This is a genomic window from Belnapia mucosa, from assembly GCF_016775475.1.
GTDB classification, from domain to species: domain Bacteria; phylum Pseudomonadota; class Alphaproteobacteria; order Acetobacterales; family Acetobacteraceae; genus Belnapia; species Belnapia mucosa.
In genome coordinates this window covers 877457-932153 of sequence record NZ_JAEUXJ010000001.1, presented here as the reverse complement: position 1 = coordinate 932153, position 54697 = coordinate 877457, and the positions used below count along the sequence as shown (strand labels likewise).

The following is a 54697-nucleotide window of genomic DNA, read 5'->3' as shown; positions in this document are numbered from 1 at the left end:
TCGAAATCCGCTACGTGATCCCCACCGGACCGGATGGCGAACGAGAGTCCTTTTGTCGATTGCGAACGGACTATCTAGATAGTCGGCCATGGTGGGAATGTCGGAGGGGGCGGCAGATGCCGCCATTGGCAGCCGGTCCGCACGAGGTAGAACAACCCGTCCAGCAGGCGCCGCATGTCGGTCGTCCGCGGATGGCCTCCGGGCTTGGCAGCCGGGATGAGCGGTTCGAGAAGGCCATACTGCTCGTCACTCAGGGCCTGACCGGACCCGTAATCTCCAACCAGCGCGCGGGTCTCGGGCGTCCACATGGCGGCCTCCTTCCAGGAAAGCCGCCCAGAACGCTTCTCCTATGTCACCTTTTCAGGCCCAAGTTCGCCAGACGCGGCTTTCAAAACAGCCTGTAAGTCCCCTCAGGCGGCCGAGCCGCAGCCTCGCCAACCTCTTCCAGGGGCTTTGCCGGTGTGACAATTGCGGCTCACCCATATACCTCGTCGGGCGCAACCTGCGAGGCCGGCAGGATCGGTTGGTCTGCTCGCAAAAGAAAAAATTTGGCGCCAGGGCTTGCAACAACAGGACCCATTACAGCGTCCAGCGGCTTGAGGAAGCGTTCCTCGACCAGGGGCTCACCGCTTTTTCCCGTGCCTCGGACTTCGCCTCAGCGAGGGCTGAGGCCCATGCCACGGCTGCGACTCTCACCCAAGCGGAAGCCGAGATCGCTGAGGCCCAAAAATGCGTCAAGAATGCCCAGGCAATGATCCTGCGAGCCAGCACGGACGACCTGCAAGCCATCGTCATGGCCACTCTCAAGGACGCCAAGGCCGTCCTGGGCAAAGCGCAGATGGACCGGAATGTTCTGACACACAAGCTGGATCAGCTTCGCAGCAGCGATCCGGATCGTCTGTATCGGGAGGCCGAGGAACTGGCGCCACGCTGCCTTGCCGGCGATATGGACGCCCGGAGGCGCGTGGCTGCGTTGCTGCGCGTGATCGTAGCGCAGGTCCGGTTTGGCGCTGAGTGTGCCGCGGTCGAATCCGCGCGCATCCCTGGTGCTGAGTTTCAGGTGCACCTTGGGCGCGAACGGGTACCCCACCGCCTCGCATTCACACAGGGCTTGCCCAGGAAGGCTGCCGCCTAGCATTCGGGTAGGTGCGCGCGGAGGAACAACAAAGGCCGGCAGGATCATCCTGCCGGCCGTCCTCATGTGACCGGGCCTTAGCCTAATCGTCGAAATCCAGCGGCTCGAACTCGGGCACCTCGGCGGGCGGTGCGGCCGGGTGCGAAATAGGCTGCTGGCCGCCAAGACGCCGCAACTCATCCCAAGGTCGTCGTCGGGAACACGAACTACCCCGAGAACGCCGCCTTGGAGGATCAGACCCACGGTCAGAAGCAAGGTCCAGGGGCGGCGGCCCGAACGTGGCGAACAACCGGTCGGAAGACGCTGTTCTCTGCCTAGTCACCGCTCACACGTTTGTTGTGCTCTGCCAAGCGCCGGGCGATCTCCCGCTGCACCGTTAGGTCGATCACCGCCATCGACTGCCGATCGCCCCAGTTTTCGGGCCGACAGTCGATAGGATCACCCTCGTGAACATAGACCGGGATCAGTGCCCCGGCACTGAGCAGATCATCCCTGGACAAGGGCTCACCCTCGTCGGAGCAATCCGCGGCGTTCTGAACAACGCACTCGGCAGCGACCCTGCCGACCGCCTCCTCGACGCTGCCCGCCTCCACCGTCCGGGAAAAAAACTCATCCGGATCGACGTGGTGGACGATGTGGTTGTAGCCCAGGACCACGGTGTAACGCATACTGATTCTCCCTGCATAAAACTTAGGCGGTTCAGTGCTCGCTGTACATTGGGTGGCGGCTGGGATGCTGCGGCACCAGCGCACCGGGGCGGTGCCGCGGAGCGATGAGCGCCCCCAGGGTCGCTCCACTGAAACACATCCAATCGCCGGGCGCCCCACCCAGCCGCTCCGCAATCTCCGTCAAGGACTGGACGCCGCCGGACAGCGCCATCAGTGACCAGCACATGCCCTCGCACAGGTCGATGACCAGCGTGCCAGGGTCGTCCCCGGTGTCGGTCCAGACCTCATCCCTTTCGAACATTGCCGCCTCAGCGATCTCGGACAGAGCCCGGCCCGCGGCGACGAGCAGGGCGGGGACCGGGCCATTGGCCTGGGTGCGGGTCATTGCGCGGACTTCGGCGATGATCAATCGCGTGGCCGCATCGAATTCGTCCGGGTCCGTGTCGATCGCACGGCGGGGCGGGGTGGGAAGAGTAAGGACCTGGGAGGCGACCACATCCATGGCAGGACTCGCATCAAAATCGGGTCGGCCTTCTGCCCCAATCGCTCCAAGCAAGACAACAAAAAAACTCACCCCAATTCTAAATTTTTGCTAATTTATCACAAATACAAATTCAGAGTACGCAACAAAAGATAGGATTCCAGATCGTTCCATTGACAATTTTCCGGATATTTATTTAACTGTGCATTGTGGAATGCCACCGCATCTTCATGATCTCTATTCTTTCGGCGCCCACTTCACTGATGGGCTGGACGCTGCTTTGACAAGCGTAGATGACGATGCCTATGGACCGCTGCGATACACAGCCCGCCATGCACGGCGGCGGACCAAACTCCGTTTGGTCGAATTTCTGCGCCCGCTCGACTAGCCAGCGGCCCACCGCGCGGGCGCCGTTGTCGGCCACTGTGGAGTCCGCCTTCCGCGGACGTTCACCTTGAAGCGCTCAATCGTGGCGAGGTTGATCCACCCCCCCAGTTTCAGTGCCATAACACTCGCACGTGCACTTCTCCACTTTGGCATCGGTGAAATCCAGCTTGGGCGCGAGGCGGGTGTGACCCCGCTTGTCGCCTTCACTGCGGTAACTCTACCCAGTGACTATCGCGCAGCAGATGCTCGCCCGGTTGTTGGAGGAACACCGCCGTCTCGACCGTTGTCGGCGGCCACGCCAAACCTACCGTGAGGCACTGGACCGCTTTGCGTCCGATTACATGCCCGCCCTCAAGCTCTCCACCCAGGATCGCTACCGGACCAGCTTCCGACAACTCGCCCCGACCTTCGGGGGGCTATACCTCGACGAGATCACTCGCGGGAGGCTGGCCGTGTGCGATCAGCCTCCGCATCAGGGTCTCGGTCGAGATGCGATGTCGGTGCCCGTAGATGGAGCACGGGGAGAGAGGCAGCGGGGTGCTTGTCCGTTTAATACCTAAAGAGGTCTATAAGGTAATTACCGGACAAGCACCCCCCCTAGGGGAGCCAGAACGAGCGCAGCGACGTGTTGCCGAGCGGCGTGGACGCGATAGCGGCCAGACGCCGCGAAGGCAACCGGCGCAGCATGCGGGCGCATTGCGCCTGCATGCTTGACCGTCATGGAGATCAGCGACGACGCGCGAGGTGCTTCATGATGCGACCCATCTGCGCAGTCCTGTCCTGCGGCGAGTTCGACTGGCGAGCGCAGTCATCGAGCACATCCCTGATCTCGTCCATGCCGATGCCCATCCCGGCAAGGGACCAAGCCAACTGGTTCAAGCCGTAATCCTGCGTGCCGCCCGGCAGGGCGAGATAGCGGTTGATGGCGGCGTCGCGGCCCGAGGCCGAGAGCAGGCGGTCAATGGTGTTCGTCTCGCTGCCCTTCGGCATGGGCGGGCGGATGATCTGGTCGTCGGGGATGATGCGCGACATGTCTCGGCCGAGCCACTCGACGACATCCATCGGCTCGCCCTCGTGGTGCTCGATCCAGTGGTCGGCCTCATGCCCGGCACGGCGGCAGGGCAGGTAGAAGATCGAAGTCGCGTTGTCCTTCGACGGATCGAGGCCATGGTAGCGCGTTGAGGCCGAGGCGCCCTTCGCCGCTTTGAACCGGAACCACCTCGCCTGCTCGATATGGCCGCGCAGCAGATGGCCGATGGCCCTGTAGGCATTCGGACCGACGCGGTGCGAGAGCGGGATGACGACGCGGTAGCGAGTGCCGAGGGCGGTCGGCGCGTGGTTGAACGAGGTGTAGATCGACATGGCACAGCCGGGCAGTAGGGCACGCAGCGCGCTCGGTGAGATGGGCGGTCCGGATGCCCCCCCACCCTGCGTCTCGATGTCCAACCAGAGACTCGACCTCGACACGATGTTCGGCATGGCGCGATGCGTCAGACCGCCATAGGCGTTCCGAGAGGCGGGATCGGACCGAAGCTCCCCCTGCATGATGAGGTTGTTCTCGGCCTTGTCCGAGGCCGGATCGAGGGCGAACCACTCGTCGAGCAAGGCCCGGATATCGTTGAAGCTGTCGAAGCGGGTCTCGATGGCGGCCTTGCCATCGGTCTTGCTGGCGTAGAACTGGCACTGCCACGCCGGATCGCCCAACACCTCGACCATGAGCTTCGACCGCCATGCCTCGATGCTGGCGCTCAGCCGGGCCTGCTCGACCTCGCGGGCCTCGCGCTTCCGGGTGGCGTCGTCGAGGTGCTGGCGCGGGCGGCCACGGCTGGATGCGGCAGGCGGCTCGGTTGCGCCGAGGGCCGACATCGTGCAGCCGGGGAACCGCTCGGCGATGAACTCGGCGCAGGCCAGATCGGGGACGATGGCGACGACCGGCTCGGTGTTGGCGGGATCGCGCAGGGCCGACCGAGACACCGCCTGATAGACGGATTCCGCCATGATGGCCTTGCGCACCTGTTCGGGCGTGAAATCGAGTTCGGTCATGGCCTGCATACACTGCGGATTCAAATTGGCGATGTTGAGGACGACGACGTTGCGGTAGGTCTGGAAGGCATTGAGGCCATGGCTGACGAAGGGCATGCGGGCGCCGCGCAGGCAGGTGTCAGGCATGTCGAGATTGGCCGACCAGCAATAGTCGAGGCCGGTCATGCGGGCCTCGATGGCCTTGATGATCGTGTCGCGCATGCGCTCGCCCTTGACTACCTTGTCCCGCAGGTGCTTCGACATCGGCCTGCTGGTCAGGTAGAGGACCCGCAGCAGGTGGCCGTTCGGATGGGCGTCCTGATAGCGCAGCCGGGGCGTGATGGTGGGGTGGTCGAGCAGGGTGAAGCCCTGCCGCCGCAGGCTAATGGCGGCGAAGGATTGCGCGATATTGGCGGCCATAAGGGTCACGCTTTGCCACCTTGGCTCGCCAATGCCGAGCATGGCCTGCCAGTCGATCATCGAAGTCAGCACGAGACGGGTCATGGCGGTGTCGTGCAGCCGCAGTCTCATGCGGTGCGGCCCGTCCGGTTCGAGAGTGTCGCGCCGGGGAATGATCCGCCAATTGCCCGACTTGAGCTTGTAGTAGAGGTCGGTGACCGTATCGCGGATACTGCGCCGCCGGGCAATCTCGCGGTGGAGCTTGCCGTCCGGGTCGGCGGCCTCGCGGCCCGGCCCTTCGAGATCGCGCACCTGCTGCTCGGCATCCCGCTTGATCTCGGCGAGGTGGTCGAGGTCGGCGCGCAGCCGGGGTCGGTTGTCGCGGTTATCGAGGACAAAGCGCAGGACACGCAGGTAGATGGTCAGTAGTTCGACCTCCGCCGGGACGGCGGCGGCGGGCACCTCGTCGATCAGCAGGTGCCAGCCCTTTGGCGTGGATCGACGGGGCATGTTGAGCAGCGCCGCATGGGTGATGCAGAGCGCCCGGCCCCTGCCCTTCGGCATGGCGGCGGCCTTGGCGGCGATGACCTGCGCGACGCTCGGCTGATGCTCGTCGATGGCGCGGCGCTCGGTCTCGGCGTTGACCTCCGTGACGAGCAGAGCGGCCATGCTGCCGGGCTTGAGCCGGTGCAGCGCGGCGCGAATGGCCTTGGCGTGTTGGTGGCTCTGCTGCACGGTCGGCCCGGCGATCAGGTATCGCTCGCCGTGCAGGATGCCCTCGGCGATCTGGTCGGCGGAGGCGTAGGTCTTGCCCGAGCCGCAGAGCCCGTTGGCGAGATAGACGGCGATGGAGGTGTCGAGGGTGGTGGTCTGCCCATGCAGCAGACATGGATCGGGCGCGAGCCCAGTGCTGGACATATACAAGGCTGAAATCCTAGAGCGGTGCCGGGACTGGCTAGGTCTCGGTCCCTCAGTAATTCGAGGGCAGGGATATTTAGCGGGAAGCGGAGTCTCGAAGTCAATAATCTCATGTTCAACAAATATATCGAGCTTGGGCTACAACTGCGCTAAATAGATTGTGGCGTCTTTTTCAGGACGCCGCACTGCTGGAACTGCTTGGAGCTATTAGCCCTGCCGCCGGGTGGCCCCCGGATCAACGGCGGGGCTTTTCGCGTTTTTCGCCCACATGTCGCTCCTGTTCTACTGAGTCATAAGTGCCTGTGGCTGCGATGCCAGCGGCCACCGATCGACGACCATCTCGATGTGGAGAAACCCCGCGTTGGGTTGCGAAGTGCGCTCCGCCATCCCGTGCCCACTCGACCAGCCGACTTTGCCTACGAACTACAGGCGGGGACTACCGTTAAAACCCATAACGATCACGTATATCCCTGCCCCACCCGTCCTTGATCTCCCGAACGTCGTCATCTCCGTCGCCGTGAGCGTCAGCTACTATGGGTTCACGGCCATGATGTCGGTGATGGACGCGCTCAGCGCTGAACCCAATGTCTGCGTCCGCTGTCGGGTCATCGCCGAGGCGCCGCAGCACGCGCTAACGAGCGGCCTAAATAGGTGTATGGACATTTTCGACGAAAGTCTGGAAGCACTGCTCACGGCGCGTGAGCACCAGACCATCCTCGCCGCGCTTCGCTTCTGGCACATCATGGTGCTGTCGCCCAGCACACCCTCGCCCGAGCGGGTGCTGGGTGAGGTCATCCCGATCGCCGCCGCCGCGGGGACGCCGCTGTCACTGGCCGAGGCGGAAGGGTTGGTCCGGCGCATGGAACGTTTGTGGGTCTGCGCAGCATAGACGACGATATGAAGGAGGGGACCGCGCGGCTGTCCCCACACGAGTAAGCCGTCGAATGGCCTGCCGGGCTAGTCCTAGGCTGCTGCGACGATAGCGGTCTGGCCCAGCATGACGGTTGGTGGGTTCGGCGCGATCCGCCGCTCGCGCATGATGGATACCACCCGTTCGTTCGCCTGCATCGCGTTCTGTCGCGTGTCGAACAGGGAGACTGCGCCTGCGCGACTGGCGTCCTGCTCGTCGAAGAAGGCGTAGTAGCCACGAAAGCCAGGAGCACCAGTGATCGTCAGGAAAACATGCTCCCGCACCAGGGGCAGCACCTCCTCCCTAGGCCCTACGCCTTCATACACGCGCACCGTGACGAACATGCCGGAGCCGCCGTTGCGCTGTATTTTCGACACCTCATGCAGCAGCGTCTCGCCCCCAGTGACCTCCGGCGGGTTGGGCAGCAGGTCCCTCAAATTGGACACTACCCACTCGCGGTGCCGATCTTCGGCAAGCATAGCGGACGGGCGATCGGCGAAGATGGTGACCGAGACAGCGTGGCCGTCCTCGCTGGGGAAGGCGCAGTAGCCCTTGAACCCCGCCGCACGCCTGAGCACCGGCACGAAGCCATCGCTCACTCGCGGCACCAGTCCGCCCATCAGGGCAGCTTTCTCGGCATACTTCCGGACCGCGACGTACACGGCCGACCTCCCTATTCTTCGCCGCTCCCGGCGCGGAGAAGTCCTTGACTAGTCCCAGCCTAGCAACGCTGCGCTGCCATCCATGCAATGGTCAACGTGAACCGGCGAGCTAGCCGCTGGCGCCTCGCTCCGAGCGGTCGATGGGATGGCAGCAGAAAACCGAATTACCGTTCTCGCTTGGACGATCGCTGTGCTGCCTCGATCCGAACCTTGTCTGGGCCGCGCCTGCGTAACTGTGTTAGATGTTGTCGCCCATCAGTCGCCGCGGACTATTAGCTGTCTAGGAGTTGGCGATAGCCCAAAACGGTGAAATTGCCATTGTCCTCACGCCGCAGCGTCAGGATCATTCGCTCGCCATCACTACCCGCGAGGCCAATCTGCGAGAGGTTGGTCACCTCGCCCGCGCTGTTGACCAACATGCGCTTTCGCTGCGGACCTTTGAGAACATGGACAACGATCCCGTGCTGCGAGATCGGGAGCCGCTGCCCTGCTTGATCGACGACCTCGACCCGCAATTCGTTGTCACGCTGGATTTTATTCTGCATTGCAGGAAAACGCATAGATAGGCCAACGGTGGCAGGGTCGCCCCGGTAAGAGGCGAGGAGTGCGCTAAGCTCCCGGCGCAGCCGAAACAATGCGCCCATTTAACATCGGCAACTCAGTCCCGGTTCGGCCCGTCATGAGCGCGCTGTGGCTGCGGACATCATCTGATGCCCTTCCCCGCTGCTAAAGCCACTGTTTTGCCCGGCACCACCTGAGAGGTTCCGAAGGCGATGGAGCCTAGCCAGTTGCGCATGATGGCGCCCACCGCCTCCTAACTGCGCATGGCTTCCCCATTTTTGAATAGGGTCATCGAGACTGCCCGCCATGTACGCGTCGCAAAGGAGGGCGATCAGGCAGATTGTAGATGGAGGCGCACGTCCAAGGACCGGTTGCCGTCTGAACGGCTTCGGGTCCATCCATTTTGCAATCTTGCGGTCGCGCCTCGTAAAGGCTGGTGAATGATTTCAGCCCGGTGATATCGTGGCGACAACCTAGGAGGCATGAGCGAGAGGACGGCCATGGGACCGCGACAGGAGCATTTCTGTATGCTCGCCTACTACAATCAGTGGGCCAACGGCCGCCTCTACGCCGCTGCCGGGCAGATCGCGCCTGAGGCACTGGCCGAGGACCGCGGCGCCTTCTTCGGCTCTCTGCTCGGGACGCTCAACCATCTCCTCGTTACAGACCGCTTATGGATGAGCCGTCTCGACGGGGAGAGCCCGCGCGGTACGCGGCTGGACGAGGTGCTGCATCATGACTTCGACGACCTCCATGCGGCACGGCTGGTGCAGGACGGGAGGCTCGTGGAGTACGTCTACGGGCTGAGCGAGAAGCGCCTCGCTGAATCCCTCAACTACGCCACGAGCAGCGGCGCGCCGCATTCGCAGCCACTCCACCACGTGCTCGCCCACCTGTTCAATCACCAGACTCACCACCGCGGGCAAGCTCACCACCTCGTCGGGCTAGCGCTTGGGCGCGACAAGACACCCGTGCTCGACTTGCTCGCCTACCAGCGCTCCACCGCACCCGTGTCGGGCGCGGTTAGTGGGCCGATATCGCCACCGCGATTACGGCCCGATGATGCAGAAGCGAGTGCTGTCGAGCCTCCACCGACCGGCCATGTTGTCACTGACGCCTATGCGGAAGCTGCCGACGGGGCCGGGGAGGTGAGGAGCACTAAACAGGTTCCCGCGCCCGACAGTCTCGGTGGATAGCCAGGATGCTCTGAGATGTCGGCCGCACGCTGGCTAGGTGCAACGAGCCCCGAGGTGACGGCGGCGGACGGCAACGCTGGCTACCTCAGTCCTAGTTGTGTCACCGCCTGCGGGCGAAGCCGGACCTCCGTAGTCACCAGCACCGGGTCAGGAAGTTCTGCTTTTCGGTCCGCCCGACCGCTAGCTTGCAGAGCAGAAACGCGTTCCCCTCAAGCGCCTAGCGGCGTCGCTGTCCTGATCAAGGCCGACGGTTTTGAGTGATCCAGGCGCCAGGACCGTGGAGCATGCATGCGCGCGGCATGGGTCCTACCCCCTGATCGCTTCCATTATCACTGCACGCCATATCTGGGCGGGTAGCCCGCCGCCGGTCACGCCGTCCATCGGTGTGGCAGCAGAGGTGTTGCCCAACCAAACCCCGGCGACGTAGCGCTCCGTGAAGCCGATGAACCACGCATCCCGATGCTCGCTCGTGGTGCCTGTCTTACCTGCGGCCCAGACACCTGGGTTCGCCGCCCGCCCGGTCCCGCCCTGGACCACTCCCACCAGCATTCGGCGCATCTGCTGTAGCTGCTGCGGCCGGATGACTGGCTCCCGAGGTTGCTCGGCACGGACCTCCACCCGCTGGCCTTCGTTTCCCCGCAACTCACGGACGCAATAAGGCGTCACCCGCATGCCCCGGTTGGCCAGCGCCGCGTAAGCCGCGGTGAGGTCGAGCAGCGTGGTTTCGTAGGTGCCGAGCGCGAGGTCGCCTGCCTCGCCAGACAGATCAGCCCTGATACCAAGCCGCCGAGCGATGTCTCGCACCTCACCCAGGTGGCCAGAGGCCAGCCGCACGGCCGCGGTATTCGACGAGCGAGCGAGGGCGGCGTCTAGCGCGACCTCACCGAAGTAGCGATCATCAAAGTTTCGGACCGGCCGCCCGCCGACGCTGAGACGATCGTCGCTCACCCTTTGCCGCGGGGTCAGGCCGCGTTCCAGCGCGGCGAGGTAGACAAATAGCTTGGCCACCGAGCCGGGTTGCCGCCGCGCCTGCATGGCGTGGTTCCACTCCTTGGCCCGGTAGTCCCGCCCGCCCACCATGGCGACCACCGCGCCGTCCGGGCGCATGACCACGACTGCCCCTTCCTCAACCTTCCTCTGCTGACCGTAGCGATCCAGTGCGGCACCCAGATGTCTCTCGGCGGCCTTCTGGATGCGGTAGTCGAGCGTAGTCAGGATCGTGCGGGTGCCCGACCGCTCTCCCGACACCGCGTCGGCCTCTGCCTCGGCCCAGCGGGCGAACCAGCCTACCTGTGTGCCGCCCGGATGGAAGCCACCCCAGGCGGAGCGCGATGGCGCAACGATGAGCCGATACCCTTTCGCAGCATCGGCCTCGGTGCGGGCCAGAAGTCCCTGCTCGGCCATCTGCTCGACGACGCGCACCCCCCGGTCGCGCGCGAGGTCGGGGTTGCGGTGCGGGTTGAAGCGATTTGGCGCGGGCAGCAAAGAGACGAGCACCGCTGCCTCCAAGACGCTGAGGTCGCGTGCGGCCTTGCCGAAGTAGACCCGCGCTGCCGCCTCAATCCCGTAGGCGCCACCCCCGAAGTAGACCCGGTTGAGGTAGACGAAAAGAATGTCCTCTTTGCCCAGGTTGAGTTCGAGGAGCGGGGCGAGCACCGGCTCGGCCAGCGCTTTACGCACCAACACGTTGGTGTGCTTGAGGTAAACCTCCTTGAGGGTCTGCTGGGTCAGGGTGCTGCCGCCTTGGGTCCGGCCGGTCAGCGTCGAGAGCAATGCCCTAGCGAGGGCCTGGGGGTCGATGCCGAAGTGCTCGCGGAAGCGGCGGTCCTCGCTGGCAACGAGGGCGTTGATGAGGTGGGGCGGCAACTGCTGGAAGGGCACCGGGGGCGCGTAGTAGGCGCCGCGGGCGGCGACGAACTCGCCGCGGGAGCCGATGATGCGGACCCCCGGCTCGCGGTTATCGATGACGAGCTTCTGCGGGTCGGCGAGTTCCAGCGCCACGGCAGGCGCGGGAACAGAGGCGGCTACGGCGCTCAGGCCCGCGAATGCGAGGAGGCGTCGGCGTTCCAGCGGCGGCATGCCATCGGCCGCCATCGGTGCGACCCCCACAGGTGAACGTTTCCGAAGCGGTCCAGATGGCCGCGGCGGACCCGCGGACAGCATGCCCGCGATCTCTGGGCCAAGCCTGCAACAAAGCGGTGAGGTGGCGGCGCGCCCATGGGCTAGATGCGCAGGACGGTCTCGGGCATCCACATTTTGCCGCGCGGCAAGCCGGTCGCTACCGGAGCCACCGAGGCCGCAAAGGTGGCGTTGTTGCCCACGTCCACGCATGATCGGGCTGGAAGGCGATGAGGAGGAGAGGATGGCTTCGACGACAATACCGACGATTGACCTCTTGAAGGCCATCCTCGCCGCTTTCAACAGCCACGACGTGGACGCCGTGATGGCCTTCTTTGCCGACGACTGCGTGTTGGAGATGCCGCGCGGCCCAGACCCATGGGGTAGCCGCCACAAAGGCTTCGTTGCCGTCCGAACGGCGCTCCAATCGCGGTTCGACGGCATCCCTGACGTGCACTATGCGGATGACCAGCACTACGTGGCGGCCGACACGGGCATGTCGAAGTGGACCTTACGAGGCACCGTGGCTGCAACGGGCAAGTCCATCGAGGTGCGTGGCTGCGACTTTTACGAGTTCCGTGACGGGAAGGTGGTTCGAAAAGACTCCTACTGGAAGATCGTTGAACCGGCCTCGATGACGGGCTGATGTGCAGCGCGGCATAGGCAAGCTGGGTTAGAAGTCGGCGAACACCGCAAGCAGCCAATCCGACGGAAGGTGCTACTCCTTCCAGAGCGCGGTCTGCTCCGTTCCAGCCCAATGCTCGTTGGGGCACCCTCGAACTCCACCTCGAAGCAGTGGCGTGACGCCACTTCCAGGGTGATGCTCAGCATCCCTCTGGGGATGGTGAGCAGCGGGTCCTGCACCTCCTGCCACGGAATACCCTTGGAGTGGGCGCCGGTATGGAGCACCCGGTGGTCGCCTACCCGGCAGTCGATAGAGGACTTCCTGGCGCACGCCTCGACGCCGCGGTCGCTATAGCAAGACGAGCAGTGCAGCCATCTATGGCCCCTTCGGGCCGCTCAGGCCGAGGGCGGCAGCAACCACCTGCCCCAGCCCAGCCAAGGGCGGTATGCGGCCTAGCGCCAAGGCAGGCGTCAGGCGACGCACGGCGTTCCGCAGCGTCTCGGCCGCGAAAGGCTTTACGACATAGTGCTCGCGCGGGCCGAGCAGATGTCCGTCAAGCGCGTCGGGATGGCACGTCATATAGACCACGCCGACCTCGGGCCAGCGCCGCTGCACCTCCGCCGCGAGCGCCAAGCCGTTCATACCGGGGCCGAGATGGAGGCCGGTTACGACCACGAACGGCGGCCCGCTCCCGGCGGCGGCGGCCTTTTCGATTGCAGCCAATGCAGCTTCGGCGGTGGCGGCTTCCTCGATCTGGAACCCCGCCTGTTGTAGATCGCGGGCGACCGCCTCGCGGATCAGCGGCTTGTCCTCCACGACCAGCACGTCCATCAGCCGTTCCCCCTGGCGCTCGGGAACCCAGGCCCGCACTCACAGATCGCAGGTATCTGAGCGCCTAGATTGGCCCAACCAGCGAACATCACGAGAGTTCATTCGGACGGCAGGTTGAGTGCCTATGCGGCCGAGGGCGCCGATTTGCTGGTGGGACAAATGCGCCAAAATGCGTGGCCCGGCCCGTCCAATGTACCGGCGCTTTAACAGTGAGGCGACCTGCATGGTTCCGATGAGGACGGAGGAATACTGATGGCTGAGAAACGGCAGCGCACCTATCGCCGCAGACATCCTGGCGCATCGCCTCTCGGAGTAGCGGAGGCCATGCCCAACCCGGAACTTGCGCCGGGGCTCACGCGGGTGCGCTTGGCAGGTCATACCCTCTGGTTGCCGATCAAGTCGTTGCTGCCGGGCGCCCTGGCATGGGTCATCGACCGTGGCAGATCAGCGGCCGAATTGCTCCCCACCCAGGCGTTCGACAGCCAAAGCGTGGAGCTTCCTCTTTCCCCTGCCGCAGGATCGCCGCCGTCAACATCGGTATGCGAATGCGAACCTCAGGCGGTCCCACCAACATAATCGAAAGCTCAGCAAAGTGTGACCCTGATTGCCTCGACAGATTTCGGCTTTCCGGTATTACGAATGTATGAATTGGAATCGAAATGACTCGGCCAAGGAGCGCGCGCCGCTCCTCCTTGTCTTTGGTGATCTCGCGCCGAGGATGGCCTCCCTGGTGCGCGTTCGCCCTTCACTGGTTTCGCGGCTGATCCTCGCACCGCGGGAAGCAGTGCATGCAGTTGGCGCCTTCCTCCATCTCGCGCCAGACGCCTTGCGCCCCGACGTGGAGGTCGCCGAGGTCATCGACGGTAGTGATCCGCGCAAGCTCCTACGTGCCGCTTTACCGAACTGCCCTGCGCGTCTCTACCGAGCACTCGACACTGCTGGCGAGCGCGTATTAAGCAGGCGCTTTTACGAACGTCTCGGTCAAATCTGCCGCGGCCCATTCGCCGACGCGCTCCTCGATGACGATCTGACCACAGACCGGATCGCCTACTACGAAACGCTGTCGGAAATGGACCCCGCCACCGCCGCTCTGCGGACCGCCATCCGGGAGAATAGCTACGTTCTCGACAGCGTAAACTGCATGATGTCGCTTCTACGCGCTCACGGCGTTCTGCGAGACGAGGATATGCGGCTCCCGTCTGGGGCCGGTATGCCTGCGGTGGCGCGGCGTATCAGAATGGCACTTGCACGGATCGCGGTGCCCGATCCGGGCTTCGCCGTGCCTGAACCCTTCCGCCTTGTCAGAACCACGGACGAACTCCAACGAATTGCGCGGAGCTTCCAAAACTGCGTGGCGCTGCCCGATTGGGGAGCGGCCAAGTACCACGTCAATCTCGTCCGCGGCCTGACCGTGCTCCTCGTATCCGACGACCCTCCACTACTCGCTGCACTGCACCGTGTAGCGGATGGCGTATGGCAGTTCGAGCAGTGCGCCGGGCCGAAGAATGCCTATCCGCCGCTTGGGGCGAAGTCAGCGCTGATCCGTGGCCTCAGGGCCGCCGGTTTGACGATAGTTGAGACCGACCCGCAGTCCGCGCTGGCAAGGATCGAGCAAGGAGCTAAGCGCGGGCGCGATCTTGATGTCGGTTTGGACGATAACGACGATGACGGCGATGATGAAGATGGCGAGGATGAGATCGCCGCATGAGCATGAAGCACAGTGAGTTCGTCGTCGGCCAAGCATTTACCACTGGTCACGGGCTGTGGCGCTGCACTGACGTTGGCGCTCGAACGGTGGTCGCCATCCGGATCGACGCGGCCGAGATCGTGTCCGTCTTGGGTGGAAAGGAGACGGCCAGTGTCGTCGATCCACGGCGCGACCCGAGTTGGCTCAAAGGCCCGCCCTACGCGCTGGCAGAGACAGTGTTCGACGAATACGACTTTGCCGCCCTCCGGCCGGTTGCTGAGAGAGATGTGATGGGTTGGGAGCCTGAGCGGCGCTAGGACTGACCATATGGGCGGACGCTCACCTGCGCAGGTTACCAAAGCGCGAACGGCGTAGTGACCAAGCCGTGGAGGCTGGCAGCCATCCCTGTCGGACGAACTATTTTTTGCTGGCGGGCGCTACCGGTTTGGTGGGCGGTTGGACAAAGGGCGATGCCGTTGCTGTGGCTTTCGCCTTGTTCTGCTTGGGCTTCTTGACCTCGCGGCCGCTGCGCTTCTGACCCTTGGCCATCTGCGTTCTCCCACATTGGGCTGACTGTCCGGATTGAGCCGCGGCCCATCCGGCGCCTACAGGGACCGATCAGCAATCCTGCGGGCGGACGGCAGCTTACTCTCCTCCTGGCCAAGATTGTCGGTCTATTTGCTGGGCTCGCGGGGTTTGCGGTTGGCGCCCATCGAGACCACACTCCCCTACGAAACCGGGAGAGCGTCACATGGCCAGCGGCACCGTGAAGTGGTTCAACGCTCAAAAGGGCTTCGGCTTTATCCAACCCGAAGGTGGTGGACAGGACGTGTTCGTCCACATCACTGCCGTGCAAGCTGCGGGCCTGAACGGCCTCGATGAAGGGCAGAAGGTCACCTACGAGGTGGTGACCGAACGTGGCAAGCAGGCGGCGGCGAACCTCAGGCTCGCCTAAGACCAATGCAGCGGGGCGGCTTAGGGAGGTGGCGATGGTGCTGGGCACCGCCGTCGCTCCGTGGGAGCCTGCTTACCGCCGGTCACAGACCATCCGCCTCATGGCGGCTACTCGCCGAAAGAACCTTTGCCGTGCTGGGCAGGGCTGCCGTCCAACACCAGCGTGCGCGCCGAAGCTCCGGCTTGCTTAGGGTGCCTTGCTCGGGCCGTAGTCGGAGATGACTGTGAACCGCAGAGTATGGACGGTTCTGCCAAAAATTGGAGCAAGCCGGTCAAGGACGACCCCAAGGAGGAAGCGCAACGCGTCAGACGGTCGAGGTATTCCCAAGCCATACATTCCCAATGACCACCCGGTGAAGCCGATGAACCCTTCACGAATGCAGTATGCGCTTCAAGCGATCGTCTCCCTCTCCGCCGTATGATCACCCAGAGGTTGTGGCTTGGCTATGATGCGCTGGCGTGGATTGCGGGAGCGAGGCATGCGTAAAGTTGTTCTTCTCTTGGCGGCTGCGAACCTCTGTGGCGCGGCGTACCAAGGCGCTGTCGCGCAGGACGCGGTGCGCTTCGACCGGCCGATCTTCACCACCGAGGCAACCGTGCTGTGCGCCCGCCAGGAGCAGATCACCATGCTGCGCCGCGCCGAAGATGGGGGCGATCGCGCCGGTTTCGAGCGCATCGCCACCCGAGACTGCAAGAGGGTGGCGCCAGACCTCCGCCTAACCGTCGTCGGGCGTCAGGGGCTCTACGACCCGGATGTCGAGGTGCGGGTGGCCAGCGCGCCCGATCTCGACCCCGGCGTGCCGCGCAGCCGCATGTGGACGCTCAAAAGCATGGTCCGCAACTAACCGATCGGCAGCGAGCGGAGTATCGACGACGAGGCTATTCGAGTCCTCGTCGCCGAGGCCGAACATACCGGCGATGGGTCACCACTGTGGCCGTTTCAACTCACACCACTGTTGCCAAATCGCCACATTCTCTACCCCACTTGGCGCAAACCCATGGGGGACGGGAAAAACCGATCCGATTTTTTCAAAAAAACGTTACGCTCGGGTGGCAATCAGCTTTCACACGGGCGGATCGTCCATGGACCACCGCGCATCCTTGAGGTCACCTGCCCCAAGCGGGTCCGCACCGGACATAGCATCGGCGACGGGCGAGCTTGGCGCTAGGACGCCCGGCCATGGCTACTGGCGCCTCCCGATGCCACCCGGCGAACGAACCTGGGACGCCCCCGGCGGCCCCGCTCTCACCTCGCCGACGCCCCGTCCTGCCAAGGCACAAAAGGACCGCCGAACGAAAGCGCACATGCGCATCGCGGCGGATGCCCGGAAACGTCTCCGCCGCGCTAATGTAGCGTTGGCCGAGCAACGGCTCCTCGCGCGCGAGGCCGACCACCGCGTCGCTAACTGGCTGCAACTGGTCCACAGCACGCTGTTGTTGCAAGCGGCAGCCGCGCCGGACGGCGCAGCCAAGGAGGCGATCTGCGCAGCAGCATCGAACGTGGTGGTCGCGGCCGAGGCGCACCGCCATCTCCATGGCGCCGCGGCGCTCCGGCCGACAATGGAAGGCACGCCGGATGCAGTGGCCTACCTCGACGCTCTCGTGCGCAAGCTCTGTCCAACTGCCGTCCGGGATGGATTAGTGGTGGAGCGCGAGGTGGCACTGCAGGCAGAGCCGAGCGCCGCGGCTGCGGTGCCCATCGGCTTGCTGCCCCGCCTTGGGCTGATCGTGGCGGAACTCGTCGCCAATGCTATGAAGCATGGCGCTGGCCCAGTGCTTGTAGAACTTCATCCGGGGAGCGAGGCCGAGGGTGGCGGTGCCGTGCTGGCCGTCTCAGACAAAGGTCCGGGGTTCCCGCCCGGGTTCGACCCGGCAACTTGCAATGGGCGGAGCTTGGGCATGCGGCTGCTGGTCGCCCTTGCCCGGCCGGGGCGGGTCTGGGTGGACCCGGCAGACGGCCGTCGTATTCTCGTGCGGCTGCTAGATCGGGCTGCGCCTGGGGCTAACTAGCCGGGCAGTATGGCCCGGGATGCCGGGGGCTTTTAGCAGCATTGCGCAGCAGCGCCGCCCGACCAAGAACGTCTCCCCGACGGTGCCCTATACCGCCGCCAGCACCGCCGTCTCACCCATGGTCACCTGCGGCTCCCGGTACGCCATCTCGCCCAGTTGCTCGCGCATGATGCTCAGCACTTCCTCATGCGAGTGTGTCGCATGCTCGCGGCTGTCGAATAGCGAGACGGAAATGGCGCGGTCCGGTGCGGCCTCGTCCCGGAAGGCGTAGAAGCCGCGGAAGCCCGGTGCGTCCATGATGGCTGGGAGCGTGTGCTGGCTTACCGCCGAATGCATGGCCTCAGCTTGCCCAGGTAGCCCGCGGTAGGTGCGGACGACAATAAAGAGGGGCGGCCGCCGGTCCGTCGTCTGCCCCTGCGGGTGTGCAATGGAGTCAAAAACGGTCTCCCCGGCCACAACCTCCGGCGCCTCGGGCATGAGGTCGCGCATGTTGGCCTCAATCCATTCCCTCACGCGCTGGTCGGCCTGCATCGCCGCGTCCTTGTCGTCGAATATGCCGACCGAAAAGGCGGTGTTGCCCTCCTCCGTGACGAATGCGCAGTAGCCGCGGAAACCGGGCCGTCTGTCAACGAGCGGCACGATGTGGTCGCGCGTCCGTCGCACCACCTCCTCGGCGGAGCCGCTGAGTTTGGTCCTGCGGATCACCACGTACATGGCCCTGCCTCCCGCGTCGCCCGGCCTGCCCGGAGGGCGTCTCCGCTCTGGCCAGGAGCACTCGACGGACGCCAACGCGTGGAGAGGCTGAGCAGGCGGTAACCGCAGGGAGGGGCCTCATGGCTGCCGGAGCGCGATCGCAGCGGGTCTCGTCCGTCGATAGCCGGATCGGGTTATGGGAAACCTGAGCGCCGAGACGCCGCCGCAGACCTCCGCCTAATCAGCCTTTGGCCTTATCCGTTGCATTGCGCGCCGCGTCTTTGACGCCACCAGCCGCGCTCTGGGCCGAGCCCTTGGCTTTGTCCATCTTGCCCTCGGCCTGCGTCTTAGTGTCACCGGTCGCCGAGCCAACGGCGTCCTTCACGGCACCTTTCGCCTTGTTGGCCGCGCCTGAGATGCGATCCTTGTCCATGGTGTCGTCCTTCCGCTTTCGGTTCCGGTAAAAGTCGAACGCGATGCAGGCTAGCGTATCGGCCCCGCCTGCCCGGGGACCCTGGCGGACTACCACTACCGCCAGCGCTGAACTCCGCTCGGTGGTTATCGCCGGTCGCTTTGAATCGCCGGTCTCCGTTGGGAGTTGGCTGCGGTAAGGCTGCTTAGCCCAAGCAAGGCGACCCAGCCGAAATTCGTCCGCTCGATATCGGGCCGAACTCGGAGAGGTGGTCTCGGTGGGAGGGCTAAGAGCGGTGCGGCAACGCCGACCTCAGCAACCATGGGGATAGTGGCCTCGGCACGAGCCTGAGCGAAAGCCAAGGCACATTGAGGACAGGCGTAGAGGACCGCCAGCCAGAGGCGCCCTCGCATGTTCGTCTCCCTCCCCGACTTGATGCCGGGTGCTTGGTAAATGCACCTGTGAGACTTTTGCTGCGCCGACGGGTATAAGTTTCTCGCTCACGGCCGCCCTCAGTATAGGCGCCGGAGTGGCTGGCCTAACCACGGGGGCAGAACCGGTCACCGGCTGCCCGCCACCCCATCCTTTCGTTTACCCACTCCTCAGTGTCGCCCAAGAGCCCGCTGAACTGGGTCCGGGCCGGGTCATAGAGTTCCACCCGCTCCATCACCAAGCCATACAGGGAATGCTGCTGCTGTTGAGTGGTGGCGCCGAGCCGGTCGGCCAGCATCTCGAACCACACTTCCTGCCGTCGGGGATGAGGGAAGCAGCCATAGCGGCGCCACCAGTTGGCGAACTCCCCCTCGATCTCAGTGCGCCACCTCAAGCCGACCGGCTCGTCTCTCGCCTGTAACTCGCGCGCCGAGGCAGCAGGCGGCACCGAGACCGTTCGATTTCGGTTGGGTCCAGGCTGGAATGGGATAGGTGGCGGAAGCTGCCCCTGATCTGGCTCTGGGGGCGGTGACCAAGGCGTGGGCGGAGGCGACTCGGTGCGCGGTCGGCCTGTAGGGGGACCAGCAACAGGCGGTAGCGTTTCAGCCGTCTGCGACCACGCTTGGGTGCCCAGAAAGGCTACCAGAGCGATCAAAGGAAGCCGTGTCGGCATGGTGCATCACCTCCGAGCGTCAACGCATGTGCCGGGCTGGGGTCGCCGTGTCCACACAGGCATGGACCAATCGTGCGAGAGCCAACCGTATGCCGTTGCCGAGGTCGGGTTGACGAATCGGCCAAGCAAAGCCGCACGGCGAGATTGGTAACCTCAGCGTTCAGGAGATAACCAAATCGCTGAGCGGCCGACTGCTGGCGGCCTATGCCGCGTTGCAATCGGCGGCTCGGGCGCAGCCAAGCCAAACTGGTTGGTGTGTTCGGTTGCGGGCCAAGCCACTCGACCCAGTGCCCCGTCACGCGCCGACTCAGCATTCAAAAGCTCGAATCTGGCAGCTTGTGGTCTAATCATCCGGGAGGCGTGGCTAGGTCACCTCTCAACGGCACTCCACATTCCCGGATGGCGACCGGCATTGTGAATGCCACGGCTTGGGCTTCTTCTGAACTGGTGTGTTTCACTCCTGCTTTCACAAGGGAGGAATACGATGATGCGCAACTTAACGGCCGCGCTACTCGTCGGGTTGGTTTCGCTTAGCCTGACGGCATGCGGCTCAAGCCCCGGCAGCCGCGCCGCCTCTGGGGGCCTGCTCGGAGCAGGAGCGGGTGCTGGGGTGAGTGCCTTGACTGGCGGCAGCGTTGGAACAGGTGCGCTTGTCGGCGGTGGTGTGGGTGCCGCAGGCGGTGCTCTGACAGCGCCCAGCCGCGGCAGTAGCTACGGCGGTGGTGGATACTCAGGCGGCCGAGGATATCGCGGTTACTAGCCACAACCGTAAACGCGACCGCAGCAGTGTCTCGCCTGGGCTGTTCTAATCGCAAAGATAAGGGCCGGTCAGCGACGAAGGCTGTCGGGTGCATGGCCGGGCGCGGCCAGCGCCAAGTGCTAGTCGTCTGGATCGACACCCAGGCGGACCTAGCCAAGTCGGCGGCGGTCCTCCCCCCTTGGCAGGTCGTCGCCCGGCGTGGATACCGTGCGCCGGTTGCGGACCACGTTCACTAAGGCGGAGCAGGTGGTGACTAACGCCAACACAGCGCCGACTAGCGCGGTCACGAAGCCCAGCATCACTAAGAGGTTCGGTAGTAGGAGGGTATAGTCGGCGAGGACGGGCGGAGCAGTCCCCGAACCCGCGGAGGTGACCTGCACCTTCTCAAGGGCAACCAGCGCGAGACCAAGCCCAAGCAGGGTGAGCCCGCGCCAGAACCACGTCCCATACCAGCGCCGCCCCGTTTCGCCCCTCTTGGTGCCCATAGCTGCCCCGATCCTCGCGTCCGCTGCTGGCATGCGAGCGTCGCCTCGCTCAACCCTCAACCCTACCCCAAGGTGCCACGCAGCCACGCGCATGCCTCGCCCAATGCCCTGTCCGCCCCGCTGATCATGCCGGTGAACAGCAGGAAAGCATGGATCATACCGGCTTGCCGCGAGAGGACCGTCGGCACGCCAGCATCGAGCAGGCGCTCGGCGTAGCGCTCGCCCTCGTCGCGCAGCGGGTCGCACTCGGCCGTCAGCACCATCGTCGGAGGTAGGCCGCGTAGGTCAGGCGCGCGCAGCGGCGACGCGCGCGGGTCCGCCGCGTCCGAAGGGCTGTTCAGGTATTTTTCCCAGAACCAGGGCAGGTCCGCTGCCGCCAGACCGTACCCTTCGGCGTACTCGGTCATCGAGGCTGTAACGGGTGTGCCGAGGTCCGTCGTCGGATAGAGAAGGAGTTGGCCCGTGAGGCGTGGGCTACCCTCATCGCGCAGGCGCAGCGCGGTAGCAGCCGCGAGCAAGCCCCCAGCGCTGTCGCCGCCGACCACCACGCGCTCCGGGTTGGCCCCCAGTTCGCGTGTGTGCTCGGCGGCCCAGCGGGTCGCGGTGAGGCAGTCGTCATGGGCGGCCGGGAAGCGGTGCTCCGGCGCAAGGCGGTAATCCACTGAGACAACCACGCAGGCTGCCCCCGCGCAGAGGTTGCGGCAGATCGCGTCATGGGTATCGAGGTCGCAGACCACGAAGCCCCCGCCGTGGAAGAACACCAGCAGCGGGAACGGGCCGGTGCCATGCGGTGTGTAGACCCGAAGGCCGAGCCGCCCATTCGGGCCGCGGATGCACCGATCGACGACAATCGCTACCTCCCCAGCCGATACGCCCGGCAGCGGGTGTGCCCGGAACATTGCCCTCACCTGCTCGACGGGGAGGCTGCGGATCGGCGGCTGGGACCCGGTGGCGTCGAGGAGCACCTGCACCTGTGGATCGACGGGCATGCTGCTGTCCTCCCTTAGGGCATTGCCCCTGCGCTTGCGGCATCGTCGGCGCTCACTAGCGGAACGATCAAGCATCTCCGCTCGCGGCATCGACGAGAGTTGGAATGTCACCTACGAAGTTATGCGCGAGCGCGGCAAGGAGGCGGCAGCCAATCTAAGGCTAGCCTGAGGCAGGAGCGGCCGGGCTACATGGGGAAGCTGCGACGGTTCTGGCGACGGTGGCTGCCCGCAGGAGCGTCCTCATCACCGGTCGCGCGCCATCCGCTTCACGGCGGCAACCTGCCGAAAGAACTCCTGCCGTGGCTGGGCAGGACTGCCGACCAGTGCCGCGCCGGGAACCACATCGGACATCACACCCGCCTGTGCACCGATCCGCGCCCCTTTGCCGATGCAGATGTGTCCTGCGATGGCCGCTTGCCCACCGATCTGCACGAAATCCTCGACAATCGCCGACCCCGCGATGCCGACCTGCGCCACGACGACGCAGCAGCGGCCGAGACGGACGTTGTGCCCGATCTGGACGAGGTTATCGAGGCGCGACCCGGCGCCGATCACAGTGTCCCCAGTGGAGCCTCGGTCAATGGTGCTGTTCGCGCCAACCTCCACATCGTCGCCCAGCAGCACCCGCCCAAGCTGAGGGACAGAGAGAAAGCCGGAGGCGGTGGTGGCGAAGCCGAACCCCTCCTGGCCGATACGTGCGCCGGGGTAGACATAGACCCGCGCGCCCAGCAGGGCATGGCTGAGGCTGGCGTGTGCGCCAACTCGGCAGTCGGGGCCGACCACCACGCCTTCGCCGATAGCTGCGTAGGGACCGATGCGGCAGCGAGGGCCGACTTCCGCCCCGGCCTCGACCAGGGCGAAGGGGCCGACCTCTGATGAGGGATCAACCTGTGCGCCCTCTGCGACGAACGCCGTCGGATGGACGCCGGGACGCAGGGGCGGCGCTGGGTAGAACAGTGCGGCCACCCGCGCCCAGCCTGCGTAGGGTTCGGTGGTGACGATCGGCACCGTCCCCGCGGGCACTCGCGCCAGCATCTCGGGATGGACGATCACCGCACCGGCCGAGGTGCCTTCGAGTGCGGCAGCGTAGCGCCGATTGTCGAGGAAGCTCACCTCCTTGGGTCCCGCAGCATGTAGCGGCGCAACGCCGGTTAACAGGAGATCGGCTTCGGGTGCTGTGCCGCCTGCCACGTCGGCGACTGTGGCGACTGTGTATGGCCCGCTGTGGGCGAAGAAACGCGCATCGCCGATCGTCATTCCGGCAAGTCCTCCCTTGTTTGAGGCGAAGGGTAGCGTCTGTCCGCCGCGCTGCCATCCCTCGATGCCGGTTAGGGACGGCTGACCACGAGCGAGGTCGCGCCTTGGCATCCAGGCCAAGGGTCCCAATCCGGTCCCGCGCGCCAACCCTTCACACCAGCCCCGACACCCCCGTCGCCTCAGCGTCTCCCAGGTGGTCACCGCAGCGACCGCCAGCATGACGAGCGCCATGGCCAGGGTGACGCTGAGCAGTAAGCGCCGCCCGTTCGAAACCACGCAGCGCACACCGCCCACCCCTCATAGGCTCGGCAACGTGAGGCCGAGGATGGGCCTGTGCCGAGCCATACGTAGGTTCTCAAGCGGACATCCCGGCCATGGCCCAGGTTCTCCCGGAGAGCGCCAGCACGAGGGGGGCGCCCCAACTTCCTTCGCCTCCTAACCCAACCGCGACAGCCGCTCGCGCCTCAAAAGTTCGAGCTTTCACGATCTCCCTCATTGGGAGGCGGCCGCTGCCAACGGGCACCCGGTGGAGAGGCTGTGTCTTATGGGCGACTGCGCTGCTCCTTGTGTTCGGGGACTCATCCCCTACCTCTGCCGCACCCGACAACCCGGCCCAAGGCGTGTGGATGGTTGAAGATGACGTAGCAATCGTCGTCACCCACTGCGGTAGCGGCTCACTCTGCGGGCAGATCGCGTGGCTGCGGGTTCCGCTCGATGAGACCGGGCGCCCGAAGCCGGATTTGAAGAACCCCGATCCGGCGCTGCGGGACCGCCCACTCTGCGGCCCGACCGTCCTCGATGGTCTCCTGCCGGTCCCGGGTGAACCCGGCAGGTGGAACGCCGGATCATTCTACGACCCGCAGGACGGACGCACCTACGGCCTTACGGCGACGCTCAGGTCGGCCGATGTGCTGGTTGCCCGCATCTATATCGGGATGCCATTCCTCGGCAGCAACCAGACCCTCCTCCGGGTCCAACGCCTTAGCGGCGGACGGTGGTGCTGAACGCCTGGAACAATACCGTGCCTCGTTCGGGACAAGGTTGCCCTTACGGCGAGACAGCACGACGGACTATCGACATGGCGTGCCTGCACACCCAGCAGCGAGACGGCGAGTAGCAGCGCGTTCTTGATCCGATGGTTGACCTCACGGATCAGGAAGTCGCGGTAGCGGATGTCCTCCTGCCCCTGGGCGAGGGCGTCGCGCAGTGTGGCCTCGGTGCGCTGGCGCCGCTCGACTTTCTCTTGCAGCCGCGCGTTGACTTCTTGGAGGCATCTCGTCCGGATGTCCACGCGCCGCTTCGGAGTCTCCTTGGCCTCGCGCAATTCTTGCGAGCGTGCGACCCGATCGCTGATGTCGAGGAAGGAGGCGAAGTGCTGCGCCACCCTATTCTCCTCGATGACGTGCTGGCCTCAGCGGGGATCATCACCGGTACAGTGGCGCTGGCCTGGGTGGCCGGGACATTGGGGCTCGGCGGCGCAGCACTGTCCGCCATCACCTTCGCGGGCCTGCTCTGAGGACAGTGATTTCCGCGTCCGCGTTCGGCATCGGCCCGAACCAAAAGCTGGTGCAAGAGAAGTGCTGCGAGCCGACCAGATGGAGATCGGCGTCCAGGTGCAGGTCAACAGTTGGAAGCATAAAGTTGGTCGATATAAACTATCATCCTGCATATACAGCTAAATGTGACGTGCGTTGTCGGTCCCTTATGTGTCATATGCCTAATTTCTATGCGTTATCGGCCGCATTCGCACTACCACGTCCATATCACCGCGCAAGTTCGCTTGACATTCGGCCGCCCATTTGGCTAAATACTATCATAAACTATAAGATATTGTGCAGGGCAGACTGAGTTCGACGGCCCGCCGAGAAATGTGGAGGCCGATCAAACGGCCCGCAGGCAGCGCAGCCATCCTCCCTTTCACCGCGTCGATAGGAACCTAAGGGCTGTAGTGGCCGCCTATCCGGCAACGCGTGTTGAAAAGCCGGAGACGGACGAGCAGACCGTGCAAGGCACCGAAAGAAGCGGTTCACGTCTTGCTATTTGACGAACCGCTGCACCGATGGGTGGCTCGACAGCCTCATCGGTGTGCTGCACCCCTGACGGGGTGCTAACCGTTGTATCAGACATTACGGCGCTGTTGCGGCAAGGCCCGGGGGGCAATGAGATCATCCCCGCGGACAACCCCTACGCATGATCTAGGCGGCTGGTCTAAGGAATCGGAGGTAATACAGGGACCGGGCAACCCCCTGTGCGTATAACAGCGCAACGCCTCTTGTCGAGCGTCTACACTCAATCGGGTGATGATCCTCCCCCTTGGCCATTTGTTTTACGCAAGTGTCCAGGGGGGAAAGAACGCATCCAGCCTAATGGGTGAGTGATAGATGGTTCGCTTCACTGCTCTGCGCCAGATGAGATAATCTGCTCCCGCACGCCTTCGCACCGCTGCGCGTGATCGGTTCGAGCGCAGCGCAGCAAGCGAGAGAGATCACGAAGTAGCCCGCGGTCGAGAGCGAAGCGGTCGAGCGCGCGAAGGAGAGACGAATTGCGTCGCAGATTCCTAGGGAATACAAGCCTGCCACCATGCAGCGCGATGAACCACCTAATGACGAACCGCTCGAACTGATGCCTCGTCCTGCGCCGTCTCCGCAGGAGATAGCGCGCGCCTCGACGAGCACCAAGGTAGGCGCCTGGACGGCGAAGCAACTTGCCGAGTGGGGCATTCCCTACCCGCCGCCGAAGGGATGGCGTGCCGAGTTGATCCGTCTGCATGCGCTGGGCCTCGATGTCACCCCGCTGCCGTACAGGGCGAAGGACCAGCAGGTCCGCAAGGTAGACCGGAACGCCTCATCTGCATCATCACCCTCTGTGGCTACGACTACGCAGCCAACGGCGCCTCAGCAGTGGGACCCCATCACCATTTACCGCATCACCGACATCGGCACACCTGATCCCAACGACCCGCCGCCTTGGATGTGAGCGCGCCATGTTGGTCGGCGACGCCTTGACGATCTTGCTGCCCGCGCGGATGTGGACGCGCAGCCACGGATCGGGTGATGAACAGTCTGCAACTGACCTCCGCTCTATTTCGACTGCGAGGGCACGCGCTCGGGGATACGAAAGCCGCGGCGCAGTTGGTCCTGGCTGCCAGCCGGGTCGCGGCAATCGCGCGGGTGCATCAGCACCTCTAAATGGGCGATGGAGACGGCACCATCGATTGCGGCGCCTACCTGCGGCGACTATGCGACGATCTCTCCGGCACGCTGCGGTCGGACCAGGGGTGATCCCCGTTGAGGTCGTCGATGCCGCGCTCCCGACCGCTAGGATCGTTCCCCTCGGTCTGATCGTGGCCGAACTCGTGGCTAACGCCGCCAAGCATGGTGCGGGCCGCATTAGGGTCTCGCTCGATCATACCTCTCCGGGCGAATACGCGCTGTCGGTCTCTGACGAGGGCATAGGTCTGCCTGCGGGATATGATCCCGGCGCAACCAGCGGTCTCGGCATGCGGGTGATCTCCACCCTGGTCGGGCAACTCTACGGGCGGCTGAACTTCGGGGCGAACGGTAGTGGCCCGGGAGCAAAATTCACGGTGGTTTTCCCAGACGCGGGCTGACCCGCATCAGCGCGGGCCACGGGCTGAGGCCGGGGTGGTAGTTGCACGCGTCGCGCGGCGTGGCTGCCGCGATGCTGGTTGTCAGGCGTTGCCGGTCCGGCGGCCCAGCGCGACGCGGGGATGTGGGGGTAGGCGGAGGATGCAATGCAAGCCCTCAGGCGCAAAGCGGATGTCAGTCTTGATTCCCGATTGTAGTGCCAATCCACGCTCAAGCAGCCGCAACCCGAAGCCCCGCTGAGCGGGCGGACCCGCGACAGGCGGGCCACCTCGCTCGACCCATTCGACTACCTCCCACGGCTCGGCGTCCCCACCGTCGTTCGTGGCACGGAGGACGACCCGCACACGTCCGCTTGGCCGCGATAAGGCGCCGTGCCGAACCGCGTTAGTGGCGAGTTCATGTACGGCCATGGCCAGGGTGAGCGCTGCACCGGGTGGCAGGAACACCTTCGTGGCCTCGGAGGCGAACAGGTCCACCCGATCGCTGTCCATCAGCAAGGGCGCAAGAACAGCGCGCACGACCCCATCGAGCGGCGCACCGGTCCAGTCCCCACGGGTGAGCAAGTCGTGCGCACGGGCGAGAGCGAGGATGCGCCGCTGGAAGGCCATCGCAAAAGCCGAGAGCGCGGGTGACGCACCGCGTGCGCCCAAGGATGTGAGCGACTGAACAACAGCAAGCGTGTTCTTTACGCGGTGGTTCAACTCGTTCGTTAGCAGCACCCGTCGCTGCTCCGCCCGCCGCCGCTCTGTCTGGTCGCGCATGACTGCGAGCAACCCCAAAGGCAGCGCATGCGGCCCCGCCGCTGGGTCGAGCAACGGCATCGACAGGCCGCTGGCCCAGAACCGTGCGCCGTCCCGGCGAAGGTGCCAGCGCTCGTTCTCGGCGCGCCCCTGTGCCAGCGCCGTCTCGGCCTCCCGCTCCGGCACCCCGGCAGCGCGGTCCTCGGGAGTGAAGATGAGGTCGGCTGAGCGGCCGATGATCTCCGTCCCGGTCCAGCCCAGCAGCCGCTCCGCCCCCGCATTCCAAGACGTCACGCGGCGGTCGAGGTCGGTGGTGAAGATCGCGTACTCCGTGGCGCTGTCGAGGATGAGGCGCAACCGCTCATCACGCTCGCGTAGGGCCGCGCGGCTCTCGATTAGGGCGACATTGGCGCTCCGCAGCGCCTCGTTGTCCGCCTCCGAGGCGGCAAGGTTGGCTCGACCTACCGCTATATGCCGATCGTGCTGCGCCTCGACCGCAGCAGCCGCCGACTTCGCCTGTCTCCCGTCTGCCGTATTATCAGTTCGCTCACGGGTTAGTTTATCGGCGTTCATTCCGGCTGCTTGCTCGGCCGATAAACCAGTCTGCGCGAGAGCCCGGCGCAGAGTAGCGACTTCTGCCTCTAGCTCCGCGATGCGGGTCTGGGAGGCCAGTGCGTCCTGACCCGCCTCGCTCGCGCTGCGGCTGGCCGTCTCGTTATTGTCCTTCATGACCCTCACGCGGAAGGACGGGCAGAGCGTCCGAAACCCCAACCGAACTCCCTCGGAGGCGTTCCCGCCCAATAGCTGTTTTGATCGAACGTATGTCAGCTAAATGACTCTGGCCACAATCGTTTGGGCTTATCTCGGAGCCAACCCGAGGAACTGATGCGCCGACTGACAACCTTCTGCTGGTAGAAGGCAACAGTCCAAGCGGCAGAAGTAGTCCGTTGCGGCACGGACGGGCCTACCGTCGAGCATTCCAGCAACGGAACAGAGACCGGTTGTGGTAAGGTGCGGGTCGAGGGAGGCAATCATGAACCCGCCCGAAGATGCCCTTGCCTTGGCTGATCGCCATGTCCGAGAAGGTGAGGAGCGCGTTACCCGCCAGCTTGCCATCATCGACGAGATGGACAGGGACAACCATCCTGAGGCGGCGGCGATAGCCAGGGTAGTGTTGGCGACGCTGCAAACCACCCTCGACCTAATGCGAGAGCACCTTCGAATGGAGTGCAAGGCTCGTGGTGGAGGTAACTAAGGGGCGATTTGTCCCGCGTCGGGAACCCTCCACGTGTGGTGCGGCTCGCGCTGGGGCGGCGCATCGCCTTGATCAGTCCGGCTTGACGCTTTGTTCGGGGAAGATGTCCACCACGGCGGTGCCCTGGCCGCTACGCCCGGCCTCCATCGTGGCCCGGCCACTTACCTGTTGGCGAACATCTCGACGAACCGCAGCCCGAGTAAGCCTGCCCGGCGCTCGCTGGGCTATCCCGGCCCCGTCGTCCTCGATCTGCGGGCGCATCGTCCTGCCGCCGATGGAGCGCAACTCGACCCGGACGCGCCCCTCGCGCCCTTCGGAAAAGACGTATCTGAGCGCGTTGGTGACCGCTTCGCCGACGATGAGGCCGAGCGGCATCGCGGCACAGCCGTCTGTGCCGCGGTCACATCGCCGCTGAGACAGCCGTCCGGCCGATCATCACGTCTGGCCGGTTCCAGGCAATGCCGGTCAGCTTGGCCGCGTCGATCAGCGCCGCCAGTTTGCCCGACTGCACCGCGCTCTCGCGGCCATGCCATAGGATGACCGAGCCGCCTCGTGTGCCGTCGCCGTCGCGGGAGAAGTTGTAGAAGCCACGGAAGCCCGCCTGCTCCCTCAAAGGCGGTAGGATGTTCGCCCGGACCCAGCGCGCCATCCAATCTGGCGAGCTTGTGAGGCCGTCGTAGTAGCGGACAACCACGAACAGGCTGTCGCCCGCGGCCAGCCGCATGGGAGGCACTTCCTCCGCCACCAGCACATTCCCTGCCACGATCTCCGGCGGATCAGCCACGATGTCCCCCAGCGCCGACACCATCCAGGGGTGGACCTGCGCCTCCGCCCGCAGGGCCGTTTGCTGGTCGTCGAAAAGTGTGACTGACACGGCATGACCGTCCTCGCTGGCAAAGACGCAGTAACCCGCGAAGCCGGGGGCTTGCTTGAGCAGCGGCACGAGGCTGTCCCGGACGCGAGGTGCGAGCAGCGGCATCGCGGCTGCCTTGTCGGCGTGTTTCCGGATCATGAGATACATGGCCACCCTCCTTGCGGTCGCCGTAGCGGCCTGTGTCCTTCCAGGCAGCGGCGCGGCTGTCGAGTTGCATATGCCCCGGCTCGTCTCGGCCGAAGCATGAACCTCGACCTCGGGTCGTCCCACAGCCTGACGATGCACTCGGTTTACGGCTCTGATCCAATGCGTTCAGGTCCCAACACACCTCCCAGCCCCGACCGTATGCGCACATGGTGATTCTGCCGCCCGAAGGGAACGACATGGCATCTGTGCTCAGGATCGCGGTGGCGCTCGGGCTTGCTTCTGTGGGGCTGTGATCTCCTCGACGCGCCTGCTCGCGGGTGATGGAGCGCCGGAAGGTCGCACGCTGGGTGCTGATGGCGCACGACAGGACCACTGGAAATGACGAGTTCCCCATGACCCATGAGTTCCTGGCCATGATGCTTGGGGTGCGCCGCGCCCGGGTCACCATCGCGGCGGGTCAACTCCAAAAAGCGGGCCTCATCCACGACGACCAGGGCTGCATTGAGGTTACCCATCGTCCCGGCCTAGAGAGTGCCGCCTGCGAGTGCTACGGCGTGGTCCGGCGCGCGCAGGATCAGATGCTTGGGTCGCCCCTGATACTCAAGGCGACTATCGCCACTGACGCTGCCACACCGCAGGTTGCCGCCGGAAGTCCGCCACATACCTGAACAGATTGACCTGCCCCAGAGCCCTGGGCCATTTGGCACTCGCGCAGTGCGGGCCTGTCCGTGCGAAACGGGACAGACGAGGACACGCCGGAAGGATTTCGTGTCGGATGTATTGGGGCAGAGTGTCTGGTGACCTTGCCCCGCCTTGATCGCCAACTCAGGGCGAGGAGGGTAGTCATATGCACGCTACATACCTCCCCCGCCAACGCCACGGGCTGGCTGGCAGACGGGTCCTCGTGGTCGAGGACGAGGCGGTGGTCGCCATGCTGATGGAGGAAGGGCTGGTTGCCGCCGGGGCGGAAGTCATCGGCTCAGCCTCCTCCGTGGACGAGGCGCTGGGGCTGATCGAAGGCGCAGCATGCAACGGCGGATTGAACGCCGCAGTGCTGGACATGAACCTCGAAGGCACGGCGGTCTCGCCAGTTGCCGACCGTCTAGCCGCCCTTGGGGTGCCGTTCGTCTTTGCCTCGGGTTATGGCGATGGCTGCGAGCGAGGCGCGCACTCGGCCGCCTCCGTGCTGGCGAAGCCGTTCTACTCGGACGCGCTGGTTGCCGCCGTGGAGAACCTGACCGCCGCAGAACGACGATCCGGCGGGACAGGCCATCCTCTCCCATTAACAAACCGTTCTTCGGACCGCATCCGCGTGTGAGGGAGCACGCCTACGATCGCCTGGGCGGCGCCGGCCAGACTGTGGCCATCTACCGCCCGATCCGGCATCTACCGTGCCCCACCGAGCACGTCCTTCAACTAAGAGGATCGTCAAGGCGGTGTTTTCCGCCGAGTTACCAACCGGAATGGACCGACCCGCCGAGGATGAAAACCGGTCACGCCCTTAACCGAACGGGCCAGCAAGGTGCTGTTTCCGCCTAACCAGCGCATGCCGTGCAGCGGCGGAGATGTCGCCGCGAGTGTATGGCTTGCTCAGAATGCCCACATCACGCGGTAACGCCATGTCCCCCAAGACCTCAATATGGCCTGTTGTCAGGATCACAGGTATCTGTGGGAAGCGGCCATGGGCAACGCGGGCGAATTCCAAACCATCCATGCTGCCCGGCATGGAGATGTCAGTGAGGATCAGGTCCGCCATTGCCCCGCCTTCCAACAAAGCCAGCGCAGCGTCGGCGTCATCCGCTTCGATAGTTTGGTAGCCCAGTTCGGCCAGTGTTTCGGCCAGCGTCGAACGTACCATGGCGTCGTCCTCGACGATCAGCACAGTCTCGCCCATACCCGGCTCGGCCTCGGCTTCGGCTTCGGCACGCGGCGTAACTGGCACAGCCATGTGCCCGGTCGCTTCATGCGCGCGAGGCAGAAGAACGGACACCTCGGTGCCCTTCCAGGGCGCGCTGGCGATAGACGCCGTGCCGCCGCACTGGTGGGCAAAGCTATGGATTTGGGCGAGGCCAAGACCGGTGCCTTTGCCTGGACCTTTGGTCGTGAAGAACGGCTCGAAGGCTCGACGGCAAACCTCCTCCGACATACCCGGTCCATCGTCACGGACAGCAAGGCGGATGTAGCTGCCCCTGGGCAGTCGATTTCCGGCTACCGCCACTACTTCCTCACTCCGTAGCGAGACAGTGATCGTTCCGGCCTGCCCGCCAATGGCGTCCCGAGCATTGATGACGAGGTTGAGGAGAGCACATTCGAGTTGGTTCAAGTCGGCGAGGCATGTCCCAACGCTCTGTTCCGGAACATCGATATGCAGTGTGATCCGGTCGCCTGCGGCCCGTGCAAGGAGACCCCGAAGCCCGTTGACGATCCCAACCGGATCATGTGGTTTCAGATCAAGTTGCTGGCCACGAGCAAAGGTGAGTAGCTGAGACGTTATTGCTGTCGCCCGCTTTGCAGCATCGAGAGCGTTGTCAGCAAGCCGAGCCACCTCGGCTCCATCATTCCCCACTCGGCCCAAGATTAGTTCAAGATTGCTCGTCACGGCTTGCAGCACGTTGTTGAAGTCATGGGCGATGCTGCCGGTAAGTTGGCCAATGGCCTCCATTTTCTGGGCGTGACGTAGCCCTTCCTCGCTGGCCCTCAACGCCACCTCGGCCCGCTTGCGGTCTGTAACATCGGTCAGCGCTGCAATAACCCGAGCCTCACCGCTTCCCGGTGTGCGTTCGACTGTTGCCGACAGGATCACGTCAAGCTCAGCACCGTCGCGCCTGCGAAAGCGGCGCTCTAGGTCGCGGGCTTCACCTCTGGCCAGGAAGTCCTCCCAACCGGTTGTGGTCTGTCGAGCGGACGACGGCGTTTGGAACTCCGAGACAGCGCGGCCGACAACCTCATGGCGGCTGTAGCCCAGCAGACTGAGCAACCGGTCCGACACGTCGGTCACAGTCGCCTCCATGTCGAGCACCAGCATGGGAACAGGTGCGCGAACGAAGTTGGCACGGTGATGATCTTCGCTTTCGCGCAGAGCGGCATGAGCGACATCTGGCGCTGCGGTCAGAAAGGCGCCTCTCGGAATGGTCGCCGGTCGTGAGGATAGCGGACTGCTGTGTGTCACGAGCTTTCGCTCCTGCTACTTCCACCCTGGCGGGATGGTCTCACACACGTGAGTGACCACGCAAATAATTCCAACGGCAAATGGCCTCCGTGCGTATTAGTACGGAGGTAACGTCCTGGTGTTTCCGCACCTCTCTTGCGCTGTCTGCTACGTCCCGCTTGAGACAGCGCTCTACAACTATTCGATTATGCCGCGAGTTTCTGTCGTCAACACTCGTTAAAGTTGTGGCCGATGATATGCCGAACGGTGCTCCGCGAGGGCTTACTACCCGCGCGGATGCGAGCCAGCAGCGGATGCACCCCGCCCCGGCCTCGGCAGGCGGATGGCGCTGAGTGTCAGTCTGGTGCCGCAGGCTGTTACCTTCGACTCCTACCTCGCGCACCTCCGCCGCTGCTCCTCGGAGCGCGGCCGCGGCCTGTGGCAGGCGCGGCAGCCCGCTAGACGAACAGGGCCAGGAGCCACGCGAAATAGGAGACCAGAATCCCGCGGCCATGAGGTTGGTCATCCACTTGCAAAAGCCGACCGGGATCGGGGAGCGGCCCATCTCCCCTGCCTCCGCAATGATTTCCTCAACGCGCCTACTCGCGGCGGCGATATAGCGGCGAAAGATCAAGATGCCGACGAAGGCCAGCATGTGCAGAAACAGGAACACTCCCGGCACAACGTAGCGCAACCGCATAAGCCGCACCTCGGGCCAGCGGTCGCCCACGGCGAGGAAGGCGGCAAGGGCCACGAAGCTGGCAGTCAGGAAGAAGCTGAACCAGTTGACGAACTGCCCGATGTTGCTCCGCAAGTGGGCATTGATCGCCTCGTACTCCCTGACCAGCAGGCCGGTGTGGTCCACCATGGTCGTTCCTCGTCCGCCAAGCCGCCTCGTCCGCGACCGAGATACCTGGGCGTCACTTTCATCCCCGCCGTCCTGTGGCCTACTCGCAAGAAGCGGCCGTTGACTCGCCTGGGTGAACGAAGCCTCCCTGGTGTCGTTCCGGTGCGAAGCGCGACGACTCGTACTCGCGCGGTCGAGGGGAAGCGCAACACGGCTCGCAGGTGGCGCTCGACGACGGTGATGGTCACGTTCGCGGCTCGATGTCCCCCTGCTTGGGCGACAGCCGTTTGGCTGCTGCGGCCTCCTGCTCGGCCACCAGCTTCTTCATATGCGCCATGGCCTGCTCCGCGGTGCCGTAGAAGATGTCGGTGTCCCAAGGGTGGCTGATGCACCAACGGCTCGCCCCAGCCTCGGCGTGCCCCATCCGCCTCGCCTCGGCCTGCCCACGTGATGTCGGCACGATGAGCACGTCACCCGCTGCTTCGGCCATTCTGTCCTCCCTTACATGCCGGATGGCGCCCCAATAATGAGCATCGCCGCGGTCGCATCGGAAGGGCGATCTAGCAGTCGGCGATGGCATTCAGACGGTTTGGGCGCCCAGGCCACGACGGGGCCTCCGGCGACGCTCGATGAGGACTATGGCAACAACGATGGAGATGGCGAGGACGAGATCGCGGCGTAAGCACCCAGGTGCGGCAGACGCGCCAGCGTAGCAAGGCCGACAGCCCAAGCATCTGACGCGCCGGTCAGATACGTTGTCTACAGCCCACTTCCGCCTTTAGGGTGGTGGAAGGCTTATGTGTGCTTAGCATGAGCCACCTTCGGATGGAGCCGAAACACACCCACCATCAGGCGCCGCCGTTGCATCTCGATCTGAATAAGTCGCACTGCATTGAGTGGCAGCAGGATGGAGTGCAGCGCAAGGATGGGCCAGAGTCCCATCATCCAAGCGTAACAGATGAAACTAACGTTGCTCGCCAAGGCGACCATTCTCAGAGGGCGCATCGAAGTCATAGCGAAGGTGCAGAGAACGAGGCCGCAGGCGAGGAAGCCTAGCGCATGGCAGAACAGGTCGTCCGGTATGCCTACCATCGGTCGCCCTCCGCCATGGGCTGCATTGGGACACTAGGTCGGCATTTGCGAAACGGACCAGCACTAAGTCGCATTCTGATTGCAATACACTTACGCGATCAATCCTCCGCTCTGCTGCACATATCTGGTTTCAGCGGTTGTGTGTCGCTCGAACTACGGCCCGATACGTGCATTCGCCCCCAGCGAGAGACTCTCGGCACACCTTGCAGATCGTGCTTGTTCTAGGACTTCAAACTGTTTCCCCTTGGCTGGCCGGGACCAGAGACAAGGGGAGGACCAAATCATGCTGACGCGACGGCTTTTCTCTGGCTGCTGGATTTGCAGCGCCGCCGGGCTGGTCGCAACGACGGCCGAGGCCCAGCAGGCACCGCAGCTTTAAAGCGCTGGGCTGAAACGTACGATCCTTAACCAGACCGAGCTACCGGGCGGCACTCATGTAGTTATCAAGTCCTCGTCGAGGTGCCGCCGAACTCCGATGTCGAGCGTCACGTCCATCCCGGCATCGAGACGGGCTATGTTTTGGAGGGCAGCGGTATGCTCTACATCGAAGGGTGCGACCCGATCGAGTTGACGCCCGGCACGGGCCTCCAAGTGCCGCAGGGCGTCACCCACAGCGCGAAGAACGGGCCGACCGTGACAAAGCTCATCAGTACTCTCACGGTCGAGAAGGGAAAGCCAGCAGCATCTCCGGCGTAGCACGCTGGGCAGGATAGGGCAGGTTTGTCCCGTGTCATGCTCGCTGCGCCGGGCTCGCACGAGGACGGCGGCCAGGACATGTTCGTCCACATCACCGCTGTGCAGACTGCGGGATTGAGGGGCCTCGACGAGGGACAGAAGGTCACCTACGAGGTGGTAACCGAGCGTGGCAAGGAGGCGGCAGCGAACCTCAGGCTAGTCTGAGGCAGGAGCGGCCGGGCTACATTGGGGCGCTGTGACGGCACTGGCAACCGCCGTGGCGTAACCACCTCATCTCCGCTGCTGGCGCGCCTCTCGCTTCGCAGCAGCTACCTACTGAAAGAACTCCTGTCGTGGCTGGGCAAGGCTGCCGACCAGCACCGCGCGGGGGACATTCAAGCTCCGGCCAGCCTAGGGTGCTTTGCTCGGGCCGTGGTCGGCCGCGACCGGGAACCGCAATACATGCTGGGTTCCGCCAGCAGGGTTGTCACCGACCTGCAAGCGTCCACCCAACTGAGCCGCGAGCGCTCGGACGATTCGGCTTCCCAAGCCTTTCGTTCCGGTGGTCGTGGACGGCATCCCCACTCCATCGTCCACGACGAACAGCACGTAATCGCTGCCTTCACGCCGAAACTCGACACGAATGGTGCCGGACATGTCGTCCGGGAATGCATGCTTGAGAGCGTTGGTGACCAACTCATTGACGATCAGCGCGATGGCGCTGGCCTGACCAAACGGGAGCGTGTGCGCCTCGGCATTGAGGATGAGCCCCACAGGTTGCTCGCGCTCAATCGTGGCATTCAGATCCCGCACGAGGTCACGTAGAAAGTCATGGATGTCGGCGACCATCACGCCTTTCCGGAGGCCCATCTGGTCGTAAATGGTGGCAAAAAGGTGGACCCGGCTGGACGCCGCTCGCAAGGCTTCCGCAGTCTCCGGGCTGGCATGGGCCGCTCGGAGTGCGAAGGTCGCCGCAAGCCGGGCGAGATCGTTTTTGACTCTATGCCGGAACTCCGCCAGCAGGAGATTGTGCTCCTGCTCGGACGAGGCGGCGCGCGCTTTTGCCGTGGCGGTCTCGGCCTGCGCCGCCGAGGCGCGGGTTGCAAGGACATGCATTGCGTCCACGACAACAAGCGTGGCTGTCGCAAGAGCGGCGTAGAGGATCAGTTCGAATGCGTCCCGCCCATCCTGAACAGCGAAGTCGCCAACAGGCGGTAGGCTGAAAGCAACAAATCCGATGCTGGCGAACAGAGCAGCGGACCCGGCGTTCCGGCCAAAGGCAACGCCTGCGAGAACGACGGCGGGAAAAGCGAACACGTAAGGGTAGAGGTTCGCATCGGCAAAGGCGACCCGATGAAGTCCCTCAGCGAGGTAGGCCAACGCCAACCCTGCGACCAGACGCAGTGCGAAGGGCCACCTCCTAGTCGCGGCGGTATACTTGATGAGCGATGCCACGGCTCCTTGGACCTATAATTTGGTCTGGGACCGTATCAGCATTCTGGACCGTCTGCCTATAAACTTTTCCCGATGCTTATTATTTTATACAAAATGCTGAGTGGAAAAAGATAGACGCACCTCGCCTTCTCGTCGATTCGGTGCTCGGCAGCGTTTCGGGTGCTGGTTCAGCAAGTGAGCGACGTGGATCGGTCATGAGACGCGCATTGGTCGAGCCGCCACAAGCCATGCATTGGTGGGTGTGCAAAAATGGCCCAATGCATCGCGGAACTTGATCCGCGGCTTATCCGGCCGTACTGGTCTCAGCCGCCGCAGCGGGGCACGCTGACAAAGTTTCGCCATCCAACCAAGCATCTACGAGCGACGTGACGGTGCTGACGCCACCGAAGGTCCACCCGTCGAATGGATGACCATCGAGGAACAGCACGCATTTCTGCCCGCCCGCCATGCATTCAATGCAGGCTCCCCTGTAACCATAGCTTGGCCCACCCCAAGGTCCGCGTTGGGCAGTCTGTTTGATAGTAGGCCGCACGGTTTGTGCTGATCTGGAAACTACGGTCACAGCGACAGACTGGGCTGCCAAGCTCGGTTGTCCCCGCGGAACCCGCCCCAAGCCGCCATGCAATCAAGGCCAGACATGCATCCTACGTTCAGTCTGCAAGGCGACACGTCCAGCCTCCAAGGATGGGTTGGCGCGCCAGACCGGTCATGCAGGCGAATCCCTGCTAGACGGGCTGGTGCGTCTCAGACCTTGGCCGCCTCGTACACCATCACGCATTACTGTCAAGATATTTACGATGCGCTTGCACAACCCAAGGTTCCACCCCAAGCCAGAGCAGCACCGGCATCAGCCACGAAGCTGTGGATCGCGCCAGATCGATGAGGCCCGTCAGAGCTATTAGCCGGTAGTTTCGATACTTGCGCTGGAAGCTCAGTCCGGCAGCCACTTACGGTCACCGGGCATGGCCTCATAGCGCAGAGCATCGTCTGGGATCGCCACCCAGGGCTGCATGCTACGGGTAAAGAAGTGGGCGACTGGCGGTAGCCATGTGGCGTCGTCGAGGGTGCCCGGCTTGAGGTTGCGGTGCTCCCGCCCAAGCTCGCCACCCGGATCATGGTACAAGCGAGTACCACAGTCGGGGCAGAACCAGCAGGTCATCGTCCGTCCCGTCGGCGTTTCGCAAAGAAGGACCTGGGTTCGCCCTGGGTGATGTGCAGATGCTCCTTCCGCATTACCACCCCCTGCCAAAGGCAGCCCCGGATTGGGTCTGACAGACGGTGCAATGGCAGCAATAGACAGTCCTGGGCGGCGCGGTGATCGCGTAGCGGACCGCCCCACATTGGCAGCCGCCGGTCTGCGGGAGCTTCATGAGCTTGCCTCCACCTTCGTGTCTGCTGCCACCATGCGATTGTCGCCTCCTTTGGCACTCAATCCTGCCCCAAGGTGCCACGCAGCCACGCGCATGCCTCGCTCAAGGCCGTGTCCGCCCCGCTGATCATGCCGGTGAACAGCAGGAAAGCATGGATCATACCGGCTTGCCGCGAGAGGACCGTCGGCACGCCAGCATCGAGCAAGCGCTCGGCGTAGCGCTCGCCCTCGTCGCGCAGCAGGTCGCACTCGGCCGTCAGCACCATCGTCGGAGGTAGGCCGCGTAGGTCAGGCGCGCGCAGCGGCGACGCGCTTGGGTCCGCCGCGTCCGAGGGGCTGTTCAAGTATTTTTCCCAGAACCAGGGCAGGTCCGCTGCCGTTAGACCGTATCCCTCGGCGAACTCTGTCATCGAGGCCGTAGCGGGTGTGCCCAGGTCCGTCGTTGGATAAAGGAGGAGTTGACCTGCCAACTGCGGGCCACCCTCGTCACGCAAGCGCAGCGCGGTTGCAGCCGCGAGCAAGCCCCCAGCGCTGTCGCCGCCGACCACCACGCGCTTCGGGTCGGCTCCCAGTTCGCGTGTGTGCTCGGCGGCCCAGCGGGTCGCGGCGTGGCAGTCGTCATGGGCGGCCGGGAAGCGGTGCTCCGGCGCAAGGCGGTAATCCACTGAGACAACCACGCAGGCTACCCCCGCGCAGAGGTTGCGGCAGAGCGCGTCATGAGTATCGAGGTCGCAGACCACAAAGCCACCGCCGTGGAAGAACACCAGCAGCGGGAACGGGCCGGTGCCATGCGGTGTGTAGACCCGAAGGCCGAGCCGCCCATTCGGGCCGCGGATGCACCGATCGACGACAATCGCTACCTCCCCAGCCGATACGCCCGGCAGCGGGTGTGCCCGGAACATTGCCCTCACCTGCTCGACGGGGAGGCTGCGGATCGGCGGCTGGGACCCGGTGGCATCGAGGAGCGCCTGCACCTGTGGATCAACGGGCATTCTGCTCTCCTTACCGGGGGCAGTGCCCCTGCGCTTGCAGGTGTATAGGCTTATCGATCAAGGCCATCCTGATGCAATCTCACGCACCAACTTTCGTCGGAGGGCTGGTATGAAGTCGGCTTGGTCGGTAACTTCGACGACAAATGCATCTTTGCCGCCAATTACGGCGTCGGTATAGAACTCTGCTGTCCCCGTCGCTCCCCAGTTTGTTGGAGGGTAGGATATCTTCTTTGATGGCAAAGCCAGACCATTGATCGTGATGCCATCGTTCACCACGCTTTCGCGCGCCTGTTGAAGGGCACGTACAGCGTCTATCCGGTCTCGCCCTTCGTCAGGTCCGTCACCCGAAATGTCGATCACGCGCCGATTGCTATCCCAAGGTGCTCTGGCAAGCAGCAAGCGGGCGAACTCGATGCAACTGGATATGGAGGTCGAACCACGCCAGGGGCGTGACCGCCGCGCAACTACGGCGGACCAAGCTGCTGCATCACTCTGGGACGCAATTCGCGTCCACGGGGCGACGACCTGTTGTTCGCCATGGCCCGACCACTCCACGTAAGCCAGTCCGATCGAACCAAAAACTCCACTGCGGATCGCTGTCAGCACCGCCGTGTCGGATAGGGCGGCGCAGTAGCCGTCCCGTTGCAGCCGGTCCTCATCGTCGTCGATCGAACTCGATCCATCGACGGCCAGGACGAGAAGCAAATCAACCGGCGCATTGCGAGACACGGCTGTCTCCCCTGGCGCCTGCCATCAGGCAAGCGCAATGCATTCAATCTCGATATCGAACTCCATCGGCCACGATCCAACAGTGACAAACGTACGGGCAGGCGACTTGTCAGGAAAATCTCGTGCGTAGATGTTGTTAACCTTGTTAAAATAGGCAGCATTGGTGATGTAGATGGTTGCTTTCACCACCTTGCTTAGCGAAGAACCGGCGGCTTCGAGTGCATGTTTGACGGCGGCCAGTGAAGCCTCGGTCTGCGCTTCGATGTCGCCTCCGACGATTTTTCCGTCCCTTAGATTCATGCCGAGCAGGCCAAACACAAAGAGAAATCCATTCGCCCGCACGACCGGGGAGAGCGGCACACCTGCGTTGCGGATCAAGTTGGAGATAACCGGAACTTCGATGATTTCCTTTTCCACGACTAAACCTCCTTTCTAGTGAATCGGACGATCAGGTGCTCATACGGCAAGCCAGTTCAAGGACACTGGCTAGTGCACTGACATAGACGACAGTTCACCCGCCTGAGCGACTGGCCCGGCGTAAATGGGAGCAAGTCACTCCCAATCCCGATCGAACGATTCGTATCCATGGCGTGCAAAGATCGCGTCGCGTATCGCGGGATCAATCTCAGGCAGATGTTTGCCCTGTAGGCGCATTTCTTCGAACGCTTTCGCTCCGGCACCCGGAGTGAATATGAAGAACAGTCGCCCGGCCTCGCTTCCACTGTTGCGCCAGCCGTGCACTGTGCCGAGTGGCACGAACACCCAAGCATCCGCCGAGACGCGCTCGGAATTTTCGCCTAGCCGGACAGTAAAATCGCCAGAATGGACGTAGATAACCTCATCCGAAGTTCGATGGAGATGCAGAGGAGTACCAACACCGGGTGGAACTGCTTCCTCAAACACTGCGATTCTGCCGTCTGTATCGTCCGCAAAAAGTTTGAATACTGCGGGACGCCCTGGTCTCATATCCCAGGCTGGGCCTTCGTGCGCAGCAACGGCGTAGCCTTGAGAACCGCTTGTCATGCTGGCTCCTCCCTATATCCCACCATCGGCACGACAGCGTGGGAGCCAAGCCGTATCATGAGCAGGTCGGCTCCCATCAAAAGGAAAAACGCTTCGGTCGAGGGCAGTCCTGTACCTTTTGTTTGTGTCGCTGCATTAGCTACCGCCCTGCGGGGGTGTACCCGGGCGACACCGCAGGCTTAGACGTGGTGGCCAAACGCACCTACCAGACGGGCTAGCGCCTGCACTTAGTCGACGAACCGGAATTCCGGTGCTCCGACGGCGCCTGCATTCTGCATCGTCGTCCTCAAGTCGTCCGCCCGACTGAACTCCTCGGCCCTTCGCCGATCCGCCATGTCGAACAGGATCAGGATGTCGTTGGGGTCCTCCGCGCCTCGGTAGACGCGGGGGTTGGTCAGGCCAGCAGCTATCTGCGCCGGAATGTGGGCGTCGAATACGGGCCGCCATGCACCGTAATACCTAACCGCGTGGCGGGTGATCATGGTACCCATGGTTCTCCTCCCGCATGTCGCTTGGGGACGCGCCAATCTCTGGTGCGCTTGACTTAGGCTAAGCCAGCTTCTTTCCAGTCGGCAGGACCAGAAAAGAAAGTCATCTTGGACAGGATGTACGGGCTCCGAGACGAACCGAAAGCGTCTCCCATCTGAATCAGTGGCGCACTTGGTGCGTACGCAACGCCACGCTGCGGTTTACCAGTCAACCTCTGTAGCTTGGCCTTGCCAGTCGCGCGTGGTGCTTGCGCATGCGTTCCTTTGGACATCGCTGGCTCCGCGGTGCGTGACAGCTAACTGCATGGAGTTGCGCTATATGCCGACTGTTCTGACGGTTCGTCTGCTTCCTAACGCTGTCTCTCAGCGTCAGAACTTTAATGTTCTGCTCGCTAACAATGCACGCGGGAACTGCTTTCGAAACGGCACACGCGGACGTTGTAGAAGGAGCGTGCTCTTGGCTTCCGTCTGACACGGCGCTGTATGCCTATAGACGGTCACCCGAACTCCTTTGCCACGCTCATGATCGTTGACCCTCCCGGCAGGCGGGGAGCAGCATTCCTTGCTCCTCGTGAGGACAGGGAGGGGCAACAATGCACATCATGATCAGCCGCTACGCGGGCGCTGCGGGAATGACAGCGGAAGCGGCACCGAAGGCCCAGCGTGGGCTTGTCCCGATCTTGAAAGGCCAGCCCGGCTTCCACGGATACGCAGCCTTCGGAAGCGAGCAGGGCGATATCGTCTCCGTTTCCATCTGGGAGAGCGGCGCAGCGGCAGCGGCCGCGCGGCCGAAGATCGGCGAATGGATATCAAGCAATCTCACCGGGCTTGATCAGCCAACCGAGCGTTTCATCGGCGATGTCGGGCCGCATGCTATGGCGGCGCCGCAGAGCGGTGGACCGGCGCAATCCCTCTACTGCATGGTGAGAAAGGCGGAGAACCTGCCGTCCACCTCAATCCAGCAACCGGTCATAGAGGAGATGCTGGCCGCGACCCAGAGGGTCCCCGGCTTCCGAGGCGCCTACTGGCTGCGCTCTGCGGAGGATCAGACGCGTGGTGCCTCTGTCCTGTTTTTCGATGCCCGTGAGCACGCCAACACCGCGCATGAAGCGGCGCTGGCCGTCATGCACAAGCACCAGCCAGACGTTGCCGTCCGGGTTGCGGCCTCCGGAACAACCGCTGTCCTGGCGATGGCCTGACCGCTCCTGCCGGGTCAAGAGGCAACCAAAGATCACAAAGACGGTGTTGGGCACCCGGATGCGTGGCGCTAGCCGGGCAGCGCGCACTGGCTTGGGGAACATGCAGCGTGCCCATCGCGGACGCTGCGGTCGGATCGGCTGGTTGCATCTCGTAGTTGGAGAGCGAACCTTCGGACAATCTCGCTGAGTGCATCGATCTCTAATCCCGGCCAGGGAGCGGCGTGGCCCTCTGTCGTGCCAGAATGATGGGGGCGTTAACCACCGAATGCGGTCAGTTTCTAAGTCTGCTGTCCGTAGTTGTTTTCATCACTGCTGCGGGCGTAGTGTCCTACACACGTGACCAGCCGAGCGACAAAAACAAAAACTCTCGCTGTCCATACTGGCTCGCCTTTCGCGCGCTGAGACCTCCCGCAGATTGATCCGGACGCTTCGAATGCCGGGGCCGGTAGCAGCGCTCCGCCGTGCCCAGCCGAATAAGTCCCTTCTGGTCGCCAAGCAGAGGAGTGACGTGATGAACAACGTCCGTATCCCACGCCGGGACATGATGGCCTATGGTGGTGCAGCCTTGACGGGGCTCGCGCTTTCGCAAGTCTCGTTTCTGGCGAAAGCGTTCCCGGTGCGACCCGGCGAGGAGGTTATCCCTTGGGCTGATCAGCCGCCGGCGCATGCCCTGCCCAATGTGGTGCCAAGGCAGCTTCGCTGGGAGGAGTTCGACTCCCTCATAACACCGAACGACCGCTTCTTCCTCGTCGGCCACTACGGGTTTCCCGCCATCGATCCGCAGGGATGGACGCTGAACGTCACCGGGCAGGTGCGGCAACCGCTGGCCCTCACGCTCGACCAGATCAAGGCACGGCCACGACGCGAGGTTGTCTACACACTCGAATGCTCCGGCAATCACGGTTTCCCCTTCATGGTCGGCGCCATCGGCACGGCTAAGTGGGCAGGCACACCGCTCGCCCCCATCCTTGAGGAGGCCGGAATCCGCGAGGGCGGCATTGAAGTGGTGTTCCACGGCGCGGACACGGGCGAGGAGCAAATCCGCGATGTGAAGGTTCAGGCGCCCTTCGCCCGTAGCCTCTCGGTCGCTGATGCCGCGAGGCCCGAGATGTTGCTGTGCTACGAGATGAACGGGCAACCCCTGCCGCGGGAGAGTGGCTTCCCCGTGCGGCTAATCGCGCCCGGCTGGTACGGCGTGGCCAACGTAAAATGGTTATCTCGGATTGAGGTGCGCGAAACACGCTTCATGGGACGCTTCATGGGACGCGATTACGTGACAGTGCGCGAGGAGGAAGTCGGCGGCAAGAAACTGGCGGTGGAGACCTCGGTCGGACGTACGTTGCTGAAATCCGCGCCCGGCAGAGTTACGCGGCAGAACGGCCTATACCGCATCATTGGCGCGGCCTGGGGTGGCGATGTTGCCAAGGTTGAGGTGCAAATCGATGGAGGGCCTTGGCAAGCGGCTACTATCGATCGTAGCGAGACTTCGGAGTTCGCGTGGAAGCCATGGTCCCTCGACTGGCCCACACCTTCGCTTGGGGAGCATGCAATCACCTCGCGGGTGGCCGATGCTGCGGGCAAGGTTCAGCCTGCAATGGACGATCCCCTCATCACTAACAAACGCACCTACTGGGAGAGCAACGGGCAGGTCACCCGTCGGGTCAGGATCGCCTAGGAGAATAGTGTCGCGTGGCTCGGGCTGGTGACGAAGGGATCAGGAAGGCGAGGCGCTCGCCGCAAGGCGCCAACGCAAGTTTTATACAAACCGATGTTCTGCATGAGGCGCAGGTCGAGGCGATGGTTGGCAACGCTGTCACTCACTTCGACCGGTTGGATTGCCTGTCCAACAACGCCGGGGGTGGGCGGCCTCCTGCTGGTATCGCTGAGATGGACTTCAACAACTTCGACGCCGATATCGCTTTGAATCTGCGTGCCGTCGCGCTTGGTATGAAATGCGCGGCGCGGGTCATGCAAGGCCAAGGTTCAGGAAGCATCATCAATACCGGCAATGTGACCGGGCTGAGGACTGGGTACGCCTCGCACTCCTACTCGACCGCCAAGGCCGCGGTTATTCATCTCACCCGCTGTGTTGCGGTCGAGTTGGCTGCATACAACGTACGTGTCAACAGCATCAGCCCTGGCGCCATCGTGACGGGCATACTCGACAAGCGCAGCAGCGAAAAGACGAAATTGCAAACGGACCAGACCCTCGACCGGCTCAAATATTACTTCGCTACGGTCCAGCCGGTCCCCCGCGCCGGAATGCCAGACGAAATTGCCCATGCCGCTGTCTTTCTCGCCAGTGACGCATCGAGCTTCGTCAACGGCCACGACATGGTAATCGACGGTGGCATGGCAGCCGGGCGGGATTGGTCTGAGATGCAGGCGTTCCGCGCCGAAATAGGCCGCCGTATCAGTGGCTAGGCTAACAGGACGCTCTGGTCAGTGCGTGAACCCCACCTCACGCACTGGGTGGCGCCTCCTCGGAAGGCGACCGGCCTAGGCGGGGGACGTAATTTCAAACATTCTCCCGCGGCCAGCCGGGGGTTCGACCTCAGCCCTTCATGGTCGTGGGAGGGACTGTGTTGGCGGTGCGCCCTTGGGGGAAATGCTCAATCCCCGGCGGCAGGATTACCCAGGAATGCATCGACTCCTCGAACACCGAGGCGGTAGGCGCGGGATAGCCGGGGTCCGCGAAGGCGCCCACCACGATCTCATAGAGATCGGGGAACTTCTCTCCCGTCCAGCACACCGTGGTGCCACATTCCGGGCAGAAGTGATGACGGAGCTTCCGCCCCTCCTGACCATCGCGGGTGTAGACCTTGTGGTGACCTTCTAAGCGTACATCGGACTTTCGGTAGTAGGCATTGCAGGTCCACGGCACGCCGGATCGGCGCTGGCAGGCCCCGCAGTGGCAGATGGTCACACGGAGCAGTTCAGCGGAGACGATCGCGCGAAAGGCACCGCAGGCGCACTGGGCTGTCTTTTCCACTGACCATCTCCTGGCCGCCCTACCGTTAAGGCTTCCTGAGGGGCGTCGATCTCAGGCCAGCCGTCCAGCAATCCGACCCGTCTGTGCCGACCATCCGCGGCTTACCTCCGATCGGGCTTGCCAAGCGCCCGTCCGACGTTGACCGCCGAGGTGCCGACCTCAGCAACGGCGGCTCGCAACTGATCCGGCGTAACGCGCCACTTGTTGCACCACCCGACGACCTCCTCGCGCTTGTTCACATTCACCTGGGCACGCTCCCAGGTTGTAAGGTTCTTCGTCTGCGCCTCCATGCACGGCCCTCCCGGTCGGCCCGCCCTGCGTCAAGCCGACTTGCATTTAATGATTACGGGCTGGCATTCACAGTGCTGGCGCGACGAAAACCCCAGCACGTCCGCGTATGCTGACCGCGGTCCCGTCGTCGAACACGGGCCGCGGCACCTCTGCCATTGAAGTCGAAGGCTCCCATCATATGAACGGGGCTGCCCTGTCCTCGACGGACAAGACCATGGCTCGCTCGGGCGAAAGACTAAACTGACCGCTTTCGGGATTGTACGCGAGGTACTGGGATGCGGTTTGGCAGGACAGCCAACCGAGCAGGTAGCGCTCTTGGACCTTGGCTTGCTGAGCGAGTTCGCCGCAGGTCATGGGACCACGGACGTGCAAAAATCGGTAGAGACCTAAGGTGTCGCCTATCCGGGCAAATGACACATTTGCCGCGCCCCCAAGGTCACCGAGCGATTTACCGGCGGACTGCTGTAGCTTGGCGTTGTCGATCCCGCGCGGAGTTGGCGCATGCGTTCCCCCTGGCATAGCTCCCTCCGCGATGCATGACGATGGACTACGTGGAGTTGCGGTACGTACAGGCGGCCACGGCGAGGCGCCAGATTTTCACGCTTCCGCTCCGCCGTAAAACCTTAGCGTTCTGCTCGCCAACAATGCACGCGGGAACCGCATCCGAAACGGCACACGCGGGCGTTGTGGCATGGGAGTATTTAAGCCCGACCCGTACCGGCAAATAACCGATACCGGCAGCGCTGCATAATAGTTCATAATGCTAGGCGCAGACGCACTTTCCATTGACCGGAGAGAGGACGGGATCATGCGCATTTTGGTGGTCGGAGCCGGAGCGCTGGGCGGCTACTTCGGCGGCAGGTTGCTCGAAGCCGGGCGAGACGTGACCTTCCTCGTGCGGCCCCGTCGAGCCGAGCAGATTTCACAACATGGCCTGCGAATTGATAGCCTTCACGGGAACGCCGACCTGCACCCCCGCATGGTGCTGACGGGGGAGGTGAGCAGCCCCTACGATCTCGTCCTGCTCGCCGTGAAGGCTTATTCCCTCTCCGCTGCGATGGACGATCTTGCGCCCGCAGTCGGACCCGAGACCGCCATCCTGCCTGTCATCAACGGCATGCGCCACCTCGATGCGCTGATCAAGCGTTTCGGTGCAGAGCACATCCTGGGTGGGCTGGCGCAGATTGCCGCTACTCTCGGGCCTGAGGGACAGGTGGTCCATCGCATGGGGCCACTCCACAATCTCGTCTATGGCGAACTTCGAGGGGGTACGTCCGGGCGTGTGCGGGAGATCGCGTCCGCCTTCGAAGGGGTGAAGTTCGACTCGCGGGCCAGCGAGCAGATCACGCAGGAGATGTGGGAGAAATGGGTCGGCCTCGCCACTCTGGCGGGGATGACCTCCCTCATGCGAGGCAGCGTCGGCGACATCTTCGCCGCGCCGGACGGGCGTCGCACCACGCTGGCAGTGTTGGATGAGTGCCGGTCCACTGCGACCGCTGCTGGTTACGAGCCTCGGCCCACCTTCGTCGAATTCGCGCTGTCCATGTTGAAAGAAGGATCACCCATGACGGCCTCCATGTTGCGCGACATCGAGCGCGGCGGTCCCACGGAGGGTGAGCACGTTCTGGGTGACATGGTGGAACGGGCCGAGAGCTTGGGCGTGCCGACGCCTCTCCTGCGGCTCGCGCGCTGCCATGTGGCCGCCTATGAGGCCCGTAGAACACGAGAGCAGGCGGGGCGGTAGGTTTCAGTCATCGATCCAATGTTCGCTTAGCCAGAGGCGGTAACGGATGCCCGGAGAAAATGCCGCGCAGCCACGCGCATACCTCCTCCTGCGCCGCATCGCTCCCGCCTACGAGGACGCGCAGCGAGGAAGCCGCGAATCACTTCCCCGTACTTCGACACGATGGTGGGAACACTTACCTCGCGCACCGCGCCGCGTGCGCTTCGCCGTCGTCGCACAACGGGTCATACTCGGCGGTGATCACCAAGGTCGGGATCAGATCGCGCAGGTCCGAGCAAGGCCGCGTTGGCTTCCTCGAAAAGGCGCATGTTTTTGGCCACGTCGTAGCGCTCCTCTCGCAGCGTCTCTGGGTCCCACTCGCTGCGTTCAGTGCCGAAGAAATCCCCGCCATAGACATGAATGGCCCCAGTCAGGCGGGGAATGGGATTGGTCACAGAGTGGATGATGTCGCGGCCTAGAACAGTGCAGTCTCCCGTACGCAACGCCTTCGCACCTGCCGCCTCAACCTTGCCTTCGCTGCCTTTTACCCGGCGCCAGAAAATGTTGTCCTCGCAGCCCGTGTAGATGCCGATCACCGCCCAGATGCGGTGATCGTGTGGCATCAAGGTCATCTTCGGTCCCCAGACGATATTCAGAATCGTGAGGTCTGGGGCGTGGTATAGCTTATGGACTCCGGCACGGCGTGGCTCACCGAGCCCGGCCAGAACGCTGCCAGGGTTTGCGACCGCGCGAGCTACGGTCTCGCGGACGGCTCGGTACCCGCCACGATCTTGCACAAGTGCCGTACGGCAGTCAGCCGCGAACTGGTCAAGGTCAAACATCGCCCTGCCCTCCCACGCGGGCACTGATACCCGTGAAGGTCAGCGCCTCGGCTGGTAGGCAGCCTAGACCTTTCGAAGCCGCCGCAGCACGCGGGAACTACACTCGAAACGGCACACGCGGACGTTGTGGAGATTAGAGTAATTATACCCGCTCGGTATCCTGCAAATAACCAGTACCGGCAGTGCCGCGCGGCAGTCTATAATGGAGGCCGCAGACGTACCTTCCCCTAGCCGGAGAGAGGACGGAATCATGCGCATTTTGGTGGTCGGAGCCGGAGCGCTGGGCGGCTACTTCGGCGGCAGGCTGGCCGAGGCTGGGCGGGACGTGACCTTCCTCGTGCGGCCTCGTCGAGCCGAACAGATTTCACAACATGGCCTGCGGATCGAGAGCCAGCACGGCAATGCCGACCTGCGGCCCCGCACCGTGCTGGCCGGTGGCCTGGACGGCCCGCACGACCTGATCCTGCTCGCCGTGAAGGCGTACTCGCTCGACGCCGCGATGAACGACATGGCGCCCGCGGTCGGCCCCGACACGATGATCGTCCCCGTCCTCAACGGAATGCGCCACCTCGACCTGCTGGCCAAGCGCTTCGGCGCCGACCGTGTGCTCGGCGGCACGGCCGTCATCGCCGCGACCCTCGGCCCGGAGGGGCGGGTTGTCCAGGGCGCCATGCCCAACCATGACCTGATCTTCGGCGAGGCCGCGGGCGGCGGCTCGGATCGAGTACGGGCCGTCGCGGCGCTCTGCGAAGGGGCGAAGTTCGCGGCGCGGGCCAGCGAGACGGTCGTCGGAGACATGTGGCAGAAGTGGGTTGGGCTGGCGGCTCTGGCGGGGATGAACTGCCTGATGCGCGGCGCCGTCGGCGACTTCCTTGCCGCCCCTGGCGGACAGGAGGCGGCTTTGGCGCTCCTCGCTGAGTGCAGGGCCGTGGCCACGGCGGCCGGGCATCCACCGCGCCCGGAGTTCGTGGAGTTCGCCACGGGCTTGCTGACGCGGGAGGGCTCGCCACAAACCGCCTCGATGCTGCGCGACATCGAGGGCGGCGCCCCCACAGAGGGCGAGCACGTCCTGGGCGACCTTGCGGAGCGGGCGGAGCGTATGGGGGTGCCCACGCCTGTCCTGCGGCTCGCGCGCTGCCACGTCGCGGCCTACGAGGCACGCCGGAAACGCGAGCGGGCGGCGCCGTAGTGGGTCCCCCGGCCTCCGGCAGGTGGCCCGCGCTCCGCCCGCTTCACCATCAGCCGCTCATGACGACGAGTGCGCCCGTGGAGGGCGCACCACCCCTCCCCGACGCGCACTCTTTCTCGGCACTCTCAGTGGGGAATACGGGCTGCCACCTCGGCGTAGCCCACCCGCCGCTCCGGCGGCACCGGGTGCTGCCCTGCCGCCCGTTCCAGCAGCAGGCGCGCGTCCTCGTCCAACCCAGCCCTCACCGCGGCGTCGAGGAATAGCTGCTCAAGCACGTCCTGCTGGGCGTGACTGCCGCCCAAGCGGTACATCACCCCGAGCGCCGGACGCATAGCTTCCACCGCGGCTGCATAGTCGCCGCGGCGGTGCGCCAAAACCGCCTCGGAGACGGGGATGGCGGCGTCGCGCAGCACCGCCGCGTGGTCGCCCCTGTTCGCCTGCGCTGCCTCCCGCATCGCGCCCAGCACCCGGTCCGCCGCCTCCCACCGCGCCGTGGCGGCCAACGCCATCATCCGGTGCGGCAGGGTAAAGGGCGAGAGGTGGTCGCCGACCCGCGCCTCTGCCTTCTCGGCCAACTCCACCCAGCGGTCTCCCACCGCTACGCCGCGCAACTCCAAGCGGAACAACATCGAGGCGGCATTCTGCGCATCGACGATGAAGTCCGGCATCGCCTGCGCGAGCGGCGAGGCGAGATCGCGGAAGCGCCGGTCATAAAGGCCCAGCGCCTCCCCGAACTCCCGCCGCTCAAGGTGATACATCGCCCGGTGCCACCAGAGGTGGTGGGTGATAGCGTTGCCCCCCTCCCAGTGCTGCTCCAACCCGGACAGGAACCGGATGCCCTCGCCCCGGCGGCCCTGCATTTCCATGACGTGCGCCACGGCGTGAGTCGCCCAGAGGTTGGCCGGGTCGAGCATCAACGCCTCCCGGCCGGACGCCTCGGCGACGACGTAGTTGCCGCACTCCTCGTGGGCGAAGGCGCGGCTGGCGAGCACGGCGCCCCAACCCGGTACTGAGGCAGACCAGCGCGGCAGAACCCGCTCCACCCCGGCCAGCATCCGCTCCGGCCTGCCGGACCAGAAGGCAACGAAGTGGTGCATGCGGAAGGCCAGCACATCGCGCGGATGTTCGGCCAGGATGTCCTCCCAGGTCGAGAGCGCCCGGCTGACCTCGCCGTCGATCCAGAAGGATAACGCCTCGACGTGCCCCTGCTCCCGTAACGTCGCGCGTGAGAGGTGGCGACGGGCCTCGGCCAGCGCCTCGCGGGCGCGGGGCACGAAGGTGCCGTCGTACGCGGTCATGGGCAGGTAGCCCTTGAGGACGTGCGCCATGCCGAACTCAGGGTCGGCGGCGAGCACCGGGGCGATCCGCTGAGCCGCGTCGGCGCGGTGCATCAGGTAGCCCTCGACGGCATGGTCGAAGGCCCGCACCGCCCCCTCGGACGCGGCGGTAACAGCGTGGTCCTGGGCGTCCCTCGGCATAGCCAGTCCTCCTTTCCTCGCTGCTGGGGCCAGTGTGCTTCTCACGAGTAGGTTGGGCCTACCCGCACGTCACAGGATCGCAGTAGTCGGGACCCTCGATGCTTCAATCGATGTAGGTCATCCCTGCGGAGTCCCGGCGCCTGCGGATGCACCTGACGAATGCGTCCGAGAGGAGATGACCGGGCCTCGCTCGGTCACGATTGTAGTGCACTTTGCTTGAGCAGAGCACGCGCGAACCGCGCCCGGAACGCTACACGCGACGATTGCGGCGGCTGTGCGCGCGCCATTGGCGTCGAAGGCTAAGCACCAGTCTCGGCACCCTCGCTGACACAATTCCCTTGCCGCCGCTCCGGAACTTGCGGCTCCATTCCGCCAAGGAGCCGGGAGGAAGCCATGACCGATTTCCCCGAGTTCGCCTTGGCCGCGGTGCAGGCCACCCCCGTCCCCTTCGATCGCATGGCCTCGGCCGAGAAGGCGTCCGGGCTGATCGAGCAGGCCGCGCAAACGGGAGCGGTGCTCGCGGCCTTCGGGGAGTGCTGGCTGCCGGGCTACCCCTTCTTTGTTGGCAATCGACAGAGCCCGCTTATGTGGAAGGCGGCGGCCGAGTACATCGCCAACGCCATCACGGTCCCTGGTCCGGAGACGGACATGCTCTGCGCCGCGGCGCGCCGCGCCGCGCCGGGATAGACGTGGTGATCGGCGTCGCTGAACTCGACCCGCGCACCCACGGCACCGTCTATTGCACCATGCTGTTCATCGGCCGCGAGGGCCGCTTGCTCGGCCGCCACCGCAAGCTCAAGCCGACCCATGCCGAGCGGATCGCCTGGGGCGATGGCGATGCCTCCGGGCTGTGCGTCCACGAGCGCTCCTACGGCCGCATCTCGGGGCTGAACTGCTGGGAGCACCAGATGGTGCTGCCGGGCTATGCGCTGATCGCCCAAGGCACCCAAGTTCACGTCTCGACGTGGCCGGGGCGCGAGCCCGAGCAGGCTCCCTCCGCGCCCACCCCACTCTGGCCCCGCCAACTGCTGCTCTCGCGCGCCTTCGCCTCGCAAGCGGCCTGCTACGTGGTCGCATCCGCTGGCGTGCTCCGGCCCGCCGACGTGCCGGAGCGCTACCGCGACCTCATAGGGTCAGGGCACACGGGGCAAAGTTGCATCATTGACCCGCGCGGCGAGATCATCGCCGGTCCCGCCCCGGAGGGCGAGGACATCCTCGTGGCGCGCGGTTGCTCGCTTGAGGCGGTGATGGCCGCCAAGGCGGCGTGTGACACGGCCGGACACTATGCGCGTCACGACATCTTCAAGCTGCTGGTGGACGGCAGGCCCGTTGGTGCAGCGCGAGAGAAGCCGGACGCGGAGCCGCGTGCGGGGCTTTGATGCCGGGACCTAGGCCCGACCCACAGGAGGAGATTACGAGATGACCGTCTTGCTCTACGGCCCCGCCTACAGCACCTACACGCGGACGGCCCGGCTCGCACTTGAGGAAAAAGGGGTGGCCTATGACCTGCGCGAGGTAGATACCCTCGCAGGCGAGGGCCAAAAGGCGGAGCACCTTGCGCGCCATCCCTGGGGCAAGGTCCCGGTCTTGGAGCACGACGGCTTCTCCCTCTACGAGACCGTTGCCATTGCCCGATACGCGGACGAGGCGTTCCCAGGTCCGGCGCTACAACCGACCGACGCGAAGCACCGGGCGCGCATGGCCCAGGTCTGCGCTGTGCTCGACCACTACGGCTGGTCGCCGATGGTGATCACGGTGTTCGTCCAGCGCGTCGTCGTGCCGATGCGGGGCGGCGTGCCAGACCAGGGGGCGATTGACGGGGCGCTGCCGCAGGCCGAGCGCGTCCTGGCTGCCGTCGAGAGCTTGACGGACGGGGGCGAGTTCCTGATCGGCAGCGCCCTCAGCCTCGCAGACCTGCATCTGGCCCCAATCCTCGACTACTTCGTGCGCACGGAGGACGGCCGCGCGGCGCTGTCCCACCACCCACGCCTGTCCACGTGGTGGAAGCGCATTGAGCAGCGCCCCAGCGTTGCAAAGACGCGTCCGAGCTTCGGCTGAGCTTCCGCAACGAGCGTTGCTCCCTGCACGCCAGCGACCACAGCAATACCTTTGCCCAGCACCCCGCTTCTCCTGAGAGTTGGAAGCCCCTCCCTCGCTAGGCTACGACCGCAGTTCGACCCGGTTCGAGCGGGAGCGAGACCGTTCCGGCGGATCAGCCCTGAACCGGAGTGGTGTGCTGGCCTTCGGTCTACTTGCCGAGGAGCAATGCCCTCGCGGAGAAAATGCCTTCAAGCAAGACCGTGATTCCCCTCGCCGATGCGGCGAGCGCTACATCCAGGCAAGAGGTCGAGGTTGGGCAGGTCAGTGTGTTGCTGGCCATAGATGTCGAGCAGATGACTGTTCAAGAAATGCTGCGTGGCCGCACGGCCGAGGTCGAGCCGGTGGGCGTGGGCACCCGGTTTCGTTGCGGCTCTATTGCGGCACCCCGGCAGCATGATGGAGCACCATTAACCAGCGATCCCCCTGCTTCTGGAAAATGTTGGTGGACATTGAGGTCGCGGTGAAAGCCTCGCCGTTTGGCCGGTGCCCACGTAGCGTCTCGGTGCTGACCACCCAAGCCGTGTTCCCGTTCATGGCGACATGGGCTTCGTTTGCCGAGACCGAGACATCCTTGAAACGGGCAAATGTCTCCACGTAGCTGGATCGGACTGCATTCCAGCCGGACAGCGGTGCTCGGCTGAACGGATGTATGGCTGCGGCCTCAGGCGACTTGGCCCACACGGCTTCCATCGCAGTGATGTCCCGCACTGAGAACGCAGCATGATATGCGCTGTTCGCAGCCCGCACAGCGGCAGCCTCAGAAGATTGCGCCTTCTGGGCCTGCAATGGCGCAGCCAATCCAACCAGGGCGGCGGTCGTGACTGCGCCTATGCTTCTTCTCAGCATCAGGTTGTCCTTTCATTCGGGCCAGTAGGTGCTTGATGGGGACCGCAGAGTATCCCCAAGCGCGCTGCCCACGTCGTTGTCCACCGGGATCAGGATCGAGTGCCGGAGTTTGCCCAGCGCCTCGGAGAGGTGACCCTTGCCGTGCATATCCTCAATCAGGATCACCTCACCCTGGCCGATGGTACGAGTTTCTCCGTCGCTGGCCGTGATCTTGTGTGACCCGTCAAGGTTGATGACATACTGGCGTCGCGTCGCTGTGTGCCAGTCGAAGTGCCAGTCGCCGGGCGTTTTGCGGAAGATGATCCCCGCGGCGGGGAAGCGCTTGGAGGT

63 protein-coding genes and 2 pseudogenes (1 of these 65 only partly in view) are annotated in these 54697 nt (G+C 64.2%); 27 read left to right on the top strand and 38 right to left on the bottom strand.

Going from position 1 to position 54697, the window contains the following annotated elements; translation table 11 throughout:
* Positions 1-77 precede the first annotated feature (77 nt).
* Positions 78-308: pseudogene (locus JMJ55_RS04640) on the bottom strand (transposase); the annotation flags it as partial.
* A 41-nt stretch (positions 309-349) separates the two neighbouring features.
* Between JMJ55_RS04640 and JMJ55_RS32045 the strand changes: the two are divergent.
* Positions 350-604: pseudogene (locus JMJ55_RS32045) on the top strand (zinc ribbon domain-containing protein); the annotation flags it as partial.
* Between the two features lie 51 nt (positions 605-655).
* Here the strand turns inward: JMJ55_RS32045 and JMJ55_RS30825 are convergent.
* The 4 genes from JMJ55_RS30825 to JMJ55_RS04620 form a co-directional block, all read right to left on the bottom strand.
* Positions 656-1183, bottom strand: a complete 528-nt coding sequence (locus JMJ55_RS30825) for a hypothetical protein (protein WP_236033356.1) — start codon at positions 1181-1183, stop codon at positions 656-658.
* Positions 1184-1449: 266 nt separating this feature from the next.
* A complete protein-coding gene (locus tag JMJ55_RS04630; protein WP_202824291.1) occupies positions 1450-1803 on the bottom strand; it encodes a hypothetical protein in 354 nt (117 codons plus the stop codon).
* Positions 1804-1834: 31 nt separating this feature from the next.
* A complete protein-coding gene (locus JMJ55_RS04625) occupies positions 1835-2305 on the bottom strand; it encodes a hypothetical protein (RefSeq protein WP_202824290.1) in 471 nt (156 codons plus the stop codon).
* A 1092-nt stretch (positions 2306-3397) separates the two neighbouring features.
* Positions 3398-6016, bottom strand: coding sequence for a DEAD/DEAH box helicase family protein (locus JMJ55_RS04620; protein WP_202824289.1), 2619 nt, complete (start codon positions 6014-6016; stop codon positions 3398-3400).
* A 553-nt stretch (positions 6017-6569) separates the two neighbouring features.
* Between JMJ55_RS04620 and JMJ55_RS04615 the strand changes: the two genes are divergently transcribed.
* Positions 6570-6899 (top strand): hypothetical protein, encoded by a 330-nt coding sequence (locus tag JMJ55_RS04615; protein ID WP_202824288.1) that lies wholly within the window; start codon positions 6570-6572, stop codon positions 6897-6899.
* A 74-nt stretch (positions 6900-6973) separates the two neighbouring features.
* Here JMJ55_RS04615 and JMJ55_RS04610 read toward each other — a convergent pair whose 3' ends face one another.
* On the bottom strand, positions 6974-7582 hold the full coding sequence (locus JMJ55_RS04610) for a hypothetical protein (protein ID WP_202824287.1): 609 nt from the start codon (positions 7580-7582) through the stop codon (positions 6974-6976).
* Between the two features lie 272 nt (positions 7583-7854).
* Positions 7855-8127 carry a hypothetical protein gene (locus JMJ55_RS04605; RefSeq protein WP_236033355.1) on the bottom strand — a complete coding sequence of 91 codons (273 nt, stop codon included), beginning with the start codon at positions 8125-8127 and terminating at the stop codon, positions 7855-7857.
* Between the two features lie 543 nt (positions 8128-8670).
* Between JMJ55_RS04605 and JMJ55_RS04600 the strand changes: the two genes are divergently transcribed.
* The gene (locus JMJ55_RS04600; protein ID WP_202824285.1) at positions 8671-9339 is read left to right on the top strand and encodes a DinB family protein; all 669 of its coding nucleotides are present in this window, start codon (positions 8671-8673) and stop codon (positions 9337-9339) included.
* A 306-nt stretch (positions 9340-9645) separates the two neighbouring features.
* Here the strand turns inward: JMJ55_RS04600 and JMJ55_RS04595 are convergent, their stop codons facing one another.
* Positions 9646-11433, bottom strand: coding sequence for a transglycosylase domain-containing protein (locus JMJ55_RS04595; RefSeq protein ID WP_202824284.1), 1788 nt, complete (start codon positions 11431-11433; stop codon positions 9646-9648).
* A gap of 235 nt (positions 11434-11668) precedes the next feature.
* Between JMJ55_RS04595 and JMJ55_RS04590 the strand changes: the two genes are divergently transcribed.
* Entirely contained in the window at positions 11669-12103 is a 435-nt protein-coding gene (locus JMJ55_RS04590; protein ID WP_202824283.1) for a nuclear transport factor 2 family protein, read from the top strand.
* A 354-nt stretch (positions 12104-12457) separates the two neighbouring features.
* Here the strand turns inward: JMJ55_RS04590 and JMJ55_RS04585 are convergent, their stop codons facing one another.
* Positions 12458-12913 carry a response regulator gene (locus JMJ55_RS04585; protein ID WP_202824282.1) on the bottom strand — a complete coding sequence of 152 codons (456 nt, stop codon included), beginning with the start codon at positions 12911-12913 and terminating at the stop codon, positions 12458-12460.
* Positions 12914-13631: 718 nt separating this feature from the next.
* Between JMJ55_RS04585 and JMJ55_RS04580 the strand changes: the two genes are divergently transcribed.
* Positions 13632-14621 carry a hypothetical protein gene (locus JMJ55_RS04580; protein ID WP_202824281.1) on the top strand — a complete coding sequence of 330 codons (990 nt, stop codon included), beginning with the start codon at positions 13632-13634 and terminating at the stop codon, positions 14619-14621.
* Positions 14618-14917, top strand: coding sequence for a hypothetical protein (locus JMJ55_RS04575; protein WP_202824280.1), 300 nt, complete (start codon positions 14618-14620; stop codon positions 14915-14917). Before JMJ55_RS04580 ends, JMJ55_RS04575 begins: the two co-directional genes overlap by 4 nt.
* A 100-nt stretch (positions 14918-15017) precedes the next feature.
* Here JMJ55_RS04575 and JMJ55_RS31515 read toward each other — a convergent pair whose 3' ends face one another.
* On the bottom strand, positions 15018-15149 hold the full coding sequence (locus JMJ55_RS31515) for a hypothetical protein (protein ID WP_268885232.1): 132 nt from the start codon (positions 15147-15149) through the stop codon (positions 15018-15020).
* Positions 15150-15351: 202 nt separating this feature from the next.
* On the opposite strand from JMJ55_RS31515, the gene JMJ55_RS04570 reads away from it, so the two are divergent.
* The 3 genes from JMJ55_RS04570 (at position 15352) to JMJ55_RS04560 (ending at position 17564) form a co-directional block, all read left to right on the top strand.
* Positions 15352-15555 carry a cold-shock protein gene (locus JMJ55_RS04570; protein WP_202824279.1) on the top strand — a complete coding sequence of 68 codons (204 nt, stop codon included), beginning with the start codon at positions 15352-15354 and terminating at the stop codon, positions 15553-15555.
* A gap of 478 nt (positions 15556-16033) precedes the next feature.
* Positions 16034-16399 carry a hypothetical protein gene (locus tag JMJ55_RS04565; RefSeq protein WP_202824278.1) on the top strand — a complete coding sequence of 122 codons (366 nt, stop codon included), beginning with the start codon at positions 16034-16036 and terminating at the stop codon, positions 16397-16399.
* A gap of 460 nt (positions 16400-16859) precedes the next feature.
* A complete protein-coding gene (locus JMJ55_RS04560; RefSeq protein WP_202824277.1) occupies positions 16860-17564 on the top strand; it encodes an ATP-binding protein in 705 nt (234 codons plus the stop codon).
* A gap of 87 nt (positions 17565-17651) precedes the next feature.
* On the opposite strand, the gene JMJ55_RS04555 is transcribed toward JMJ55_RS04560, so the two are convergent.
* From JMJ55_RS04555 to lpxD, 6 genes are all read right to left on the bottom strand, one after another.
* Entirely contained in the window at positions 17652-18278 is a 627-nt protein-coding gene (locus tag JMJ55_RS04555; RefSeq protein ID WP_202824276.1) for an antibiotic biosynthesis monooxygenase family protein, read from the bottom strand.
* Positions 18279-18498: 220 nt separating this feature from the next.
* Entirely contained in the window at positions 18499-18690 is a 192-nt protein-coding gene (locus JMJ55_RS04550) for a CsbD family protein (protein ID WP_202824275.1), read from the bottom strand.
* A 517-nt stretch (positions 18691-19207) separates the two neighbouring features.
* Positions 19208-19495 carry a hypothetical protein gene (locus tag JMJ55_RS04545; RefSeq protein ID WP_202824274.1) on the bottom strand — a complete coding sequence of 96 codons (288 nt, stop codon included), beginning with the start codon at positions 19493-19495 and terminating at the stop codon, positions 19208-19210.
* Between the two features lie 1188 nt (positions 19496-20683).
* Positions 20684-21052, bottom strand: a complete 369-nt coding sequence (locus JMJ55_RS04540) for a hypothetical protein (protein WP_202824273.1) — start codon at positions 21050-21052, stop codon at positions 20684-20686.
* 29 nt (positions 21053-21081) lie between these two features.
* Positions 21082-22008 carry an alpha/beta hydrolase gene (locus JMJ55_RS04535; protein ID WP_202824272.1) on the bottom strand — a complete coding sequence of 309 codons (927 nt, stop codon included), beginning with the start codon at positions 22006-22008 and terminating at the stop codon, positions 21082-21084.
* A gap of 243 nt (positions 22009-22251) precedes the next feature.
* A complete protein-coding gene (lpxD, locus tag JMJ55_RS04530) occupies positions 22252-23265 on the bottom strand; it encodes a UDP-3-O-(3-hydroxymyristoyl)glucosamine N-acyltransferase (RefSeq protein WP_202824271.1) in 1014 nt (337 codons plus the stop codon).
* 626 nt (positions 23266-23891) lie between these two features.
* Here lpxD and JMJ55_RS04525 point away from each other — a divergent pair.
* Positions 23892-24269 (top strand): DUF2147 domain-containing protein, encoded by a 378-nt coding sequence (locus tag JMJ55_RS04525; RefSeq protein WP_202824270.1) that lies wholly within the window; start codon positions 23892-23894, stop codon positions 24267-24269.
* Here the strand turns inward: JMJ55_RS04525 and JMJ55_RS32040 are convergent.
* Complete coding sequence (locus JMJ55_RS32040) at positions 24191-24358, bottom strand: hypothetical protein (protein WP_407927526.1); 168 nt, start codon at positions 24356-24358, stop codon at positions 24191-24193. The two genes, JMJ55_RS04525 and JMJ55_RS32040, sit on opposite strands and share 79 nt — an antisense overlap.
* 42 nt (positions 24359-24400) lie before the next feature.
* On the opposite strand from JMJ55_RS32040, the gene JMJ55_RS30820 reads away from it, so the two are divergent.
* The 4 genes from JMJ55_RS30820 (at position 24401) to JMJ55_RS04500 (ending at position 26875) form a co-directional block, all read left to right on the top strand.
* Complete coding sequence (locus JMJ55_RS30820; protein WP_236033354.1) at positions 24401-24781, top strand: hypothetical protein; 381 nt, start codon at positions 24401-24403, stop codon at positions 24779-24781.
* A gap of 1064 nt (positions 24782-25845) precedes the next feature.
* On the top strand, positions 25846-26241 hold the full coding sequence (locus JMJ55_RS04510) for a hypothetical protein (protein ID WP_202824267.1): 396 nt from the start codon (positions 25846-25848) through the stop codon (positions 26239-26241).
* Positions 26242-26318: 77 nt separating this feature from the next.
* Positions 26319-26453, top strand: a complete 135-nt coding sequence (locus JMJ55_RS32035) for a histidine kinase dimerization/phosphoacceptor domain -containing protein (RefSeq protein ID WP_202824266.1) — start codon at positions 26319-26321, stop codon at positions 26451-26453.
* 89 nt (positions 26454-26542) lie between these two features.
* A complete protein-coding gene (locus JMJ55_RS04500; RefSeq protein ID WP_202824265.1) occupies positions 26543-26875 on the top strand; it encodes a sensor histidine kinase in 333 nt (110 codons plus the stop codon).
* 81 nt (positions 26876-26956) lie between these two features.
* On the opposite strand, the gene JMJ55_RS04495 is transcribed toward JMJ55_RS04500, so the two are convergent.
* On the bottom strand, positions 26957-28342 hold the full coding sequence (locus JMJ55_RS04495) for a sensor histidine kinase (RefSeq protein WP_236033352.1): 1386 nt from the start codon (positions 28340-28342) through the stop codon (positions 26957-26959).
* A 304-nt stretch (positions 28343-28646) separates the two neighbouring features.
* Here JMJ55_RS04495 and JMJ55_RS04490 point away from each other — a divergent pair, with 304 nt between their 5' ends.
* Positions 28647-28868: a hypothetical protein gene (locus JMJ55_RS04490; protein WP_202824264.1), complete on the top strand. Its 222-nt coding sequence runs from the start codon at positions 28647-28649 to the stop codon at positions 28866-28868.
* A gap of 72 nt (positions 28869-28940) precedes the next feature.
* Here JMJ55_RS04490 and JMJ55_RS04485 read toward each other — a convergent pair whose 3' ends face one another.
* Both JMJ55_RS04485 and JMJ55_RS04480 read right to left on the bottom strand, forming a co-directional pair.
* Positions 28941-29243, bottom strand: a complete 303-nt coding sequence (locus JMJ55_RS04485; protein ID WP_202824263.1) for a sensor histidine kinase — start codon at positions 29241-29243, stop codon at positions 28941-28943.
* Positions 29244-29268: 25 nt separating this feature from the next.
* On the bottom strand, positions 29269-29889 hold the full coding sequence (locus JMJ55_RS04480; RefSeq protein WP_202824262.1) for a hypothetical protein: 621 nt from the start codon (positions 29887-29889) through the stop codon (positions 29269-29271).
* 320 nt (positions 29890-30209) lie between these two features.
* Here JMJ55_RS04480 and JMJ55_RS04475 point away from each other — a divergent pair, with 320 nt between their 5' ends.
* A complete protein-coding gene (locus JMJ55_RS04475; RefSeq protein WP_202824261.1) occupies positions 30210-30557 on the top strand; it encodes a Crp/Fnr family transcriptional regulator in 348 nt (115 codons plus the stop codon).
* Positions 30558-30793: 236 nt separating this feature from the next.
* Positions 30794-31207 carry a response regulator gene (locus JMJ55_RS04470; RefSeq protein ID WP_202824260.1) on the top strand — a complete coding sequence of 138 codons (414 nt, stop codon included), beginning with the start codon at positions 30794-30796 and terminating at the stop codon, positions 31205-31207.
* Positions 31208-31390: 183 nt separating this feature from the next.
* Here the strand turns inward: JMJ55_RS04470 and JMJ55_RS04465 are convergent, their stop codons facing one another.
* From JMJ55_RS04465 to JMJ55_RS04455, 3 genes are all read right to left on the bottom strand, one after another.
* Entirely contained in the window at positions 31391-33058 is a 1668-nt protein-coding gene (locus JMJ55_RS04465; RefSeq protein ID WP_202824259.1) for an ATP-binding protein, read from the bottom strand.
* Between the two features lie 40 nt (positions 33059-33098).
* Positions 33099-33905 (bottom strand): hypothetical protein, encoded by an 807-nt coding sequence (locus JMJ55_RS04460; protein WP_202824258.1) that lies wholly within the window; start codon positions 33903-33905, stop codon positions 33099-33101.
* Positions 33906-34128: 223 nt separating this feature from the next.
* Positions 34129-34374: a hypothetical protein gene (locus JMJ55_RS04455; protein WP_202824257.1), complete on the bottom strand. Its 246-nt coding sequence runs from the start codon at positions 34372-34374 to the stop codon at positions 34129-34131.
* A gap of 1061 nt (positions 34375-35435) precedes the next feature.
* Between JMJ55_RS04455 and JMJ55_RS04450 the strand changes: the two genes are divergently transcribed.
* Together JMJ55_RS04450 and JMJ55_RS04445 are read left to right on the top strand one after the other, a co-directional pair.
* Entirely contained in the window at positions 35436-35672 is a 237-nt protein-coding gene (locus JMJ55_RS04450; RefSeq protein WP_202824256.1) for a cupin domain-containing protein, read from the top strand.
* Positions 35673-35708: 36 nt separating this feature from the next.
* The gene (locus tag JMJ55_RS04445) at positions 35709-35876 is read left to right on the top strand and encodes a cold-shock protein (protein WP_202824255.1); all 168 of its coding nucleotides are present in this window, start codon (positions 35709-35711) and stop codon (positions 35874-35876) included.
* 186 nt (positions 35877-36062) lie between these two features.
* On the opposite strand, the gene JMJ55_RS04440 is transcribed toward JMJ55_RS04445, so the two are convergent.
* The 8 genes from JMJ55_RS04440 to JMJ55_RS04410 form a co-directional block, all read right to left on the bottom strand.
* On the bottom strand, positions 36063-37031 hold the full coding sequence (locus JMJ55_RS04440; protein ID WP_202824254.1) for a sensor histidine kinase: 969 nt from the start codon (positions 37029-37031) through the stop codon (positions 36063-36065).
* 1006 nt (positions 37032-38037) lie between these two features.
* Positions 38038-38355, bottom strand: a complete 318-nt coding sequence (locus tag JMJ55_RS32030; RefSeq protein ID WP_456237067.1) for a GFA family protein — start codon at positions 38353-38355, stop codon at positions 38038-38040.
* Entirely contained in the window at positions 38339-38476 is a 138-nt protein-coding gene (locus JMJ55_RS32340) for a GFA family protein (protein WP_456237066.1), read from the bottom strand. The genes JMJ55_RS32030 and JMJ55_RS32340 overlap by 17 nt, the downstream gene beginning before the upstream one ends.
* Positions 38477-38534: 58 nt before the next feature.
* Entirely contained in the window at positions 38535-39467 is a 933-nt protein-coding gene (locus tag JMJ55_RS04430; protein ID WP_202824252.1) for an alpha/beta hydrolase, read from the bottom strand.
* Positions 39468-39524: 57 nt separating this feature from the next.
* Complete coding sequence (locus JMJ55_RS04425; protein ID WP_202824251.1) at positions 39525-40196, bottom strand: DUF1194 domain-containing protein; 672 nt, start codon at positions 40194-40196, stop codon at positions 39525-39527.
* Positions 40197-40220: 24 nt separating this feature from the next.
* A complete protein-coding gene (locus tag JMJ55_RS04420; protein WP_202824250.1) occupies positions 40221-40613 on the bottom strand; it encodes a RidA family protein in 393 nt (130 codons plus the stop codon).
* A 135-nt stretch (positions 40614-40748) separates the two neighbouring features.
* Complete coding sequence (locus JMJ55_RS04415) at positions 40749-41219, bottom strand: cupin domain-containing protein (RefSeq protein ID WP_202824249.1); 471 nt, start codon at positions 41217-41219, stop codon at positions 40749-40751.
* Between the two features lie 227 nt (positions 41220-41446).
* A complete protein-coding gene (locus JMJ55_RS04410; RefSeq protein ID WP_202824248.1) occupies positions 41447-41710 on the bottom strand; it encodes a hypothetical protein in 264 nt (87 codons plus the stop codon).
* A gap of 590 nt (positions 41711-42300) precedes the next feature.
* Between JMJ55_RS04410 and JMJ55_RS04405 the strand changes: the two genes are divergently transcribed.
* The 3 genes from JMJ55_RS04405 (at position 42301) to JMJ55_RS04395 (ending at position 45330) form a co-directional block, all read left to right on the top strand.
* Positions 42301-42906 (top strand): antibiotic biosynthesis monooxygenase, encoded by a 606-nt coding sequence (locus tag JMJ55_RS04405; protein ID WP_202824247.1) that lies wholly within the window; start codon positions 42301-42303, stop codon positions 42904-42906.
* Between the two features lie 511 nt (positions 42907-43417).
* On the top strand, positions 43418-44581 hold the full coding sequence (locus JMJ55_RS04400) for a sulfite oxidase (protein ID WP_202824246.1): 1164 nt from the start codon (positions 43418-43420) through the stop codon (positions 44579-44581).
* Positions 44582-44595: 14 nt separating this feature from the next.
* Positions 44596-45330 (top strand): SDR family oxidoreductase, encoded by a 735-nt coding sequence (locus JMJ55_RS04395; protein WP_202824245.1) that lies wholly within the window; start codon positions 44596-44598, stop codon positions 45328-45330.
* 130 nt (positions 45331-45460) lie between these two features.
* On the opposite strand, the gene JMJ55_RS04390 is transcribed toward JMJ55_RS04395, so the two are convergent.
* From JMJ55_RS04390 to JMJ55_RS32025, 3 genes are all read right to left on the bottom strand, one after another.
* Positions 45461-45898 (bottom strand): GFA family protein, encoded by a 438-nt coding sequence (locus JMJ55_RS04390; protein ID WP_202824244.1) that lies wholly within the window; start codon positions 45896-45898, stop codon positions 45461-45463.
* A gap of 101 nt (positions 45899-45999) precedes the next feature.
* Positions 46000-46188: a DUF3606 domain-containing protein gene (locus JMJ55_RS04385; RefSeq protein ID WP_202824243.1), complete on the bottom strand. Its 189-nt coding sequence runs from the start codon at positions 46186-46188 to the stop codon at positions 46000-46002.
* 175 nt (positions 46189-46363) lie between these two features.
* Positions 46364-46708 carry a hypothetical protein gene (locus JMJ55_RS32025; RefSeq protein WP_407927521.1) on the bottom strand — a complete coding sequence of 115 codons (345 nt, stop codon included), beginning with the start codon at positions 46706-46708 and terminating at the stop codon, positions 46364-46366.
* A 289-nt stretch (positions 46709-46997) separates the two neighbouring features.
* Between JMJ55_RS32025 and panE (JMJ55_RS04380) the strand changes: the two genes are divergently transcribed.
* A complete protein-coding gene (panE, locus tag JMJ55_RS04380) occupies positions 46998-47933 on the top strand; it encodes a 2-dehydropantoate 2-reductase (RefSeq protein WP_202824242.1) in 936 nt (311 codons plus the stop codon).
* Between the two features lie 224 nt (positions 47934-48157).
* Here panE (JMJ55_RS04380) and JMJ55_RS04375 read toward each other — a convergent pair whose 3' ends face one another.
* Positions 48158-48754 carry a hypothetical protein gene (locus JMJ55_RS04375; RefSeq protein ID WP_202824241.1) on the bottom strand — a complete coding sequence of 199 codons (597 nt, stop codon included), beginning with the start codon at positions 48752-48754 and terminating at the stop codon, positions 48158-48160.
* Between the two features lie 250 nt (positions 48755-49004).
* Here JMJ55_RS04375 and panE (JMJ55_RS04370) point away from each other — a divergent pair, with 250 nt between their 5' ends.
* Positions 49005-49943, top strand: coding sequence for a 2-dehydropantoate 2-reductase (gene panE / locus JMJ55_RS04370; RefSeq protein ID WP_202824240.1), 939 nt, complete (start codon positions 49005-49007; stop codon positions 49941-49943).
* 125 nt (positions 49944-50068) lie between these two features.
* Here panE (JMJ55_RS04370) and JMJ55_RS04365 read toward each other — a convergent pair whose 3' ends face one another.
* Complete coding sequence (locus JMJ55_RS04365; protein WP_202824239.1) at positions 50069-51421, bottom strand: tetratricopeptide repeat protein; 1353 nt, start codon at positions 51419-51421, stop codon at positions 50069-50071.
* A 393-nt stretch (positions 51422-51814) separates the two neighbouring features.
* Between JMJ55_RS04365 and JMJ55_RS04360 the strand changes: the two genes are divergently transcribed.
* From JMJ55_RS04360 to JMJ55_RS04350, 3 genes are read left to right on the top strand one after another with little or no spacing between them, the layout of a single operon-like run.
* Entirely contained in the window at positions 51815-52108 is a 294-nt protein-coding gene (locus JMJ55_RS04360) for a nitrilase-related carbon-nitrogen hydrolase (protein ID WP_202824238.1), read from the top strand.
* A gap of 5 nt (positions 52109-52113) precedes the next feature.
* Complete coding sequence (locus JMJ55_RS04355; protein ID WP_202824237.1) at positions 52114-52800, top strand: nitrilase-related carbon-nitrogen hydrolase; 687 nt, start codon at positions 52114-52116, stop codon at positions 52798-52800.
* A 40-nt stretch (positions 52801-52840) separates the two neighbouring features.
* Positions 52841-53479, top strand: coding sequence for a glutathione S-transferase family protein (locus JMJ55_RS04350; RefSeq protein ID WP_202824236.1), 639 nt, complete (start codon positions 52841-52843; stop codon positions 53477-53479).
* 414 nt (positions 53480-53893) lie between these two features.
* On the opposite strand, the gene JMJ55_RS04345 is transcribed toward JMJ55_RS04350, so the two are convergent.
* Both JMJ55_RS04345 and JMJ55_RS04340 read right to left on the bottom strand, forming a co-directional pair.
* Positions 53894-54367: a YybH family protein gene (locus tag JMJ55_RS04345; protein ID WP_202824235.1), complete on the bottom strand. Its 474-nt coding sequence runs from the start codon at positions 54365-54367 to the stop codon at positions 53894-53896.
* 12 nt (positions 54368-54379) lie between these two features.
* Positions 54380-54697, bottom strand: the 3' portion of a protein-coding gene (locus tag JMJ55_RS04340) for a cupin domain-containing protein (RefSeq protein WP_202824234.1). 93 nt of this gene lie beyond the right edge of the window; only the last 318 of its 411 coding nucleotides appear in the window; the start codon falls outside the window, past its right edge — the gene reads right to left on this strand; its stop codon occupies positions 54380-54382.

Coding starts and splice junctions, on each gene's coding strand:
- JMJ55_RS30825 (WP_236033356.1), bottom strand. CDS start 1,183: ATGATCCTGCCGGCCTTTGTTGTTCCTCCGCGCGCACCTACCCGAATG.
- JMJ55_RS04630 (WP_202824291.1), bottom strand. CDS start 1,803: ATGCGTTACACCGTGGTCCTGGGCTACAACCACATCGTCCACCACGTC.
- JMJ55_RS04625 (WP_202824290.1), bottom strand. CDS start 2,305: ATGGATGTGGTCGCCTCCCAGGTCCTTACTCTTCCCACCCCGCCCCGC.
- JMJ55_RS04615 (WP_202824288.1), top strand. CDS start 6,570: ATGGACGCGCTCAGCGCTGAACCCAATGTCTGCGTCCGCTGTCGGGTC.
- JMJ55_RS04605 (WP_236033355.1), bottom strand. CDS start 8,127: ATGCAGAATAAAATCCAGCGTGACAACGAATTGCGGGTCGAGGTCGTC.
- JMJ55_RS04600 (WP_202824285.1), top strand. CDS start 8,671: ATGCTCGCCTACTACAATCAGTGGGCCAACGGCCGCCTCTACGCCGCT.
- JMJ55_RS04595 (WP_202824284.1), bottom strand. CDS start 11,433: ATGGCGGCCGATGGCATGCCGCCGCTGGAACGCCGACGCCTCCTCGCA.
- JMJ55_RS04590 (WP_202824283.1), top strand. CDS start 11,669: ATGATCGGGCTGGAAGGCGATGAGGAGGAGAGGATGGCTTCGACGACA.
- JMJ55_RS04585 (WP_202824282.1), bottom strand. CDS start 12,913: ATGGACGTGCTGGTCGTGGAGGACAAGCCGCTGATCCGCGAGGCGGTC.
- JMJ55_RS04580 (WP_202824281.1), top strand. CDS start 13,632: ATGGCCTCCCTGGTGCGCGTTCGCCCTTCACTGGTTTCGCGGCTGATC.
- JMJ55_RS04575 (WP_202824280.1), top strand. CDS start 14,618: ATGAGCATGAAGCACAGTGAGTTCGTCGTCGGCCAAGCATTTACCACT.
- JMJ55_RS31515 (WP_268885232.1), bottom strand. CDS start 15,149: ATGGCCAAGGGTCAGAAGCGCAGCGGCCGCGAGGTCAAGAAGCCCAAG.
- JMJ55_RS04570 (WP_202824279.1), top strand. CDS start 15,352: ATGGCCAGCGGCACCGTGAAGTGGTTCAACGCTCAAAAGGGCTTCGGC.
- JMJ55_RS04565 (WP_202824278.1), top strand. CDS start 16,034: ATGCGTAAAGTTGTTCTTCTCTTGGCGGCTGCGAACCTCTGTGGCGCG.
- JMJ55_RS04560 (WP_202824277.1), top strand. CDS start 16,860: ATGCGCATCGCGGCGGATGCCCGGAAACGTCTCCGCCGCGCTAATGTA.
- JMJ55_RS04555 (WP_202824276.1), bottom strand. CDS start 18,278: ATGTACGTGGTGATCCGCAGGACCAAACTCAGCGGCTCCGCCGAGGAG.
- JMJ55_RS04550 (WP_202824275.1), bottom strand. CDS start 18,690: ATGGACAAGGATCGCATCTCAGGCGCGGCCAACAAGGCGAAAGGTGCC.
- JMJ55_RS04540 (WP_202824273.1), bottom strand. CDS start 21,052: ATGCCAGCAGCGGACGCGAGGATCGGGGCAGCTATGGGCACCAAGAGG.
- JMJ55_RS04535 (WP_202824272.1), bottom strand. CDS start 22,008: ATGCCCGTCGATCCACAGGTGCAGGTGCTCCTCGACGCCACCGGGTCC.
- lpxD (WP_202824271.1), bottom strand. CDS start 23,265: ATGACGATCGGCGATGCGCGTTTCTTCGCCCACAGCGGGCCATACACA.
- JMJ55_RS04525 (WP_202824270.1), top strand. CDS start 23,892: ATGGTTGAAGATGACGTAGCAATCGTCGTCACCCACTGCGGTAGCGGC.
- JMJ55_RS30820 (WP_236033354.1), top strand. CDS start 24,401: ATGGTTGACCTCACGGATCAGGAAGTCGCGGTAGCGGATGTCCTCCTG.
- JMJ55_RS04510 (WP_202824267.1), top strand. CDS start 25,846: ATGCAGCGCGATGAACCACCTAATGACGAACCGCTCGAACTGATGCCT.
- JMJ55_RS32035 (WP_202824266.1), top strand. CDS start 26,319: ATGAACAGTCTGCAACTGACCTCCGCTCTATTTCGACTGCGAGGGCAC.
- JMJ55_RS04495 (WP_236033352.1), bottom strand. CDS start 28,342: ATGAAGGACAATAACGAGACGGCCAGCCGCAGCGCGAGCGAGGCGGGT.
- JMJ55_RS04490 (WP_202824264.1), top strand. CDS start 28,647: ATGAACCCGCCCGAAGATGCCCTTGCCTTGGCTGATCGCCATGTCCGA.
- JMJ55_RS04485 (WP_202824263.1), bottom strand. CDS start 29,243: ATGCCGCTCGGCCTCATCGTCGGCGAAGCGGTCACCAACGCGCTCAGA.
- JMJ55_RS04480 (WP_202824262.1), bottom strand. CDS start 29,889: ATGTATCTCATGATCCGGAAACACGCCGACAAGGCAGCCGCGATGCCG.
- JMJ55_RS04475 (WP_202824261.1), top strand. CDS start 30,210: ATGGAGCGCCGGAAGGTCGCACGCTGGGTGCTGATGGCGCACGACAGG.
- JMJ55_RS04460 (WP_202824258.1), bottom strand. CDS start 33,905: ATGGTGGACCACACCGGCCTGCTGGTCAGGGAGTACGAGGCGATCAAT.
- JMJ55_RS04455 (WP_202824257.1), bottom strand. CDS start 34,374: ATGGCCGAAGCAGCGGGTGACGTGCTCATCGTGCCGACATCACGTGGG.
- JMJ55_RS04445 (WP_202824255.1), top strand. CDS start 35,709: ATGCTCGCTGCGCCGGGCTCGCACGAGGACGGCGGCCAGGACATGTTC.
- JMJ55_RS32340 (WP_456237066.1), bottom strand. CDS start 38,476: ATGAAGCTCCCGCAGACCGGCGGCTGCCAATGTGGGGCGGTCCGCTAC.
- JMJ55_RS04430 (WP_202824252.1), bottom strand. CDS start 39,467: ATGCCCGTTGATCCACAGGTGCAGGCGCTCCTCGATGCCACCGGGTCC.
- JMJ55_RS04415 (WP_202824249.1), bottom strand. CDS start 41,219: ATGACAAGCGGTTCTCAAGGCTACGCCGTTGCTGCGCACGAAGGCCCA.
- JMJ55_RS04410 (WP_202824248.1), bottom strand. CDS start 41,710: ATGGGTACCATGATCACCCGCCACGCGGTTAGGTATTACGGTGCATGG.
- JMJ55_RS04405 (WP_202824247.1), top strand. CDS start 42,301: ATGCACATCATGATCAGCCGCTACGCGGGCGCTGCGGGAATGACAGCG.
- JMJ55_RS04400 (WP_202824246.1), top strand. CDS start 43,418: ATGAACAACGTCCGTATCCCACGCCGGGACATGATGGCCTATGGTGGT.
- JMJ55_RS04385 (WP_202824243.1), bottom strand. CDS start 46,188: ATGGAGGCGCAGACGAAGAACCTTACAACCTGGGAGCGTGCCCAGGTG.
- JMJ55_RS32025 (WP_407927521.1), bottom strand. CDS start 46,708: ATGCCAGGGGGAACGCATGCGCCAACTCCGCGCGGGATCGACAACGCC.
- panE (WP_202824242.1), top strand. CDS start 46,998: ATGCGCATTTTGGTGGTCGGAGCCGGAGCGCTGGGCGGCTACTTCGGC.
- JMJ55_RS04375 (WP_202824241.1), bottom strand. CDS start 48,754: ATGTTTGACCTTGACCAGTTCGCGGCTGACTGCCGTACGGCACTTGTG.
- panE (WP_202824240.1), top strand. CDS start 49,005: ATGCGCATTTTGGTGGTCGGAGCCGGAGCGCTGGGCGGCTACTTCGGC.
- JMJ55_RS04365 (WP_202824239.1), bottom strand. CDS start 51,421: ATGCCGAGGGACGCCCAGGACCACGCTGTTACCGCCGCGTCCGAGGGG.
- JMJ55_RS04360 (WP_202824238.1), top strand. CDS start 51,815: ATGACCGATTTCCCCGAGTTCGCCTTGGCCGCGGTGCAGGCCACCCCC.
- JMJ55_RS04350 (WP_202824236.1), top strand. CDS start 52,841: ATGACCGTCTTGCTCTACGGCCCCGCCTACAGCACCTACACGCGGACG.
- JMJ55_RS04345 (WP_202824235.1), bottom strand. CDS start 54,367: ATGCTGAGAAGAAGCATAGGCGCAGTCACGACCGCCGCCCTGGTTGGA.